This is a genomic window from Lutibacter sp. HS1-25 (assembly GCF_004121075.1).
In the GTDB taxonomy this organism is placed as follows: Bacteria; Bacteroidota; Bacteroidia; order Flavobacteriales; family Flavobacteriaceae; genus Lutibacter.
In genome coordinates this window covers 1-48,187 of sequence record NZ_RHLN01000024.1, presented here as the reverse complement: position 1 = coordinate 48,187, position 48,187 = coordinate 1, and the positions used below count along the sequence as shown (strand labels likewise).

The 48,187-nt window shown below is 31.5% G+C and carries 34 protein-coding genes; 17 read left to right on the top strand and 17 right to left on the bottom strand.

Features of this window, described 5'->3' with window-relative positions; all coding sequences use genetic code 11:
* From EC396_RS09935 to EC396_RS09925, 3 genes are all read left to right on the top strand, one after another.
* The coding region (locus tag EC396_RS09935; RefSeq protein WP_129366549.1) for a LamG-like jellyroll fold domain-containing protein at window positions 1-4,238 on the top strand (4,238 nt) is incomplete at its 5' end.
* Between the two features lie 230 nt (window positions 4,239-4,468).
* The gene (locus EC396_RS09930; RefSeq protein ID WP_129366548.1) at window positions 4,469-9,898 is read left to right on the top strand and encodes a PA14 domain-containing protein; all 5,430 of its coding nucleotides are present in this window, start codon (window positions 4,469-4,471) and stop codon (window positions 9,896-9,898) included.
* A 186-nt stretch (window positions 9,899-10,084) separates the two neighbouring features.
* Window positions 10,085-12,958, top strand: coding sequence for a T9SS type A sorting domain-containing protein (locus EC396_RS09925; RefSeq protein ID WP_129366547.1), 2,874 nt, complete (start codon window positions 10,085-10,087; stop codon window positions 12,956-12,958).
* 536 nt (window positions 12,959-13,494) lie between these two features.
* Here EC396_RS09925 and tyrS read toward each other — a convergent pair.
* On the bottom strand, window positions 13,495-14,781 hold the full coding sequence (tyrS, locus tag EC396_RS09920; RefSeq protein WP_370276473.1) for a tyrosine--tRNA ligase: 1,287 nt from the start codon (window positions 14,779-14,781) through the stop codon (window positions 13,495-13,497).
* 130 nt (window positions 14,782-14,911) lie between these two features.
* Here tyrS and EC396_RS09915 point away from each other — a divergent pair, with 130 nt between their 5' ends.
* Window positions 14,912-15,913: an NAD-dependent epimerase/dehydratase family protein gene (locus EC396_RS09915; RefSeq protein WP_129366546.1), complete on the top strand. Its 1,002-nt coding sequence runs from the start codon at window positions 14,912-14,914 to the stop codon at window positions 15,911-15,913.
* A gap of 35 nt (window positions 15,914-15,948) precedes the next feature.
* Here EC396_RS09915 and EC396_RS09910 read toward each other — a convergent pair whose 3' ends face one another.
* From EC396_RS09910 to aspS, 6 genes are all read right to left on the bottom strand, one after another.
* On the bottom strand, window positions 15,949-16,185 hold the full coding sequence (locus tag EC396_RS09910) for a hypothetical protein (protein ID WP_129366545.1): 237 nt from the start codon (window positions 16,183-16,185) through the stop codon (window positions 15,949-15,951).
* A 17-nt stretch (window positions 16,186-16,202) separates the two neighbouring features.
* Complete coding sequence (locus EC396_RS09905; RefSeq protein ID WP_129366544.1) at window positions 16,203-17,996, bottom strand: chloride channel protein; 1,794 nt, start codon at window positions 17,994-17,996, stop codon at window positions 16,203-16,205.
* Between the two features lie 250 nt (window positions 17,997-18,246).
* A complete protein-coding gene (locus EC396_RS09900) occupies window positions 18,247-20,013 on the bottom strand; it encodes an APC family permease (protein WP_129366543.1) in 1,767 nt (588 codons plus the stop codon).
* A 136-nt stretch (window positions 20,014-20,149) separates the two neighbouring features.
* Complete coding sequence (locus EC396_RS09895; protein ID WP_129366542.1) at window positions 20,150-20,836, bottom strand: TrkA family potassium uptake protein; 687 nt, start codon at window positions 20,834-20,836, stop codon at window positions 20,150-20,152.
* Window positions 20,837-20,849: 13 nt separating this feature from the next.
* Window positions 20,850-22,619: a TrkH family potassium uptake protein gene (locus EC396_RS09890; RefSeq protein ID WP_240665679.1), complete on the bottom strand. Its 1,770-nt coding sequence runs from the start codon at window positions 22,617-22,619 to the stop codon at window positions 20,850-20,852.
* Window positions 22,620-22,652: 33 nt separating this feature from the next.
* Window positions 22,653-24,401 (bottom strand): aspartate--tRNA ligase, encoded by a 1,749-nt coding sequence (gene aspS / locus EC396_RS09885; protein WP_129366541.1) that lies wholly within the window; start codon window positions 24,399-24,401, stop codon window positions 22,653-22,655.
* Between the two features lie 231 nt (window positions 24,402-24,632).
* On the opposite strand from aspS, the gene EC396_RS09880 reads away from it, so the two are divergent.
* Together EC396_RS09880 and rsmI are read left to right on the top strand one after the other, a co-directional pair.
* Window positions 24,633-26,429, top strand: coding sequence for a long-chain fatty acid--CoA ligase (locus tag EC396_RS09880; RefSeq protein ID WP_129366540.1), 1,797 nt, complete (start codon window positions 24,633-24,635; stop codon window positions 26,427-26,429).
* A gap of 39 nt (window positions 26,430-26,468) precedes the next feature.
* Window positions 26,469-27,146, top strand: a complete 678-nt coding sequence (gene rsmI / locus EC396_RS09875) for a 16S rRNA (cytidine(1402)-2'-O)-methyltransferase (RefSeq protein WP_255421340.1) — start codon at window positions 26,469-26,471, stop codon at window positions 27,144-27,146.
* A 290-nt stretch (window positions 27,147-27,436) separates the two neighbouring features.
* Here the strand turns inward: rsmI and EC396_RS09860 are convergent, their stop codons facing one another.
* Window positions 27,437-28,243, bottom strand: coding sequence for an HAD family hydrolase (locus EC396_RS09860; RefSeq protein WP_129366539.1), 807 nt, complete (start codon window positions 28,241-28,243; stop codon window positions 27,437-27,439).
* Between the two features lie 168 nt (window positions 28,244-28,411).
* Between EC396_RS09860 and EC396_RS09855 the strand changes: the two genes are divergently transcribed.
* The gene (locus EC396_RS09855) at window positions 28,412-29,689 is read left to right on the top strand and encodes a DEAD/DEAH box helicase (protein WP_129366538.1); all 1,278 of its coding nucleotides are present in this window, start codon (window positions 28,412-28,414) and stop codon (window positions 29,687-29,689) included.
* 11 nt (window positions 29,690-29,700) lie between these two features.
* Here EC396_RS09855 and EC396_RS09850 read toward each other — a convergent pair whose 3' ends face one another.
* From EC396_RS09850 to EC396_RS09830, 5 genes are read right to left on the bottom strand one after another with little or no spacing between them, the layout of a single operon-like run.
* Complete coding sequence (locus tag EC396_RS09850; RefSeq protein WP_129366537.1) at window positions 29,701-30,186, bottom strand: GDYXXLXY domain-containing protein; 486 nt, start codon at window positions 30,184-30,186, stop codon at window positions 29,701-29,703.
* Window positions 30,173-31,249 carry a DUF4401 domain-containing protein gene (locus EC396_RS09845; protein WP_129366536.1) on the bottom strand — a complete coding sequence of 359 codons (1,077 nt, stop codon included), beginning with the start codon at window positions 31,247-31,249 and terminating at the stop codon, window positions 30,173-30,175. Before EC396_RS09845 ends, EC396_RS09850 begins: the two co-directional genes overlap by 14 nt.
* Window positions 31,242-32,195 (bottom strand): DUF2157 domain-containing protein, encoded by a 954-nt coding sequence (locus EC396_RS09840; protein ID WP_129366535.1) that lies wholly within the window; start codon window positions 32,193-32,195, stop codon window positions 31,242-31,244. The genes EC396_RS09845 and EC396_RS09840 overlap by 8 nt, the downstream gene beginning before the upstream one ends.
* Before the next feature lie 53 nt (window positions 32,196-32,248).
* Window positions 32,249-33,928: a hypothetical protein gene (locus EC396_RS09835; protein WP_129366534.1), complete on the bottom strand. Its 1,680-nt coding sequence runs from the start codon at window positions 33,926-33,928 to the stop codon at window positions 32,249-32,251.
* A gap of 4 nt (window positions 33,929-33,932) precedes the next feature.
* Complete coding sequence (locus tag EC396_RS09830; RefSeq protein WP_129366533.1) at window positions 33,933-34,676, bottom strand: NYN domain-containing protein; 744 nt, start codon at window positions 34,674-34,676, stop codon at window positions 33,933-33,935.
* 131 nt (window positions 34,677-34,807) lie between these two features.
* Here EC396_RS09830 and EC396_RS09825 point away from each other — a divergent pair, with 131 nt between their 5' ends.
* From EC396_RS09825 to EC396_RS09810, 4 genes are all read left to right on the top strand, one after another.
* On the top strand, window positions 34,808-35,425 hold the full coding sequence (locus EC396_RS09825; protein ID WP_129366532.1) for a hypothetical protein: 618 nt from the start codon (window positions 34,808-34,810) through the stop codon (window positions 35,423-35,425).
* A gap of 352 nt (window positions 35,426-35,777) precedes the next feature.
* Complete coding sequence (locus EC396_RS09820; protein ID WP_129366531.1) at window positions 35,778-36,449, top strand: hypothetical protein; 672 nt, start codon at window positions 35,778-35,780, stop codon at window positions 36,447-36,449.
* A 114-nt stretch (window positions 36,450-36,563) separates the two neighbouring features.
* On the top strand, window positions 36,564-36,806 hold the full coding sequence (locus EC396_RS09815) for a VF530 family DNA-binding protein (RefSeq protein ID WP_129366530.1): 243 nt from the start codon (window positions 36,564-36,566) through the stop codon (window positions 36,804-36,806).
* A 21-nt stretch (window positions 36,807-36,827) separates the two neighbouring features.
* Window positions 36,828-39,032, top strand: coding sequence for a radical SAM protein (locus tag EC396_RS09810; protein WP_129366529.1), 2,205 nt, complete (start codon window positions 36,828-36,830; stop codon window positions 39,030-39,032).
* Window positions 39,033-39,048: 16 nt separating this feature from the next.
* On the opposite strand, the gene EC396_RS09805 is transcribed toward EC396_RS09810, so the two are convergent.
* A complete protein-coding gene (locus EC396_RS09805) occupies window positions 39,049-39,531 on the bottom strand; it encodes a PIN domain-containing protein (protein WP_129366528.1) in 483 nt (160 codons plus the stop codon).
* Complete coding sequence (locus EC396_RS09800; RefSeq protein WP_129366527.1) at window positions 39,528-40,295, bottom strand: hypothetical protein; 768 nt, start codon at window positions 40,293-40,295, stop codon at window positions 39,528-39,530. The genes EC396_RS09805 and EC396_RS09800 overlap by 4 nt, the downstream gene beginning before the upstream one ends.
* Before the next feature lie 120 nt (window positions 40,296-40,415).
* On the opposite strand from EC396_RS09800, the gene EC396_RS09795 reads away from it, so the two are divergent.
* Entirely contained in the window at window positions 40,416-41,654 is a 1,239-nt protein-coding gene (locus EC396_RS09795; RefSeq protein ID WP_129366526.1) for a DEAD/DEAH box helicase, read from the top strand.
* A 213-nt stretch (window positions 41,655-41,867) separates the two neighbouring features.
* Here the strand turns inward: EC396_RS09795 and EC396_RS09790 are convergent, their stop codons facing one another.
* A complete protein-coding gene (locus EC396_RS09790) occupies window positions 41,868-43,268 on the bottom strand; it encodes a hypothetical protein (protein WP_129366525.1) in 1,401 nt (466 codons plus the stop codon).
* Window positions 43,269-43,429: 161 nt separating this feature from the next.
* Complete coding sequence (gene rlmF / locus EC396_RS09785; protein WP_129366524.1) at window positions 43,430-44,335, bottom strand: 23S rRNA (adenine(1618)-N(6))-methyltransferase RlmF; 906 nt, start codon at window positions 44,333-44,335, stop codon at window positions 43,430-43,432.
* Window positions 44,336-44,465: 130 nt separating this feature from the next.
* Between rlmF and EC396_RS09780 the strand changes: the two genes are divergently transcribed.
* From EC396_RS09780 to EC396_RS09760, 5 genes are all read left to right on the top strand, one after another.
* The gene (locus EC396_RS09780) at window positions 44,466-45,044 is read left to right on the top strand and encodes a TetR/AcrR family transcriptional regulator (RefSeq protein WP_129366523.1); all 579 of its coding nucleotides are present in this window, start codon (window positions 44,466-44,468) and stop codon (window positions 45,042-45,044) included.
* A gap of 3 nt (window positions 45,045-45,047) precedes the next feature.
* Window positions 45,048-45,713, top strand: coding sequence for an NAD(P)H-binding protein (locus tag EC396_RS09775; protein ID WP_129366522.1), 666 nt, complete (start codon window positions 45,048-45,050; stop codon window positions 45,711-45,713).
* Between the two features lie 16 nt (window positions 45,714-45,729).
* On the top strand, window positions 45,730-46,362 hold the full coding sequence (locus tag EC396_RS09770) for a nitroreductase family protein (protein ID WP_129366521.1): 633 nt from the start codon (window positions 45,730-45,732) through the stop codon (window positions 46,360-46,362).
* 20 nt (window positions 46,363-46,382) lie between these two features.
* Window positions 46,383-47,543, top strand: coding sequence for an iron-containing alcohol dehydrogenase (locus EC396_RS09765; protein WP_129366520.1), 1,161 nt, complete (start codon window positions 46,383-46,385; stop codon window positions 47,541-47,543).
* A gap of 114 nt (window positions 47,544-47,657) precedes the next feature.
* Window positions 47,658-48,187 (top strand): transposase (locus tag EC396_RS09760; protein WP_164975239.1); only part of this gene is annotated, 530 nt, incomplete at its 3' end.

Below are 48,187 nucleotides of genomic sequence, written 5' to 3'. Positions count from 1 at the left end.
CTATAGACAATGGTTTTGATAGTAGTGTTCCTAATCCAGATGTGCCATATGCTACTACAGTAAATCTAGGTTGTTTGGAAGATGCTAATAATTATTATGTGATAATGTATGATAGAGGAGGTGGCGTAAACGGTCCGGGTGACGGTTGGGATCGTAACCTTCCTAATGTAGTATCTAATATTACGATTACTTCTGGAGGAGTAACAGTGCTTTCAAATGATGGTTGGACAGCCCGTAGTGGTGGTGTTAGGGTTAATTTCAATGTTAGTGGAGGTGGTGTTTGTAATAATCCAGAAGCTCCAGGTGGTGTTTTTACAGATTTAAATTTATGGTTAAAAGCCGATGCAGGTACAAATACAATTATTGAAGGAAATGGCATTACAAGTTGGGTAGATCAAAGTCCTTTAGGTTTTGATGCAATGGGAACTGGAAATACGACTTACCTTTCTTCATTTTCAAACTTTAACCCAGGTTTAAATTTTACTGATGACGATAGACCGTTATCTGGAAATATTAGTAGAACAAATGGAACAGGTTCAACCATATTTGTGGTTGGTAATATATCAACTGTTAATGATAAAGCGTTGATAGAACTTGGAACTGCTTCATCAAGAGCTTTTTTTATTGATAGAAGATATGCTGCAAATCCACCAGATCTTTATAGTCTTCAAATAAACAATACATTTGTTTGGTCTGTAAGTGATCCAGGGGGAACTGCGTCGGCAATGATTTATGAGGATGGAAATAATATTCATACTAATGGTACAAAAGCATTTAGTACAAGTTGGTCTACTGGGGGAAGTTATTATATAGGTGATGATAGATCAGGAGGAAATAGGCTTACGGGTGGAATTTCAGAAGTGATATATTATGATAGACAATTGTCACTTGCTAATCAAGTTAAAGTAGAATCTTACTTAGCAATTAAATACGGTATAACATTAGATAATACGGGTGGTGGCATTAATGGAGATTATATGGCTTCAAGCGGCAGTACGCCACTTTGGGATGCTTCGGCTAACAGTACTTATCATTACAATGTAGCAGGTATTGGTAGAGATGATGATTCTGTGTTAAATCAAAAGCAATCGACCTCTCAAAATGCAAATGCCAATGATATCACCATAGGTTTGGGCGATATTTACACTACAAACCTACTTAATACAAACACTTTTGCAACAGATCAAACATTTTTAATGTGGGGAAATAATAATTTACCTTTTGTTGCTGGTACTACGCTTACGGTAAATTTAAGCCAAGATATTGCAGGAGGCCCTTCAACAATTGTTTCGTTTACACCTATACAACGTGTATGGAAAATGAAAGAAACAAATGATGTTGAAAATGTGAAAATATCCATACCAGAAACCTTATTAACAAGTACTATTTCTGGTTCTAATGGTGGTGAGTATGTAATGGTTGTTTCTAGTAATAATACATTTAATGAAACTTCAACCTATGTGCCTTTAACGTTAAACGGTTCTAACCTTGAATGTATTTTTGATTTTACGGGTGAGCAGTATGTGACTTTTGGGTATAGACCTTATACAACTGAACAGCGCTCAATCTTTTTTGATGATAGAGATAACGATAGAATTAACTTAGGAAATACTTTGAATTTAAATCCAGCAGGATTTACAATTTCTTCTTGGATTAAATGGACTACAGGTGAAGATAGCGGTACTATTGTTGCAAAAAGAAATGATGGTAATTTAACCGATGGGTTTGAATTTAGAATTGGAGGCGAACAGTTGCGAATGCGATGGGCTAATAACGGAAGTATAGTTGCTAATTTAACTTCAAGCACTTTTATTCCCGATAATGAGTGGCATCATGTAGCTGCTATTTATAATGGAACAACTTTGTATTTATATATTGATGGTGTGTTGGATGGATCTAGAGTTGTAAGTGCACCTGTGAATAACGATTTTCCTTTTTATATTGGCGCTGCTGGAAATCCTAGAGATGAGTTTTATGGTTCTATAGACGAAGTACGTATTTGGAATGTTGCACTTTTACAAGAGCAATTGCGTTATATCATGAATCAGGAAATTGAAGAGCATTCGGATAATACAGTTACTGGATCCGTTATTCCACAAAATATCCCAAATAACGATGTGTCTAGCATACCTTGGAGTGATTTAGCAGGTTATTACCCTATGTCAACTTACGCTTATCCTAGTGTAGTTGTTGATGCTTCTGGTAATGGAAATTATGGAAATCTTAAATATAACAATAGAAGTACAAACGTGTATAAAAGAGTTGATTCTCAAACAGCACCACTGCCTTATGTTTCAGTAGCAGATGCTAATTGGGATTTAAAAACAACTTGGAATGCTGATTCTTTTCAAACTATTCCAGGCGCTGTATCTATTGTAGCTGCTTCTGTTGATAGAAATGGTGATGCAACTATAAATGATGATGATAGATATACGATAGATTGGAATATTGTGCAAATAGCTTCAAATGTAACAATGGAAAATTCAACACTTCCATCTGTAAATGAATCTGTAAGAACTACATTAGGTTTATTGGTAAATACAACCAAAGAATTAACAGTTGAAGGAGTCACAAATATTTCAACAGGAACCGGAACAGGTTACGGTATAAACGTTTCACATTATTTAGATTTAGATGGTATTTTACATTTAGATGGCGAATCGCAGCTATTGCAATCAGAAAGAAGTATTTTAGACAATACCAGCTCGGGGTATATTACACGTAGCCAACAAGGTACCGCTAACATAAACTCTTATAACTATTGGGGGTCGCCAGTTGGTGTAACTAAATTGTCAAGTAATATTGAAATAAGTGACTATAAATATAGTTTGTTTGATGTTTTGTATAGTAGTTATTCAACAAAAGTATCATTTGTAGGTGGTTATAACTACAACGGGTCAGTTGGACCACCATTAACAATTGCTAATTATTGGGTTTATAAATATGCTGATAAAAATGGAAACTATGCTGAATGGCAACAAGTAAGAAGTACAGGTGATATTTTTGCAGGTGAAGGATTTACTATGAAAGGAACCAGTACGGGTGCTGTAAATACTTTTCAAAATTATGTATTTAGAGGTTTACCAAATAATGGAACAATATCTTTAAATGTTAGTGCTAATAATCAGTACTTAATAGCAAACCCATTTCCTTCAGCTATTGATGGTTATCAATTTATAAACGATAATAAAGCATCAAATCCAGAAGGTTCGTTGTTAACAGGTACACTTTATTTTTGGCAACAATTTAAAGGAACAAGTCATAATTTAGCAGATTACGAAGGTGGTTATGCAACTTTAAACCTTTCAGGAGGTTCGCCTGCAGCTTCAGGGACAAGTATAGGCGATTTACCAACAGATCCGTCAGATCTTAAAATACCAGGGCAATACATACCTGTAGCTCAAGGATTTTTTACTGATAGTGATGGAGATGGCGGAAAAATAAAATTTAACAATGGTCAACGTGTTTTTGTTAAAGAATCTTCAGGAGATGCTATTTTTATGAAGTCAGCCAATGCTAAATCTAAAACATCAAGTATTTATAAAGCACAAAAAGATATTCGTCCAAAATTTAGATTAGGATTTAAAGCACCTCAAATAAGTCATAGGCAGTTGTTGTTAACCATTGATAAAAATACCACAGATGGTGTAGATTGGGGTTATGATGGTGAGATGAATGGCGTGGTAGCTGATGATATGTTTTGGGTATTAAACAATAAAAAATACGTAATTCAAGCGTTACCAGATGCAAATAAAGACAGAGAAGTGCCATTGGGTATTACCACAAAAACAGGAGGTTTGGTAAGTATTCAAATTGATGCGATGGAAAATGTGGATAGCAATGTTGAATTGTATATTAAAGATGCTTTAGTTGGCAAAACATACAAAATAAACAATCAGCCTTTTGAAATTGAATTAGCAGCAGGTACTTATACAGATCGTTTTTCATTGGTTTTTGCACCTCAGGAAACATTGGATTTAGAAGATGAAATTTTAAAAAATGGAGTGTTGGTATTTATGAACAATGCTGCAGGTGAAATTCAAATTAAAAATACAATACAGGTAGAATTGTTAAGTGTTAATTTATACAATAGTTTGGGGCAATTACAAAATACTTGGGATAAAAACTTACAAGATCAAAACCTTAATTTACCAGTATCCAATGTAGCAACGGGTATGTATTTGGTTCAAATAAAAGCTGCAACAGGTATTATTGCTAAAAAGGTAATTATTGAATAATAACCTATTACCAAATAAGATTTAAAATAAAAAAATCAAATGTTTTATTAAGTATATCAACTTATAAAGTACAGCACAGTATAATTTATTAACAGTATTAAGGGTTTACTTGGGTAAGTCTCTGAAATTAAATCCTTTTAAATAAAAAGTTTGTTAATAAATTATAATAAAATAATTCAATTACACCTAATTGTATTATTTTTGCGCAAATTTTGTGCATTAAGTAATTTATGGGATATATTAAATCTATTTTCAAATATTTTATTTTATTTGGTTTTTTACTGAAAGTTTCGTTTGGTTATGGGCAAACAGTTTATTCTGAAGATTTTAATTCAGGACTTAGCGGTTGGACTCTTTCTTCAACTGGGAGCGGAACAGGAGCTTGGATAAATGGATCTAATTCAGCCCATAGAACAGGATCCAATGGCAAATATATGTATTCCGCTAGGTACGGTGGTTACTATAATGATCATACCTATGTTATTGCTGAAAGTCCGACAATTAACGCTTTAGGTTATACTAATTTAAATCTTGAAATGGATGTATGGTATATGGCTGAATATGGTTATGATGTCATGCAGGTACAATATTCTTTGAATAATGGCGCATGGAAGGTTTTAGGTAAAAGTACAAAATCTGGAGTTACAGGAAATCCAAATTGGTATACACCTACAGAAAATGATGGTTTAGACGGATGGTCAAGTGATGCAAATGTTGGAAAATGGGTGACTAGGCAAATTAATTTAAGTGCTGAAGATACTGGTTTTAATAACAATTCTAATATTAAATTGAGAGTAATTTTTTCTTCAGATGAATTAACAACTTTTGCTGGAGTTGCTTTTGATAATATCTTAATTCAAGGAAATAATTATTGTGCTTCATCAGCATATTCATTTTCTAAACCTACTTGGTCTGATGATATTAGACGAGTTCAGTTTAATACTATTGATAATGCAACATCAGATTATGCAAGTGGTTATTCAGACTTTACAAATATATCAACTACTGTTGCAATAAATGGTAAATACGATTTATCTGTATATGTAAACACTTCAGAAAATGAAAGAAATAATGAAACTTGGAGATACAATGTTTATGCTTGGATTGATTGGAATCAAGACGGTGATTTTAATGATTCAAACGAAAGCTATAATCTAGGATCTGCTACTAATAGTGCCTATGCACAACCTAATAATTCACCTTATAGTATAATTGTTCCAGCTGGAGCTAAGCTAGGTACTACTAGGATGAGAATTACTGAAAAATATAATGCTACAGCTGCTCCATGTGATAATAGTTTTCATGGCGAAGTTGAAGATTATACTATTAATGTAATTAATGCTGCCCCATATTGTACTCCGTTAAATATTAATAACTACAATACATATTTTATTTCAAATGTATCATTAGGAATTTTAAATAATACCACTAACGTTGGTACAGGAAACTATAGTAATTTTACCTCATTAACACCAAACAATGTATCTGCTGGTGGTGTGTTAAATGGAACAATTTCGGTTAAATTAAATGGATGGAATACAGATACTTACGATTTAAATGTTTGGATTGATTTTAACCAAGATTTAGATTTTAATGATCCCGGTGAAAATTATTTGGTTAAAGTAAGAGATCTTAATAATGTTGGAGGTATCAAAACTGTTGTGGTTCCTGTTAGTATTCCTATTTCAGCGAGTGCTTCTCTAGGGAATACGCGAATGAGAATTGGTTTTGTTGATTCTGTTCGAGATCCAAAATATAGTGTTTGTGATTTTGTATGGGATTCAGGTGAAGTTGAAGATTACACTATAAATATATTAGCACCATCAGCAGCAATTACTACGGGTACAATTTCGCCAACATCATATTGTGCAGGATCATCAGTAAGTGTGCCTTTTACTAAAACAGGTACTTTTAATTCGGGTAACATTTTTACAGCTCAATTGTCAAATGCTTCAGGTAGTTTTGCTTCACCTGTAACTATTGGAACATTAAATTCAACAGGTTCTGGAACTATTTCAGGAGTAATTCCAGTAGGAACAGCCACAGGATCTGGTTATAGAATACGAGTAATAAGTAGCAATCCAGCAATTGTTGGAACTGCTAATAGTTCAAATTTAAATGTTAATGCGATACCTTCAGCACCAATAGTTGGCAATATTACTCATCCAACGTGTTTATTACCAACTGGTAGCGTTGTTTTAAATGGTTTGCCAGCAACACCTTGGACATTAACAAGAAGCCCAGGGAATGTAATAACCGCAGGAAGTGGAACTAGTAGTACTATTTCAGGTCTTAATCCAGGAACTTATACGTACACAGTTAATTATTCTGGATTAACAGGTGAGTATTTTAACAATAAAAATCTTTCAGGATCACCAGTATTAACGCGTACAGATGCTACTGTTAATTTTGATTGGGGAGGCGGTAATCCAGGTTCGCCAATTAATAATGATAATTTTTCTGTGAGATGGTCTGGGCAAGTACAACCTTTGTATACTGAAAATTATACGTTTAGTACAAGAAGTGATGATGGTATTAGACTTTGGGTAAATGGGGTGCAAATTATAAATAATTGGACAGACCATGGTCCTACAGTTGATACAGGTACAATAAATTTGGTTGCTGGTCAAAAATATGCAATTGTTTTAGAATATTATGAGTATACGGGAGGTGCTGTAGCTGAACTTTCTTGGAGTAGCGCTAGTCAATCATTACAAATAATTCCACAATCACAATTATTTCCATCAACATGTGCTTCACCATCTTCAGCAAATGTTGTAATAAATTCAATACCAACAGCACCACCACCTACAACTACAGGAGGTCAAATATGTATTGGATCATCAGCTACTTTATCTGCTTCAGGAGCTGCTTCAGGAGGTATTTATAAATGGTACAATGCTGCAACTTCAGGCACTTTACTTAAAACAAGTGCAAATAATACAGATAATACCTTTGTAACGCCAACCTTGGGAAGCACAACAAATTATTGGGTTTCTATTACCAATGCAAGTGGTTGTGAAAGTCCTAGAACTATTGTTACAGCCACGTTTCCTTTAAATTCAACAGATTCGCAAATAACAGTAGGTAATAATTCTTGGATAGGTCATGTGTATGATGGAACCAATGCAGGAATACCTTACAATGGTAATTTTACAAATTACTATGGTTCGGTTACAGAACTAGAAGAATTTAATCAAACGTTTGGAGGAGATTACAATTGTTATGCTATTAATTCTACTTCACCATTAGGAAGTAGATCTATTTATACAGAAACTTTTTCAGTTCGTTACCGTATGAATTCAACTAGAAAAGGATTGTACCTGGTTGATTTAGGCTCTGATGATGGCTCTAGATTACAGGTTGATGGTACCTTGGTTTACGACGATTGGGTCTTGCAAGGTTTTGGCTCAGGAAACCCAAGGGTGTTAATGAGTTTAACGGGTAATAGCTCTTTGATTTATGATTTTTACGAAAACAATGGTGGTAATCAAGTTAGGTTTAATAACCTAGTTAGAGTTATTGAGAATACCTTAAATACAAATACAACACAAAATATTTGTTTAAATTCCACTGGTGTAGCCATAAGTGGAGATACTTTTGGGGTTCTTCCTAGCGGTATTTCATTAGCGGGGACTGGATATCAGTGGGCTTACAGTTCTTCTATAACAGGCCCTTGGATTGATATTAGTGGTGCAACAACTGCAACTTTTACACCATCGGGTATGGTGGCGCCTTTTAATGCTGGTGGTACTTTTTATTTAATTAGAAAAGCAAAACTATCAAGTGCAAATAATGTAGCGCCAAACCCTTATGTAGCAACAAACAATTCTAATGTTGCAACGGTAAATGTAGCTTCAACAGTTACTTGGACAGGTGCAGTTAGTAAGGATTGGAACACAGATGCAAACTGGAGTTGTGGAGGTGTCCCTACAATTACAACAAATGTTTTAATTCCGGCAGGTGTAACTAATTACCCTGAAATTGCATCCACTGATGCAGGTGGCTTGGCAAATAATATAGAAATTGAGACAGGTGCAACACTTACGGTTTTTGATAATAGCATTAAAGTAGATGGTACTTTGTTGTTAAATGGCGTTATTGATTTAGAAGGTGAAGGTCAATTGATACAAAATACAGGAAGTGTATTAAACCCAACAAGTAAAGGAAGTATTGAGATAGACCAACAAGGTACTGCAAGTACTTATGCTTATAATTATTGGGGATCACCAGTAGGAACAACTTTAACTGGCACAAATTCATATAGTTATAAATTAGAAGATATTTTGTATGATGGTGCTACACCTGTTAAATTTATTTCAGGTTATAATGGTAAAACTTCTCCAATTTCAATAGCTAATTACTGGATTTATAAATATACCAAAGCTACAAATACAGGAGGTTATTCAGATTGGCAGGCAATTGGTAGTACGGGAAATTTAGATGCAGGACAAGGTTTTACTATGAAAGGACCAAATTCTTCAGCAGCAATAACGGTTGATCAAAATTATACCTTTAAAGGAAAACCAAATAATGGGACAATTGCGTTAGCAATAAAGGCAGGTAACGAATATTTGCTTGGAAATCCGTATCCTTCAGCAATTGATATCAATAATTTTTTCCAAGATAATCCATTTATGTTTGATGGTTATATCCGTTTTTGGGAACAATTTGATGTAAAAAGTCATAATTTAGCCAATTATGAAGGCGTTTATTGGCTTGTAAATATTAGTGGAGGGGTTCCAACATCGTTTACGCCATCATTGATTAATCAAAATCCAACTTCAGTCTCAAAGAAAACACCAGCGTCAAATATCCCTGTGGCACAAGGATTTTTTATAAAAGCAGTTAAAGATGGTGTTATTCAATTTACAAATAACCAACGTGTTTTTGTTACAGAATCTTCAGGAGATGCAGTTTTTATGAAACTAGGTAATTCTAAGTCTAAAGCAGCAAATGTTTCTATAAAAGAACAAGATGGGCGTACAAAAATAAGATTGGGATTTAAGGCGCCAAAATTAAACCACCGTCAGTTATTGTTAACTATTGATGAAAGAGCAACTGATGGAGTGGATTGGGGCTTTGATGGTGAAATGAGTGAGGTTTTAGTAGATGATATGTACTGGACTTTGGCTGATAAAAAATATGTAATTCAAGCAACAAATAGTTTTTCTTTAGATAAGGAAATGCCATTGGGTATTACCACAAAAGCTGGAGGTTTGGTAAGTATTCAAATTGATGCTTTAGAAAATGTGGATAACAATGTTGAATTGTTTATTAAAGATGCTTTAGTTGGCAAAACATACAAAATAAACAATCAGCCTTTTGAAATTGAATTAGCAGCAGGCACATATACAGATCGTTTTTCATTGGTTTTTGCACCTCAAGAAACATTGGATTTAGAAGATGAAATTTTAAAAAATGGAGTGTTGGTATTTATGAACAACACTGCTGGTGAAATTCAAATTAAAAATACAATACAGGCAGAATTGTTAAGTGTTAATTTATACAATAGTTTGGGGCAAGAATTAAAAGTTTGGACCAAAAACCTTGAAGATACACAAGTAGTATTGCCAGTTAATAATATGGCAACAGGAATGTATGTTGTTCAGGTAAAAACTTCAACAGGTACTATTACAAAGAAAATAATTATTGAATAAAACCATATTGAAAGACTGATTTCACTTTTAAGTATAATCAGGTTCTAATCTAAAAACCTTAAATTAAAGTTAAAACTCTTTAAATTAAGGTTTCTTTTCTTAAAATAAGTGTTAATGTTTATAATCCATAAATTTAATAGATGATTTAAGTACTATTTTTGCACGAAATTTGAAATTAATTAATATATGGGGTATGTTAAGTATGTTTTTAAAAGAGTATTGTTTATCATCTTTTTTATAAATGTAGTGCTTACTTATGGGCAAATAACAATTGCAAGTCAGAATTTTGATAATCCAAAAAGTGGTTTGGGTTATAGTGTTTCTAATAGTAATATTAAAGTGTCAAATATTACTTCTGAATCTTCGCCAAATTCTTTAATGTTTGAAGGTAAAATGTCGTATAATTATGTAACGTTTAATGAAGTAGATATTTCTTCATATTCAAATGTAACGGTAACATTATCATTTGCTTCAATAAAAGTTAAAAGTGGTGAAAATTTGTATTTAGAAGTAATATATGATGGGGGTAATAGATCTTGGCTTGATTTAATTGCAGGAAACAATAATAATCAAGATGTAAATTGGGGTACACCTGATGGTGATGGTAGTACAGTGAATTCAAATCCGTATACGCTAAAAGTTCCTAATGATGTAAATAAAATTCAAGTTCGTGTAATCGTTTCTAATTTAAATAATAATAGATATTTTTTTATTGACAATCTTTTAATTGAAGGAGATCCGTATTGCACACCTTCAGATATTAATGACTATAACACATTTTTTATTTCAGATGTTTCGTTAGGTAGTTTACATAATCCTACTTCAGGTACTACGGGAAGTTATACCAATTTTTCAGAAGATTTTTTACCTGTTGATGTAAATGTAGGAGGAAGTTTAAATGGTACAATTTCAGTAAATTTAGATGGTCATAATAATGATGTAAACCATTTAGTGGTTTGGATTGATTTCAACCAAAACTTTGTTTTTGATGAATTTGATGAGAAATATGTGTACGAAATAATTGACCCTAAAGTACCCGATATAATAAAAACAGTTAAAGTTCCTGTTAGTATTCCTATTCCAGCTAGTGCGCTTATTGGAAATACGCGAATGAGGATAGGACTTGTTGATTTTAAAAATGGTAAGCCATACAATGCTTGTGATTTTAATTATAGATCGGGTGAAGTAGAAGATTACACCATAAATATAACTAACGGTTGTTCAATAAACACTTGGACCGGAGTTGTTAGTGCTGATTGGAACACAGATGCAAACTGGAGCTGTGGAGGTGTCCCTACAATTACAACAAATGTTTTAATTCCGGCAGGTGTAACTAATTACCCTGAAATTGCATCCACTGATGCAGGTGGTTTGGCAAATGATATAGAAATTGAGAATGGTGCAACATTAACGGTTTTTGATAATAGTATTGAAATAGATGGTACTTTATTGTTAAATGGTTTTATGCATTTAGATGGTGAAGGGCAATTAATTCAAAATCGTGAAAGTATTTTAGACGCTTCAAGTTTAGGAGGTATTACACAAAGTCAGCAAGGTACTGCAAATTTATATTCTTATAATTATTGGGGATCTCCCGTAGGCACAACTAAATTATCAACTAATGCAAGTGTAAGTGATTATAGTTATAGCTTGTCTGATATTTTATATAGTGATTTAACAACAAAAGTAACTTTTTTAGGTGGAAATAATTACAATGGTTCAGTAGGTCCTCCTATAGTAATTTCCGATTATTGGATTTGGAAATTCGCAAATAAGCCCGCTGGTGTTTATTCTGAGTGGCAGCATGTACGAAGCAAAGGAGAAATTAAAGCAGGTGAAGGATTTACTATGAAAGGAACAACTACAGGAGACGTAAGTACAATTCAAAATTATGTATTTAGAGGGTTGCCAAATAATGGTGCAGTTTCTTTAACTGTTAGTGGTGGTAACGAATATTTGGTAGCAAACCCTTATCCTTCAGCTATTGATGGTTATCAGTTTATAAATGATAATAAACCTACAAACCCAGAAGGTTCTTTGTTAACAGGTACCCTTTATTTTTGGCAACAATTTAAAGGAACAAGTCATAATTTAGCAGATTATGAAGGGGGTTATGCAACTTTAACTTTGGCAGGTGGTTTACCTGCAGCTGTGGCTAGTATTGGTGATTTACCCGATGATTTATCGGAACTTAAAACACCAGGTCAATACATACCAGTAGCTCAGGGATTCTTTACATCAAGCGATACTGATGGAGGTAAAATTAAGTTTAATAATGGTCAACGATATTTTGTACCACAATCTTCTGAAAGTTCAATCTTTATAGAATCCAAAAATTCTAAATCGAAAACATCAAGTGTTGCTAAGGCGCAAAAAGATGTTCGTCCAAAATTTAGATTGGGTTTTAAAGCACCTCAAATTAAACACAGACAATTGTTATTAACTATTGATGAAAATACTACCGATGCTGTTGATTGGGGCTATGATGGCGAAATGAATGGGATGTTGGTTGATGATATGTATTGGGCATTAGATAATAAAAAATACGTAATTCAAGGCTTACCAGATGCTAATATTGACAGGGAAATACCTTTAGGTATTAAAATGAGTAAAACAGGCTTAGCAACCATTCAAATTGATGCGCTGGAAAATGTAGATGAAAGTGTTGAATTGTTTATTAAAGATGCTTTAGTTGGCAAAACATACAAAATAAACAATCAGCCTTTTGAAATTGAATTAGCAGCAGGCACATATACAGATCGTTTTTCATTGGTTTTTGCACCTCAGGAAACATTGGATTTAGAAGATGAAATTCTAAAAAATGGAGTGTTGGTATTTATGAACAACACTGCTGGTGAAATTCAAATTAAAAATACAATACAGGCAGAATTGTTAAGTGTTAATTTATACAATAGTTTGGGGCAATTACAAAATACTTGGGATAAAAACTTGCAAGGTCAAAACCTTAATTTACCAGTATCTAATGTAGCAGCGGGTATGTATTTGGTTCAAATAAAAGCTGCAACAGGTATTATTGCTAAAAAGGTAATTATTGAATAAGTACTAAAAATATATGTACTTTAGGCATAAAGCTTACTAGGTTTAGTATAAATACCTAGTAAGCTTTTTTATTTTAAAATAAATTGGAATCAAAAAGTGCCATTTTAAATTAGGTAGCCGTTGTGAAAGGGTGGTTTTATTAGGCTTTTTTGATTTAATAATAGCTTTTTAAAACTCACTAAGTAATTTTGTAAACTAGCTAAGCAGTTTTGTGAATTAGCTAAGCGATTTTGTAAATTAGCTAAGCAGTTTTTGTAAACTCCTAAGCGATTTGCAAAAACCACTATAATCGTTTTTTGGTTTTCTATACAAAATACTTGGAATAAAAATTTACAAGATCAAAACCTTAATTTACCAGCATCTAAATTAGCAGTAGGTATATTTGGTTCAAATAAAAGCTGCCATTCTAATCTTTACAATAAAAAGCATAAAAAAAGACTGCTCAAAAGCAGTCTTTTTTATTATAAATTTTTCTTTTATTAGGGTTAAGGTTGCAATTACATCATTCAACCTTTAACCTTTTTACCCTTCAACTATTAAACCACTTTTAATAAAAAATAAGTTTTTTTACCGCGTTGTAATAACACAAATTTATCTGCAATTAAATCGTTTGTTGTAATTACAAAATCTTCTTTCACTTTTTCTTTATTTACAGATATTGAATTTTCACTTAAAGCTCTTCTAACTTCTCCGTTAGATTTTAAGAAACCTGTTTCAGCAAAAGCGGGTACAATTTCCAAACCGTTTTCAATAGTACTGCGTTCAATATCGGCTTGTGGTATGCCTTCAAAAACATCTAAAAATGTTTGTTCATCTAAGTTTTTTAAATCTTCTTTAGTCGAATTTCCAAATAAAATATTAGATGCTTTTATTGCATTTTCGTAAGCTTCAACACCGTGTGTCATAATGGTAACTTCTTCGCCAATTTTCTTTTGAAGAAGTCGTAAATGTGGTGCTTGTTTGTGTTCAGCAATTAAAGCTTCAATAGTTGCTTTATCTAAAAAAGTAAATATTTTAATATAGCTTTCTGCATCTTCGTCTGATGAATTTAACCAATATTGGTAATATTTATATGGCGAAGTTCTGTTGGCATCTAACCAAACATTGCCACCTGCTGTTTTACCAAATTTAGTACCGTCGGCTTTGGTAATTAATTTACAAGTTAAGGCATAAGCTTTACCTTGTGCCATTCTTCTTACCAATTCAGTACCAGTAGTAATATTACCCCATTGGTCCGAACCTCCCATTTGTAATTTTACATTTTTTTCTTTGTACAAATGATAAAAATCGTAACCTTGAAACAATTGGTAGGTAAATTCTGTAAAACTCATACCCGTTTGAGAGTCTGGATCAAAACGTTTTTTAACAGAATCTTTTGCCATCATATAGTTTACAGTAATATGTTTACCTACATCACGCACAAAATCTATTAAAGAAATGTCTTTCATCCAATCGTAATTATTTACCAATTCTGCTGGGTTCTCAACATTGCTATCAAATTTTAAAAAACGTGCTAACTGACCTTTTACACCAGCTATGTTTTTAGACAAAGTTTCTTCGTCTAATAAATTACGTTCGTCTGATTTTCCTGAAGGATCACCTACCATTCCGGTAGCGCCACCAACCAAAGCAATGGCATTATGACCCGCTTTTTGAAAATGCATTAAAATAATAATTGGTACTAAACTACCAATATGAAGCGAATCTGCAGTTGGATCAAACCCTATATAACCTGCAGTTTTGTTATTTAATAAATAGTCTTCAGTTTCGGGCATTATGTCGTGCAACATGCCTCTCCAACGTAATTCTTCAACAAAATTCATTCTCAAAATTTTTAATTTGTGCAAAGATAAAATTTTAGTTTTTAGTGGACGGTTTAAATGGTTAGTTTTTTATGGAATAGCTTTTATGTATTGAAGTAAATAAACAAACAATTTTTGTTACATTCGTTTTATGATTTTAGTAACAGGCGGAACAGGTTTAGTAGGCGCTCATTTATTGTATCAGCTTTCTTTAAAAAATGATATTATAAAGGCAATTCATCGTACAAGCAGTAATTTAGCTGCTGTAAAAAAGGTATTCAGTTATTTTTCTGAAGATTATGAATTTCTTTTTAAAAAAATTGAATGGATTGAAGCTGATATCAACGATATTTTTGCTTTAGAATTTGCTTTTGAAAATATTACAGAAGTTTATCACGCAGCGGCATTGGTATCTTTTAACGAGGCTGATAGTAAAAAAATGCGTAAAATTAATATTGAAGGTACAACAAATGTGGTGAATTTTTGTATTGATAAGCAAGTAAAAAAACTCTGTTTTGTAAGTTCTATTGCTACTATTTCAAAATCTGATAATCACCCAATTTTAAATGAAACCAACGATTGGGATATTGAAAAAAGCAATTATAGTTATGCAATTACAAAATATGGTGCCGAAATGGAAGTGTGGCGTGCATCACAAGAAGGGGTAAATGTGGTAATTGTAAATCCAGGTGTTATTTTGGGTGCTGGTTTTTGGAACGGTGGTTCGGGTTTAATTTTTGCAAATATTTACAAAGGCTTTAAATTTTATTCAGAAGGGGTTACAGGGTTTGTAGCTGTTGCTGATGTGGTGAAGGTTATGGTGCAATTAATGAAAAGTGATGTTAAAAATGAGCGATTTATTTTAGTTGCTGAAAACAAAAGTTTTAAAGATTTGTTTTTTGAAATTGCGCACAATTTTGGAAAAAATCCACCAACTATAAAAACTACAAAATTAATGAGTGCTATAGCTTGGCGATTTGAAAAAATAAAGTCGTTGCTAACCCGTAAGCCACCTTTAATTACAAAACAATCTGCTTCATCGATTCATAGTAAACGTTATTATTCTTCAACAAAAATAAAAGAAACGCTTAATTTTGAGTTCCAACCAATTTCAAAAACAGTTAAAGAGATTTGTACTTTGTTTAAAATTTGAAGTTTATTTTAAACAACAATTAAAGGTTTAAATAGTTACTTTTTTTTGTTGTGTTCTTCTAAATCTTTTCGAAATTTTTCAAAAGTAAAATCTTTGATATCTTTGTTTTTATAGCGGTGATAAATAAACAAAGGCATAAATACAAATGCAATTGCCAATACACTAACACCTATTACAATTTCGCCATTAAAATCACCTGTGCTTTTAATATAAAAGCCATAAGATAGCGCGCCTATAATTATTATTAAAAGGGTTATTAGTATTGTTTTCATAAATTAAATGGTTTTAATTATTGAGCAGAAACATCAATTAATTTTCTTCTATAAGCTGTTAATAAACGAGATTTTGATATAAAGCCAAAGTATTTACCATCTTTTAAAACTACCAAATTCCAGGCACCACTTCTTTTAAATTTATTCAAGATATCTTCAGCCGAATCTTTTTCGTAATAAATAATATCAGAACCATCGTGCATCAACGATTCTACAGTAACTTCATCGTACATTTCATTATTAAACATAATACTTCTAATGTCGTTAATTGTAAGTATGCCTAAAAAGTCATTTTCTTCGTTAATAACGGGGAAATGATTTCGTGGCGATTTTGCCACAGCATTTTTAACCACATCACCTAAAGTCATTTCTGGATAAAGCAATACAAAATCGGTTTCAATTAACTTGTCCAAATCCAATTGCATTAACACATTTTTGTCTTTATCATGTGTTAAAAGTTCTCCTTTTTCAGCCAATTCTGAAGCGTAAATATTATGCGGAATGTAATTTTTTGTGATGATAAATGATATGGATGAAACAATCATTAACGGAAGAAAAAGTTCGTAACCACTTGTAATTTCAGCAATTAAAATAATGGCATACAAAGGCGCTTGTAAAATACCTGCCATTAATCCAGCCATACCAACCATGGTAAAGTTTGTTAAAGACAATTGGTGTTCAAAAATATTACTTGCGTTGATAATTTGTGCAAAAGCAAAACCTGTAATACTACCCATAAATAAAGTTGGTGCAAAAACACCTCCAACACCACCTGCGCCAAAAGTAAATGACGTAGCAAAAACTTTAAAAAGAATTAAACCAAGTAAAAAAAGGATGATAATCCAAATATTTTCAGTTGTATAATTAAACACATTGTTTGAAATAACGCTATCAACATTTCCTTTTAAAAGATTGTTAATGGTGTTAAAACCTTCACCAAATAATGGTGGAATAAAATAAAGAGTAATACCTAACAAACCACCTCCAATAAGCAATCTTTTGTATGGATTTTTAAATCTTTTAAAAAATTTACCAATGGTAAAATACATTTTGCTAAAGTAAATAGAAGCGATTGCTGAGGTAATACCTAATAAAATATAGAATAAAACATCTTTTAAGATAAATTTATCGCGCAGTTCAAAATGAAGTAATACATCATCACCTAAAAAAAAGTATGAAGTTAAAACAGCAGTAATTGATGCTAGTAATAAAGGAATCATAGATGCCAATGTTAATTCTAAACTAAAAATTTCAACGGCAAATACAATAGCGGCAATGGGTGCTTTAAATATTGATGCCATTCCACCGGCAGCTGCAGCTGCAATTAATAAAGTTCTTGTAGTTTGATTTAAGTGAAATAATCGTGAAAAATTAGATCCAATGGCAGCACCTGTTGCTACAGTTGGACCTTCTAATCCGACTGATCCCCCAAAACCGACTGTAAGTGGAGCTGTTATTAATGAAGCCCACATTTGATGACTGGGCATAATACCTTTTAATTTTGAAATGGCATACAATGTTGAAGGAATTCCGTGTCCAACTTTTTTTCTAATGATGTATTTTTTAGTAAGAAGTACTAAAAATAAGCCTATAACAGGAAAAATAAAATAAAAAGCACTGTGAATTTCTCTAATTAGCCCTCCTTCCAATAATTCCTGAATAAAATGGGTTAAGTTTTTTAAAACAACCGCTGCAAGACCAGCCAAAAGACCAATAGATGCCGCTGCAATTCTAATAAATTGTTCGTTTGAGATGTTTTGGTATCTCCATTTTAAAAATTTACGAAATATAGTTTCGGATTTTGAAGGCATTATTTGTTTGTAAAAAAATTAGGCGCAAAATTATTAAAAATTAAAGACTTACAGTTCTTTTTGGGCAACTTTTACATTTTTTTTCACCCTTCTTTTTATATTTTTCGCAGCACTCTTCTTTAGGTGTTTTTTTACCTTTTTTTTGACTTGATTGCTGAAAATCAAAGTCATAATTAAAAATGTCTAAAGTCTTTTTTTTGGCCACAAAATTTATTTTAATCGTTATTGTTGATTTTTATTAGAAATGAAGTTAAATAATTAGCCGCACACCACCTAATTCTTCAACTTTATATGGAAATTTATTGCTAGGTGATCCAATAAACATAAAGTTAACAGGAATTTTCCATTTTTCAGAAAGTTCTTTTATTAATTGAGGGCTAAATTTACCATCAACAACTAAAAATTCAATAAATATTTCGGGATATTCTTTTCCTAAAAATTCAACTTCTAAAGGTAAATTTGGTGGTATAACTTGATCTTTATCTAAAGCTAAAACTATTTTAATTTTTTTAGTGTGTTCATTTCTAATAACATATAGCATTACTTTATTTAAAGTGGCAATATTATCACCTTTTGTAAAAAACACAAATTCTTGTGAATTGATATTGTTGATGGTTGCTAAAATATTTTTATCCATTTGAAATACCAACTTGCGCACAGGATCAAAAATGGTATGAACGGCATTTAATAGAAACTTTAACAATATTGTTCTATTTAACATGATTATGATAAAAATAATAGAAGGCACAAAATAATCTAAAAATACAACAACATTGCTTGGAGAGTCACCAGTTGGCTCTACCAAAATATTACCTAACAAAGCAATTAAAACGGCTCCAATAGCTATAAAAATTGAAAACCAACTAGCTGTTTCGGGTCTAGGAAGTGAACTTCTTTTTACTTTTAATAAAATGTTTCCAATTCCAAATAAAGCCATGACCGATAAAAAAGAAATGGTATAAACACCTGCCAATAATTTTACTTCTCCGTTGGTTATTAGCAATACAGAAACTGATAATAAAAAGAACATAATAATAATGCGATAAGAGCTACCGCCTTTGCTTTTCTTTAAAAAAAACTGAGGCATAATTCTATCTAAAGTCATACGTTCTAACAAACCAGATACACCTACAAAACTTGTTAAAACAGCTCCACTCAATACTAAAAATGCATCTACAGCAATTAATGTTGCTACCCATTTTCCACCTACATATTGCCCCATTTCTATAAGTAACGTATTTTGAAATTCGCTACTTTGTAAGGTTGGAATTGTAAATAATGCCAATGCAAAAATGGCCATTAACGGATTGATTATGCTTACTATTCCCCACATATTTCTCAGTGTTTTTGGGAATACACCTTTTTCTTGTTCTTCAACAAAATTGGCTGAACTTTCAAATCCTGAAACACCTAACATAGAGGCTGCAAATCCTAAAAAAATAGCATTTGTAACGCTTCCACCTGAAACAGGTGAGTACCAGTTTTGTAAAAATAATCCGCTTCCGTGTTCAATTAAAAAGTAAATAATAAATGCACTTAAAATAACCAATGAAGATAAATGGAAAAGAAAAATGCCGATAGCAACTTTGGCCGATTCTGTAATACCACCAATGGTTAATAATGCAAAAAACAGCAACAATCCAATGGTTGAAAGTATAATTGGCATTGAAGGAATTAGGTGATGAAGATAGTGAATAGCTTCATTTCCTGAAATTACCGCAGTTGCCATATAAGATAGTATGGTTAAAGTAGCCGCAAATGAAGCCATTTTTTTACTGGTAGTGTTTAACAAGGCATTGTATGCGCCACCATTTAAAGGCAATGCTCCAACAACTTCTCCATAAATTTTTCTGAATAAAAACAATACAAGTGAAACAATTAATAGGGTTATCCAGGCATATTGTCCCGCAAATGCAATGGCTAAGGCCGACACATAAAGTACTGAAGAGCTGATGTCGTTTCCACAAATGGCTGTGGCAGATAATTCATTTAATTTCTTATGAATTTTAGTTTCCATAAATTAACTTGTTAATTATGCATTGAGTTTGAAATAGAGATAAATATATCTATATATAAACTTATGATAAAAGTACCAATTATTGACATTGGTATTGTGAAATTTACAGAATTATTTTAGAAGTGTAGATTGGGTTTTAATTCTTTTTTAAAAATGATTGAATATCTTTATTTGCACCATAAAGTACCAAAATATCATCTTTTTCTAGAATAAGGTCTGAGTGTGCCACACCTTGAACTTTTTCAATCATAACACTGCGCCCCAAGGTGCTTATTTGCTCTGTTTTTTTGATGGTGGTTAAAATTAAAATATTGTATTTTTTTCTGAAATCAATATCACGAATTTTTTTACCAGCAATACTTTCGGGTACGTTGGCTTCAACCAAACTAAAATCTTCGTTTAATTCAAACGAATCAATAACACCTTTTAAACATAATTTTTTTGCCCATCTTTCAGCAGTTTCTTCTTCAGGATGTACAATTTCATCAACACCCAAAGCTTTTAAAACCATTTCGTGTAAAGGATTAATAGCCCTGCTTATAAGTCGTTTTACTTGTAAATTTTTAAACAATGCAGTAGCCATAATATTTGCTCCTTGATCTTCGCCAATGGCTACAATTACAACATCTGTATCTTTTAAAGGCAAACCCATCACCGTAAAATCGTCTGTAGCATTCATACAAATTGTATGCGAAATTTTTTCTTTTAACCCATCAACTTTTGCCATACTTGAGTCAATACCAATAACTTCGTTACCACTATTTGTTAATTTTTCAGCAAGTGACGCTCCAAAATTTCCAAGTCCTACAATAAGATATTTCATGATAAGTTGTGTTTTAGTTGATTATTATTTCTTCGGTTGGATATCGGTAATTTTTATGCTTTATTTTTTTAAATACAGCGATTAAAATGGACAGCATACTAACCCTACCAATAAACATAATGGTTATAATTATTATTTTGCTGTATGAGCTTAAACTTGCTGTAATTCCTAAGCTTAACCCCACAGTACTGTATGCCGAAAAGCATTCAAAAGCCACATCTATCAATCGTTTTTCAGCATCAAAATAAGTAATTCCAATAATTCCAGCACCTATTACAACTAAAGATAATGAAATTGTTGCAAAAGCCCTGCGTACCGAAATATCTGCAATTTCTCTTCTGTAAATTTCTATTCTAGATTTTCCTTTTGCCAAACTGATAAAATTAAGTGTGGCAATTGCAAAAGTACTGGTTTTGATACCTCCACCTGTAGATGCTGGTGAAGCACCTACCCACATTAGCAGAAATGTAACCATAATGGTTGACAAATTTAATGAAGTCATATCAATGGTGTTAAAACCAGCGGTTCTTGGTGTTGCAGATCCAAACAATGCCGTTACAAATTTGCCAATTCCGTTATGATCGGACAATACGTTATTGTATTCACTAATATAAAACAAGACGGTTCCAAAGGCAAATAACGAAAAAGTGGTAACCAAAGTAATTCGGCTATTGATACTTAAAACCCAAGGTTTGTATTGAAAATGAGATTTTTTAATCCCTAAAATTTTAATTTTGATGTAGTATTTTGAATATTTCATCAAATTAGCCAAGATTGGAAATCCCAGTCCGCCAAGCATTAAAAGTACCATAATTATAGATTGAAGCCCATAATTAAAACGGAATCCCTCTTCATATAAACCATTTTGAAGTGTAGAAAATCCAGCATTACAAAAAGCTGAAATTGAATGAAAAACTGAAAAATAAACACGTTCAAAAAATGTAGGAAGTTGTGCGCTATTTACATTGAAAAAAATAAATATCGCTCCTAAAATTTCAATTGTAAAAGTAATTCCTAAAATCTTTTTTAGGGTGTTAAAAACTTCGCCAATTTTATCAGAGTTGGTCATATCACTTAAAACCAGTTGATTTTCATAAGTAGATACGCCTTTAAAAAAGTAACTAAAATAGCTGGCAAAAGTTAAAATTCCAATTCCTCCCGCCTGAATAAGTATCAGTATAAATGTTTGTCCTAATTGGGTAAAATAACTACCGGTATCTACAACAATTAAACCTGTAACACAAACGGCACTTGTAGATGTAAATAAGGCATCTAAAAACGAAATACCGTTGTAGGTAGCATTTGGTAACATTAGTAAAAATGTGCCAAATAAAACAATACCTAAAAAACTGATTATAAATATTTGTGCAGGGTTAAAAAGGGTTCGTTTGTAGTTGATGTTTTGTTCTGAAAACTCTCTGATAAAAGTTAGTAATATGGTAATTTTAACCCAGTTATCATTGTAAAAAAACGACAAATGTTGATGTGCTTCAGCTGAAAAAAAGTGAATAAAAATCACATAAACGGTTATTAATATTGATATAAAATCAAAACTAATAACTTTTGTTCGCAAATTTTTTCGAAGGGTAATATAGCGTAAAATGGTTGATACAATTCCCGTCCACAGCACTACAAAATAAAAGATATTTAATTTGGTTTGTAGTGCTGTATTTTGGTCGTATCCATAATCAAAAATTAAAGTTAAAACCCCTATCAGACTTAAAAAAAATGCGAACCTATAAAAAAGTTTGGCTATAAATATATCTTTTAGATTTGGTTTCAACTTTAAATTTTTAAAAACGTTTATGTTTAAAAATTATAATTCAATTTTAAGATTTAGCTCTTTTAATTGTGCATCATCAATATGCGAAGGGGCATCAATCATTACATCACGTCCGTTGTTGTTTTTTGGGAATGCAATAAAATCACGAATTGTTTCTTGTCCGCCTAAAATAGCAACCAATCTGTCCAGTCCAAAAGCCAAACCACCGTGTGGAGGCGCTCCATATTCAAAGGCATTCATTAAAAATCCGAACTGTTCTTTAGCCTGTTCGGGTGTAAAACCTAAATGGTCAAACATCAAAGCCTGCGTTGCTTTGTCGTAAATACGAATAGATCCTCCACCAATTTCATTACCATTTAATACCATATCGTATGCATTGGCTCTTACTTTTCCTGGATCTGTATCTAGCAAATGCATATCTTCAGGTTTTGGAGATGTAAATGGATGGTGCATTGCATGGTAACGGTTTGTTTCTTCATCCCATTCTAACAGCGGAAAATCCATCACCCATAAAGGAGCAAACTCGGCTGGATTGCGTAAATTTAAACGTGTTGCCAGCTCCATACGCAAAGCACTTAATTGCGTACGAACTTTATGTGCATTGCCCGATAAAACACAAATTAAGTCTCCTGGTTTTGCACCAGTAACTTCAGCCCATTTGGCTAAATCTTCTTCGGTATAAAATTTATCTACAGATGATTTGTAAGTACCATCTTCGTTACAACGAACGTAAACCATACCTAAAGCACCAATTTGCGGACGCTTTATCCACTCAATTAAATTGTCAATTTCTTTTCTGGTATAAGCATTTCCGCCAGGAACAGCAATTCCAACTACCAATTCAGCGCTGTTAAAAACACCAAATTCTTTGTGTTGTGCAACTTCATTTAATTCGCCAAACTCCATACCAAAACGTATGTCTGGTTTGTCGTTTCCGTATTTTCTCATGGCATCATCATAAGTCATACGAGGGAAATCAGCCACATCAACACCTTTTATTTCTTTTAATAAATGGCGGGTTAAACCTTCAAACATATTTAAAATATCTTCTTGTTCAACAAAAGCCATTTCACAGTCAATTTGTGTAAATTCTGGTTGTCTGTCTGCACGTAAATCTTCGTCTCTAAAACATTTTACAATTTGAAAATACTTGTCTAAACCACCAACCATTAACAATTGTTTAAATGTTTGAGGCGATTGTGGTAAAGCATAAAACTGACCTTCATTCATACGGCTTGGCACCACAAAATCACGCGCACCTTCTGGTGTAGATTTAATTAAAACAGGCGTTTCAACTTCAATAAAACCTTTATCAGATAAATATTTACGAACTTCAATAGCTACTTTGTGACGAAATATCAAGTTTTCTTTTACCGGATTTCTTCTAATATCTAAGTAACGATATTTCATTCTTAATTCATCACCACCATCAGTTTCATCTTCAATAGTAAAAGGAGGTGTTAACGATTTATTTAAAACCTTCAATTCTTTTACCAATATTTCAACTTCACCTGTAGGAATATTTTTATTTTTTGAAACACGTTCAATTACTTCACCAGTAATTTGAATCACAAACTCTCTACCCAGTGTTTTGGCTTTTTCAACCATTTCTTTTGAAGTACGCTCTTCATCAAAAATCAATTGTGTAATACCATAACGGTCACGCAAATCAACCCAAATCATAAATCCTTTGTCGCGTGTTTTTTGCACCCATCCAGCTAAGGTAACTTCTTGACCAACATTTTCTAATCTTAATTCTCCGTTCGAATGTGTTCTGTACATTGTATATTTTTTAAAAACAGTTTGCAAATTTAATCAATTAGCAGATAGATTTAGGGGTTATCTCTATTTTTTTGTTGATTGATTTTGATTAAGAACACAACTAAAACCTAGTTTTTATTTAAGTCTTTATCTTCGTTTTGGTCTATATAACTACAAATAACAAATTATTCATAGCTTTGCGCGTGTTAAATTCAATAAAATTTCATTAATTTAACAAAAATCAGGCAAGTCATGGCATATACACACTTAATTGAAGATATCAAACAAAACGCAAAACGTTTTAAGTCAAAAAATGCGATTTATTCTAAAAATGAGGTTTTAGGTAAGTGGGAAGGAATTTCGTGGGAATTGTTTGAAAATCAGATAGAAAAGGTTTCGCAATCTTTGTTAAATTTCGGAATTTCAGTACAACAAAACGTTGCGATTTTTGCTGAAAATATGCCGCAGTGGATTGTTGCAGATATTGCAATTATGGGTGTTAGGGCGGTTACGGTTCCTATTTACGCTACCAATTCAAAAAATGAAGCTGAATACATTATCAACGATGCTGAAATTAGCGTGGTTTTTGTTGGTGGTCAAGATGAATATAACAAAGCGCTGAAAATTTTAGAAAGCAATGCTTTTTTAAAATTAATTGTTGTTTTTGATAACAATGTGAAACTTCAAAATGAAGTAAACTCGGTTTATTTTAAAGATTTTATGGCTGTTGAAACCAATACAGCTATTAAAACTGAACTTCAAAAAAGACATTTTGAATGTGATTTAAGCGATTTGGCTAGTATTATTTATACTTCGGGTACAACCGGAGAACCAAAAGGTGTTATGTTAGATCACCATAATTTTGCAGCTTCTTTGGTGGCGCATGATTTTGAATTAGATGTTTCTGAAAAAGATGTTTCGTTAAGTTTTTTACCATTAAGTCATATTTACGAACGCAGTTGGGTGTTCTTTTGTTTGCATCGTGGCATTGAAGTTTATTTTAATCAAAATCCAAAATTAATTGCTGAGGTTTTAAAAGAAGTAAAGCCAACAGTAATGTGTACGGTGCCTCGTATTTTTGAAAAAATATTTGCTGCAATTCAAGATAAAAGAAAAGAAGCTTCGCCAATAAAAATGAAATTAGCCAGTTGGGCTTTGGGTATTGGAAATGCTTATTATAACAAACACAAACGACTTGATAAAAAAGTACCATTTGCTTTAAAATTAAAATACAAAATTGCCGATAAATTGGTGTTGAGTAAGTTAAGAGACGTTTTTGGTGGTCGTATTAAATTTATGCCTTGTGGTGGTGCACCTTTGGCGGCAGATATGGTTTCATTTTTTCATTCGTTTGGCTTAAATATCAAATGTGGTTACGGCTTAACCGAAACAACCGCAACAGTTTCATTATTTGGATATAAACATTTTGAGTTCAATTCCGCAGGAAAAACAATACACGGTACCCAAATTAAAATTGGAGAAAACAGTGAAATTATGGTTAAAGGTCCTGGTGTTATGAAAGGCTATTACAAAAAACCTGCTGAAACTGCTGAAGTTTTTAAAGATGGTTGGTTTTGTACAGGTGATGCTGGTACTATGGATGCCGAAGGTAATTTGGTAATTACAGACAGAATTAAAGATTTAATGAAAACATCGGGAGGAAAATACATTGCGCCTCAAAAATTAGAAATGGCAATGATTAACGATGCTTTTATTGAACAAATTGCAGTTATTGGCGATCAGCAAAAATACGTTACTGCTTTGGCGGTGCCAAGTTTTGAAAACTTAAAAAAATACGCTTTAGAGCATAAAATTAGTTTTAAAGATGTTGAAGAATTAATCAACCACAATCAAATTAAAGATTTGTTTGAAAAACGATTTGAAGAGTTGCAAAAAGAATTTTCTAAGTTCGAAAAAATTAAAAAATTTACTTTATTGCCTAAAGAATTTAGCATTGAAGCTGGTGAAATTACAGCAACTTTAAAGTTAAAACGCAAAGTAATTCAACAAAAATATAAAGAGCTGATAGATAAAATGTATAAAGATTAACTTTGTAACTTTAAATGATCTAAAATAACATTCAACAATTTGGAATCAAAATTATATTTAGTACCAACTCCTATTGGAAATTTAGAGGATATGACTTTTAGAGCTGTAAAAGTTTTAAAAGAAGTAGATTTAATTTTAGCTGAAGATACGCGTACCAGCGGAAAATTATTGAAACATTTCGATATTTCAACACATATGCACAGTCACCATATGCACAACGAGCATAAAACGGTTGAAAATATTGTGCAACGCATAAAAAATGGCGATGCTATTGCTTTGATTTCTGATGCAGGAACACCAGCAATTTCTGATCCAGGTTTTTTGTTAACAAGAGCTTGTATTGAAAATGGAATTGAAATTGAATGTTTACCAGGCGCCACCGCTTTTGTGCCTGCTTTGGTTAATAGTGGTTTGCCTAATGATAAATTTGTATTTGAAGGATTTTTACCTGTGAAAAAAGGGCGTCAAACGCGTCTTACTTTTTTAGCTGAAGAAACCCGAACGATGATTTTTTACGAATCGCCTCACAAATTGGTTAAAACTTTGACTAATTTTATTGAATATTTTGGTGAAGATCGTCCTATTGCAGTTTCAAGAGAATTGACAAAATTATACGAAGAAACTGTAAGAGGAACAGTGGCCGAAGTTTTGGCTCATTTTACAAAAAAGGATCCAAAAGGCGAATTTGTTGTTGTAGTTGGCGGGAAGAAGGTTTAATTTTGAATTACGAATTACGAATTACGAATTACGAATTACGAATTACGAATTACGAATTATCAATTACGAATTATGAATTGTAAATTGTAAATTATCAATTATCAATTATCAATTATCAATTATCAATTATCAATTACGAATTACGAATTATCAATTACGAATTATGAATTGTAAATTATCAATTATCAATTATCAATTGTAAATTATCAATTATCAATTATCAATTGTAAATTATCAATTATCAATTGTAAATTTTTAGATACTAGGTACTAAAATAAATTCTTCAGTCTTTACCCAATAAACTCTTTAATGGCTTTTGCTACACCGTCTTTTTTATTGCTATCGGTAATGGCTTTTGCTACTTTTAAAACTTCTTCATTGGCATTTGCTACGGCAATACCCAAACCAACAGCTTTTAGCATTTCAATATCGTTGTAATTATCGCCAAAAGCAATTACTTTTTCCATTGAAATATTGGTGTAACATTGTTTTAACAAAACTTCAATAGCGGTTTTTTTAGAAATATTTTTATGCGAAATTTCGATATAAGTATCTTTTGAACGGTACAACATAATTTCATCTGAAAAATTATTTTCCAACCATTTATACAATGTGTCAATTTCTTCAGCATCGCCCATACACATAATTTTATGCGCTCCTTTTTCTTCAGCAACCCAAGATGTTAAAACATCAACAGGAGATTTTATAACAGGAGTTACTTTGGTGTTGTTTTCTTCGCGTTTAGCCCAATAATCCATAGCAGGCACATACCATTCGTCTGCATGAAACAAGCTTAAATGTACATTTGTATTTTCGCACTGATCAATAATTTGTGCCAATACTTCATTTTTAATAAAAGTAGAATGCAATACTTTTTCATTATTTAAAACCAATCCGCCATTATAAGCAATTAAAGGAGTAGACTCGTTTTTAAATTCTTTTTGTAAATGACGCATTCCTTTTGGCATTCGAGATGAAATAAGCACAAATGGAATAGGTGAAACACGTTGCACCTGAGCGATTGTTTGTTTAGATAATTCTCGGTCTTTATTTAAAAGTGTTCCATCAATATCGGAACAAATTAACTGATAACTCATATTGCCTTTTATTATAAGTTTGCAAAAATAAACAATACAATTGTAAGCTGTTTAAACTTAACCAGATATCTACTAAATCGATTTATATATGCAAAATTAAAGGCCATTTTTAGGTAAAAACTGTTTATCCAAACAATTAACCTACCTTTGTTGCCTTATTTAAGTTATATGACATTTAAAGATTTAGGGGTTATTGAACCCATTTTAAAATCGCTAGAGATAGCAGGATACACACATCCAACTCCAATTCAACAACAATCCATTCCAATTTTATTAGACCGAAAAGATTTATTAGGTTGTGCCCAAACAGGAACAGGAAAAACAGCAGCTTTTACAATTCCAATTATTCAGCATTTATACAATAGCATTCAAGAGTTAAAGGGAAAACGCAAAATAAAAGCGTTGATTGTTACGCCAACGCGCGAATTAGCAATTCAAATTAATGACAATATTACGGCCTATGGTCAGTTTACAAACATAAAAAATACAGTTATTTTTGGTGGTGTAAAACAGGGCGGACAAACAGATTCGTTGCGCAGAGGTACTGATATTTTAGTGGCAACTCCAGGTCGTTTGTTAGACCTAATTTCACAAGGTTTTATCAGTTTAAAAGATGTGAAATATTTTGTGTTAGATGAAGCCGATCAAATGTTAGATATGGGCTTTATTCACGACATAAAAAAACTAATTGCCATGTTGCCTGCAAAACGACAATCGTTGTTTTTCTCGGCAACAATGCCCGCTTCTATTATAGATTTATCTCGAAATATTTTAGGAAATTACGAAAAAGTAACCATAAAACCCAAACAGGCAACTGCTGAAAAAGTTGAACAAGCTGTTTATTTTGTGAGTAAATCTAACAAGCCTAATTTGTTGGTTCATTTAATTGAAGAAAATCCAGATGCATCTGTTTTGGTGTTTTCAAGAACCAAGCACGGAGCCGATAAAGTAGTGCGTATGTTGGCTAAATCACATATAAAAGCAGCTGCCATTCACGGTAATAAATCGCAAGGTGCACGTCAGCGTGCTTTAAACGATTTTAAAGATGGTAATTTACACGTATTAATTGCCACAGATATTGCTGCCAGAGGTATTGATATTGAAGAATTACAATTGGTAATTAATTACGATTTGCCAAATATTCCGGAAACTTATGTGCATAGAATTGGTAGAACCGGACGTGCAAAAGCCAGCGGAATTGCACTTTCTTTTTGTAATGTTGAAGAAAAAGAATATTTAAGAGATATTCAAAAGTTAATTAATCAGCAAATTCCTGTAATTGAAGAACATCCTTTTTTATTGGATGACAATGAAGAAGTTCCTTTGGTTCAAAAACCAACAAAAAATCAACGTAAAAAAAACAATAGAAAAGCTGAACACAAACCTAAAGAAGGTGAAACAGCTAAAAAACCAAAGCGTAAATTTTACGGTAAAAAACCTAAATAGGTTTTAAAATTTTATTCAATCTTATGGAGGTTTTCATTATAAAGTCCAACTAAAATACTGTTGCCTTTACCATCAACCTGTAAACCTCCATATTTTGCTTTTTCGTATTTTTCAGCTTGGCCTTCTTCAAAAAAGAAAGATTCGGCACCAATGTTCATATTCCAGTTGCCCAAAGTATATTCAATTAAAAATTCATCATTGTTTAAAGGTGTTTTTTTAGGTTGAATTCTTATTCTTTCAGCAATTCCTTCCTTATTGGTTTTAACAACTATAAAACCGCGTTTGGAAATACTCTCTACACTATTTTTTTCAGAAATCTTATAATTCAAACGCATATAATCGCCTTGCATTAAAGATCGTGGATCTACGGGAGCCAATTCTAAAAGTATCAGTTTTCCTTCAGATAAAATTGCTTCTTTTTTTACGATTGAATTGTTAAATAACACCAACAGTAGCAGCAGATTTATAAAAATAATGATCCATTTAAATTTTTTCATTTTGAACGCTTTTTTTATGAATAAATGCATAAAACACCAAAAACAATATGCCCGAAACAATTAAAATAATAGATTTAGTGAGTAAGCTAAAATTGAGGTCGTAATAATACTGCGAAATAAAGTAAATAAGTGCAATGATTCCAATAACCAATCCTGTTTTATAATTCACTAAAAAACACAGTAAAACAATTAAAATTGCACCCAAAATTGATGGCGCAAAAATTGTTGACGACAATACCAAAACAGTAAGCAGGTAAATTGTAATTTGATTTTTTTTGTCTGTTACTTCTAAAATTTTAACAATTTGACTTACTAAATAAATAACAAGCAGCATTAACATTACCGAAGACAACCATATAAAACCAATGTTTAAATCTAAAATGGTTCTATTGCCTAAAAAAGCCAATCCAAATAGCAGCGAAAAGATCAAGCCAATGCGAATTGGGTTGTAAAGTTTTGAAAACTTGTTGTTTATGGTAATAATTTTACCTTCATTTAAAATAACATAAGTTAACATTGCCGCTATTAAAACGGTGTACATTTGAAAAAGTTCATAAACCTTGTTCAAAATAATTAAACTAAGTATGCTGCCACAAGCAGTAATTACAGCAACAAACGACAATATATAGGTTTGATTTAGCACCAAAGTTATAAATGCAACTACAAAAATAGCCAGTGCAATTACACTATTAGTTGCATTAAAAAAGTGTAAACCTATACCTAAAAGTACCAAACCAGTAACATAGGCTGAAATACTTATAGTGTCGAAAATTATTTTATCAAATTTTTTATTAATTGAAATGGCCGCAATTACAAATGCAATACCAACGGCAACAAGTGCGGTTGGAGAATCAAACAAGCCCATTAAACTTAAAAAACCAAGAAATGACTGGGTAGCAAAAAATCCTCCAAATAACGAAAGTATTTTAATTGCCAAGCTGGTTTTGTTTTGTTCTCTTTTTTGATATTCTAATAAAATAGCTTGTTCATTGCATTGAAATTCTTTGCCTTCAAAATCTTGAACAGACTTTAATGTTGCGAGTATTTGCTCATTTTTATCCATTTGTCCATTTTTTTTGAAGGTCTAATAGCAGTTTAATTGAAAAAGTTATACTTCCAATAATAAATAAGGTTACTATTAAATAGGAAGCATCACTTTTAAAAATTTTTATTAAAAAAGAGGTAATAATTACAACCAAACTAAATGCTATGATAGCAAGATAAAAGGTAGTATTAATTTGTAAACTATACCAAACAGCAGAAGCATATAAAATTGAAGTTAGCACAAATAATGTCCAAAATGAAATGTCAAATTTGCTGAAAATACCAATTACAATACCTATGGTTGCTGAAAAAATTGCAGCCAAAGCAATGGTATAAAAAAACCATTTTGGAAAAGAAATTTTGGTTATTTTTTTGAATCCAACTATAAAAAAGATGAAGAATAAAGAGTTAACTAATAAAAGCAATGTTGAAATAAAAACACCTGACCAATCTTGTGCAACTTGTTGCGAATATAAAACCAAGGTTGTGTTGATTAGGGTAAGATAAATAAGCCAAAGCGGTGCAAAATTTGAGATTAAAACCCAAAGACTTATAAATAAAGTCCAACCTAAGAAAAAATCGTATGCATTTGCGCCAGTTTGATAAATTTGACCAAAAACAGCAAATAAAACACCAACTAAAATCGATGCACTTGTAAGCGCTAAATTCTTAATTAGGTCATTAAATTTTGAGAATAAAACTACAAATGTTGTAATAATTATAAGCCCTTCCATTAAACCCAGCTTAACAAACTTATGCAAATCTGCCCAGTTGTAAGCAAAAAAGAAAAGAACGCCAAAGGTTGCAAAACCAATACCCAAACTTAAAAAAAACAACCTTAAAAATTGTTGCCAAGATGTTGGCGAACTGTAAATATTTTGTTTTAAAATGCTTTGAACACCTTTTGCAGACCAATTGCTGTTTTGGCTAATAATGTAAATATCATCTCTACTTAGTTTTACCATAATTTTAGTTTTTGTAAGCTAATTTTTAAACTACTAATTCTAAAATAAAAGGATTATCGCTTTTTAGAAAACCATTTCTTTCTACTTTTCTTTTTAACCTCTTTCTCTGTTTTTCCAATAGGATTTAAGGTATTTACCATTCCAGACATAACCGATTTCCATAAAAGGTTTCCAAAACCTTTATAAGGTACTCTTTCAAATTCAATAATACCAACTCTTAATTTTCCATTTTTAGAAGGATTTGAATTGTTCATTAAGGTATTTCCCAACCACGAAGCGGTTTTCATCTTTTTATGTTCTTTTAAAATATCGATTTTTATGTCGCTGTAAAGCATTGTCATTTCACCTTTAGAACCAGCAGGGGTGCCGTGTACTGAAAAATTCATACTGTGTAATTTTCCTTCCTCAAATTTTACACCTGTGGCAGGATAAATGGCAGTATTAAATTCTTTAAAATTGGCACCTCCAAGTTTTCCAACAAATGAAAAAGAATTGTTCCAGGTGTTATAAGGCATAAAAACAGTAAGATTTAAATGAGCCACATTGTTTAATTTACCTAATATATGAATGTTTAAAGGTTTGCTGTTTTTTAAACTGTCTTTTATAGAAGTAATGTGATTAAAGTTTGCATTAATGTCTGATATAGTAACAGTTAACAATTCATTGGTAATATCGTGTTTCTCTTTGTAAGTAAACAAACTATTTTTAATCAATACTTTTTGAATGTAAATAGGTTGGTCTAATCTTTTTAATTTCTGATTTAAATACAAAGGCCTTTTTTGCTTATTAAAAGGTTTTGTTTGGTCTTTGTAAATGTCGAGATTTAATCCATCAACATCAATGCTATCAATAGCAATAACACCATTTTTAATAATGCTATCTATATAAAAACCATTAAAAATAATTTTTTTACTTGCAACTTCATAAACCTCACTATTGTATTTATAGGTCGAAGCCAATTTAAATTTATCAATTTTTGGTTTTAATTTAAAATTAGAAACTTGAATCGTTTTTTTAGGAAAATCGTATAAAATATCTTCTAAAAATAGATCGTAATTTCCTTTTTCTAAATCTATATGTTGATTTTTTAATTGAATTTGTAATGAATCTTTATTGAATTTAAAATAATTTTCAGCATTTGGGTAAGCATTAAATGCAATGCCACTAATTAGACAAGATTTTTCTTGATAAGCAAACAGTGTATCTATTTTTTGAGCATTGATAATTGTTAATTTAAAATTGTTAAATTCAATATTACTTATATCAATTTTTTCAATTCCTTTTATAAAAATAGAGTCAAATGATTTTTTTGGAGCTTCTTTTGAATTTAAATAAGTGTCTGATTTGTAAATGTTTAAATCAATATCTTTGGCAATAATTTTATCGACTGAAATTTCTTTAGAGAGTAAAATATTAAAAATATCAAATCCTTTAATTTTCAATTCTGAAAGGTAAAATTCTGAAGCAATAGCTTTAGGCGTTTTACCGAGTTTAAAATTTTCAAAAAACAAACTATCGGGCTTAATATGAAGACCTTTTAAGGTTAAATGACTTGTAAAAACGTCAATTTCAGTCTTTTCAAGTGTTAAAAAAATAGCACCTTTACTGTTAATATTTTCGATCTCAGTTTTTACAACTTTTGTAACAATCGTATTTAAAATAATATTAGCCGAGACAATTACAATTGCTATAATACCAAAAATAAGCAACCATATTTTATATCTTAGTTTCATTTATTTATGACTTATTATTTTTTTTATTTCTTACATAAATAAGCTTAAATCTACCACTATTGTTATCGCGTTGTTCAATTTCAAATTGAGGCAACGATTTAAATAATGGGGTTAATTTTTCAAAACCAAAGTTACGCGCATCAAAATTGGGTTGCTTTTTTAATAATAACGAACCTACATCGCCCATAAAAGCCCATCCATCGTCATCGGCGGCATCATCAACCGAGTTTCTTAACAATCTAATTACTTTCGGATTAATTTTATCAATACTTGCCTTTTTTGTTGGTTTAGCACCATCTGGAGTGTCTTCTTCCAAAGCCAAAATTTCTAAATAAATAAATTTATCGCAGGCAACTATAAACGGGTCGGGTGTTTTCTTTTCGCCAATACCGTAAACAACCAAACCAGCTTCACGCAAACGTGTGGCTAATTTTGTAAAATCACTATCTGATGAAACCAAACAAAATCCGTTTACTTTTTCAGAATATAAAATATCCATAGCATCAATAATCATTGCAGAATCTGTTGCGTTTTTACCAGTTGTATAGCCATATTGTTGTATGGGCGTTATGGCATTTTCGAGCAAAATATTTTTCCATTTAGACAAATGTGGTTTTGTCCAATCTCCATAAATTCTTTTAATGGTTGGTGTGCCATATTTGGTAATTTCCTCCATCATTTCTTTGATATATTTTGATGGAATATTGTCGCCGTCTATTAAAACGGCTAGTTTAGTGTCTTTTATCATAGCATAAAGTTACAAAAAACAGCTATTCTTTTACTGATATTTGACAATTATCATAAAATATGCGCACTAAAAATGATATGTTTGGTTATCAAAAAAAATTGTATCAAAAATTTTAATCTTAAATTTTAATTATGAAAAAATTATTAGCACCATTTTCTGTTGTGGCATTTATTCTTATTGGCTGTAATTTGTCACCAAAAAACAATGTAACCCAATTAACTAAAACAGAAACTTTAACAACTCAAACTACTGCTGAAAACACTTTAATTTTGAATAATTCGGTAGGTGATTTTAAAATTGGAGAAAAAATTTCAGCTAAAAACTATACCATTAAGGAAGATGCTATTACGCTTATGGATGAAGGTGAAGAATGGACAGAACCAATTTTTAAAATTTCAGCAAATGAAGAACAACTAATGGTTTTAAAACCAAAATTTGATTTTGAAGCAAATATTTACACTAAAAATATTGGTGAAATAATTGTGAATAGCGAAAAATTTAAAACTGAAAAAGGTATTGGCGTAAATTCAACTATTGGTGAGTTTATAGCGCAATATCCAAATTATAAAATTTGGTTCACATACATAGGTGGAGATAGATTTGTGATTGAAACCCCTGATTTAAATATTAAATTTTTACTCGACGAAAAAGATTATAAAGGTAAAATTCAAGTTACTGGTGAAGAAACCCCTCTAAATATTGCGGATTTTAACCCAACTGCTAAAATTAAAAATGTACGCGTTTTATAATTTTTAAACTAAAATAACCTATTTGTTTTAGTACTCAATGCTTGTTTTTTAACTTACATTGGGCTTTTTTTGTGAAATAAACGGGCAAATTATATTGGGTTTTTTAGTAAATTTAAACTTAAAAAACCATCATTCAATTCATTCAAATAGTTGCTTTTGTTTTAACTAAAGTGAGATTGAGCAGTTTAATTTACAACTTTTATTAAAAGACTTTAAAAAACCCTTAAATTTGCAAATATTAGATTTTAAAAAATATCGGTGTTTTTTGGTTTTTGTTTATCATAACAATAGCAAAATAATACAGCTTTAAACAATATTTTAACTTCGAACTAAAATATATAATTATAAAAAAATGAGCGAAGAAAATTACTTTTCAATAAGAATGGCAAGATTGTCAGATGCTGAATTGAAAAAATACGTTGATAATAAAGACGATTTTCAACATTATGCTGTTTTAACAGCCATATTAGAGCTTGAAAAAAGAGGAATTACTGTTGAAAATAGCGACATTATAAAACAAGAATTGGCTGAAATTATTGAGCCTATAGCGCAATCGGCATCGCAAAGTACGGTGCAAATAGAATCAAATACAGAAACACCTGCATTGTATAGCACACAAGCTATCTTTATTTTTGGTGCACTGTTTTCGGTATTTGGCGGTGGTATTTTAATGGCTTTAAACTTGTTTCAACTGAATAAAAAAAATAGTGGTTGGTTGGTGCTTCTTGGTGCATTTTTTTATTCGTTTGCATTAAATTATATCTATACTTTTTTAAATATTGCAGACAAGGTTTCTATCACTAATTTTATATCAGCAAGTGATATTATTTATGCCTTAATAATTTCTATAGTATCAAGTTTAATAGGTGTTTTTATTTTGTATAAACTTATTTGGGAAAAAGAAAAACCCTTAAATGCCACATACCCAAAAAGAGGTATTATAAAACCTATTTTAATTATTTTACTTATCAATTTGGTTGCAGGTTTGGTGCTGATGTCATCGGGTAATTTTCCTCAATTATAATTTATAAAAACTTATATTGTAACTTCGATCACAAATAAATAGTGTCAATAGTACAAGAATTGGACTTGTTTGAAATGGCTTTTTTTGCAAAATAATTTAATAAATAACAGTTTAATGGATTTAGATAAACCAAAAGATAACAGCCAAATTAACAATCCGTTACACGGTGTAAAACTGGCCGAAATTGTGCAATATTTGGTGTCGTTTTACGGTTGGGAAGAATTGGGAACACGTATAAAAATAAATTGTTTTAACAGCAACCCAACCATCAAATCGAGTTTGAAATTTTTACGCAGAACACCTTGGGCAAGAACCAAAGTAGAAGAACTATATTTGCGAACAATTGAAAAACAATAAATCATTAAAATTGTATTTAAAATGGTAAAAGATATTTTATTGATTACACCGCCTTTTACCCAATTAAACACACCCTATCCGGGCACCGTTTATTTGAAAGGCTTTTTAAATACAAAAAACATACAATCGCATCAATCAGATTTAGGAATTGAAGTTATTTTGGCTCTTTTTTCAAAAAAAGGGTTGACTGATATTTTTAATTTTTCGGTTGAAAATAATACAATTACTTCTGAAAATTCACAAAGAATATTTGCTCTAAAAAACGACTATTTAAAAACCATTGAGCCAGTTATTGAATTTCTGCAAGGAAAAAATCAAACTTTTGCAAGGCAAATTTGTACAGATTCTTTTCTGCCTCAGGCTTCACGTTTTGAACAGTTAGACGATTTAAATTATGCTTTTGGCGAAATGGGTTTGCAAGACAAAGCCAAACATTTAGCAACCCTTTATTTAGAAGATTTATCTGATTTTATCAAAGAATGTGTTGATGAAAATTTTGGTTTTAGTAGGTATGCAGAACGCTTGGGAAAAAGTGCCAATAGTTTTGACGAGCTGTACAACAGTTTACAACACAACCCAACTTATATTGACCAAATTACACTTCAAATTTTAGCTGAAATTCTGGAAGAAATTCAACCAAAATTGGTGTGTTTTTCAGTGCCATTTCCGGGCAATTTATACAGTGCTTTTCGTTGCGCTCAATTTATAAAAAACAAGTATCCAAAAATTAAAATTGGTATGGGTGGCGGTTTCCCAAATACCGAATTGCGTTCTGTTTCAGACGTTCGTGTTTTTGATTTTTTTGATTATATTACTCTAGATGATGGCGAATTGCCTGTTGAATTGTTGCTATCAAATGTGTTAAATCCTTCCGCAGAAAACATAGATTTTAACAAGTTTAAAAGAACTTTTTTAAAGGAAGAAAACGCTGTTGTTTACAATAATTCTTCAACAAAAAGCGACTACAAACAAGCTGAAATTGGTACGCCCGATTATACAGATTTGTTGCTAAATAAATACATTTCGGTCATAGAAATTGCAAATCCAATGCACAGTTTATGGAGTGACGGTCGTTGGAATAAACTCACTATGGCGCATGGTTGTTATTGGGCAAAATGTACTTTTTGTGATATCTCTCTCGATTATATCAAAATTTATGAGCCTATAACCGCCAAATTATTGGTTGATAGAATGGAAGAAATCATTGCCAAAACTGGCGAAACTGGATTTCATTTTGTTGATGAAGCTGCACCACCGGCATTGATGAGGGCTTTGGCTTTGGAAATTTTAAAACGTGATTTGGGTGTCACTTGGTGGACCAACATTCGGTTTGAAAAAAGTTTTACAAAAGACCTTTGTTTGTTGTTAAAAGCTTCGGGTTGTATTGCGGTTTCGGGTGGTTTGGAAGTGGCTTCAGATCGTTTGTTAAAACTAATTGATAAAGGTGTAACGGTTGAGCAAGTGGCACAGGTAAATCTTAATTTTACCGAAGCCAACATTATGGTGCACGCTTATTTAATGTACGGTTTTCCAACGCAAACAGCGCAAGAAACGGTGGATAGTTTAGAAATGGTAAGGCAACTATTTGAACTGCAAATTATTCAGTCTGGGTTTTGGCATCAATTTGCATTGACAACCCATAGTCCGATTGGTTTAAATCCTGAAAAATATGGTGTTTTACCCAATTATAAAGACATTACTTTTGCCAATAACGACGTTGATTTTAAAGACGAAACAAATATTGAACACGATAAATTTAGTTACGGATTAAAAAAATCCATTTTCAATTTTATGCACGGCATTGGTTTTGACCTTCCGCTGCAAGACTGGTTTGATTTTGAAATTCCACAAACTGAAATTCAGTCTTATTTTATTGAAGATTGTTTAAAATCAGAAGAAGACTTAAATATCAAATCTTCAGCAAAAATAGTCTGGCTTGGTGGCAAACCATTGGTTTCATATACCTCAAAAACCAAAAGAGGAGCTAGGTTAGAGCTAATTAATTTGGCTTTTCATTCAAAAAATGATTTACTTGAAATTTCATTTGAAAAAGAAAAAGGTGAGTGGCTATTAGCCATTTTGAAGAAAATTTCGGTTAAACAAAACAGCACGCTTACCTTTTTACAAATAAAAGAAGATTTTGAAATGCATTTTGAAAACTTCGAGTTGTTTTGGTATTCAAAACCTGTTAAAAAATTAAGAAATTTCGGATTGTTGGTGTTGTAATTTTGGCTATTATTTATTAAAACAATCTACCAAGTTTATCATTTAAAGAAACCGACAAATCAATAAATTCAAAGTTTAAATTATGTGTCTTTTTTAAAGGATCTATCATTTTACTCAATGATTTTCTATCTTTTGTAATATAGGCATCAATTTTCCTATTATGAATTTGAGCAAATAGTTTTATATCATTGATAATTACTTTACGTTGCTCAGATTTTCTTAATTCCTCATTATCTTTAAGTTCTGCAAAAAATGCTCCAGCAGTTTTAGCATCTGCATAATCAAATTCCAATAGTTGAAAAGCATTTAATGAAAGTAAATTATCAGGATTATCTCCAACAGCATATTCGCTTACAACTATAGTAGACAGGTAAAGTTCTATTTCATTTTCTAAAAAATATTCAAAATAATCTATTGCATTTTGATGGAATTCATCATCTCTTTTCAACAACCTAATACAGAAAGAATTATCTAAAAGAACACTTTTTATTTCTTTCATATCCCTTCAGCTTTTAAATCATCAATCCAAGTATCAACATTGGTTATTTTGCTTAAATTAACTGATGCTTTTTCAATTACTTTTTCTAAAAGGGATTTATTAAAAATAGGTTTGTACTGTATAAACGCTACTAATTCTAAGTCTGACAATTTATCATTTTCAAAACTTTTTTTACCTCGAACCTTTATTCCATATGGTTTATACGTTTTTTTAATACCATCCATAATTTGTTCTTTAGTAGCAGCTATGGTTAGGTTTCCATATTTTTTAGTGCTAATATGTAAATTAGGCATTTTACCACCTTCTTGATAAATTTCTCCATATAGGTAAAATTCACTTTCGTAGAAAGTAGGCGCAATCATTTCGAAATTTGTAGTATAATCTATAATTAAAGGAGACTCTTTTGAAATAGAGTTGTTAAACTCAATTGAGTAACCATATTTGATAGCTTTCCGTTGAAATTTATCAATAATTGATTGTCTTTTGTAATCTAAAAAATCAAGATTATTTCTGCTTTTTATTTCACTTGTCAAACCATTGAATAAAATCACAGCTGAAATAGGTAAAAAGAATTTATGTTTTGCAGAACCTTCTTCAAGATTGTATGAGATATGTGGTCGGTTTTGTTTTTCCTTTCGTTCAGGATATAAGAATGATTCCACATCTGATATAATTTCTTTAATTTCATTTATATCAATGTCTTTGGGAGCTAATGTATTATCTCTATTAGTAACCCTTATTTCTATGTAACCTTGTTCTTCCACTTGTCTAAAATACAAAATTACTCAATAAAAAAAAATTACATACTATGTAAGTCTTAAATTTGATAAATCTCCTTGCCTATTTTACCGTATCTTTGCAAAAATATTGTATAAACAACGCATATGCCATTTAAAGAATTACAACTCATAAAACCGCTTTTAAAAGCCATTGCCGAACAAAATTACGACGCGCCTACACCTGTGCAGGAGCAAACAATTCCTTTAGTTTTGGCCAAAAAAGATGTAATTACAACTGCACAAACCGGAACAGGAAAAACAGCAGCTTTTGCTTTGCCTATTTTACAAATGCTTTTTCACAAACAAGATGCAGGTAAAAAAGGAAAAAAGGTAAAAGCGTTGATTGTGAGTCCAACCCGTGAATTGGCAATTCAAATATACGAGAGTTTTAAAGTGTATGGTAAATATACCAACTTAAGAACTACAGTTGTTTATGGCGGAACCTCTATTGAACCTCAAAAAGATGTGTTGAATAAAGGTGTTGATATAGTTGTTGCAACGCCTGGTAGGTTGTTAGATTTACACAAACAAGATGTAATAAATTTAGATTTTATTGAGACCCTAGTTTTAGATGAAGCCGACTTGATGTTGGATATGGGTTTTATTGATGATGTTCGTAAAATTGAACGTTTATGCCCGGTTGAAAAACAAATTTTATTGTTTTCAGCAACTATGCCAATGAAAGTAGTGCAATTGGCAAATACCATTTTAAAAGAGCCTGAAACTGTAAATGCTACGCCTTCTTCATCTGCAGCGCAAAATGTAGAACAATCGTTGTTTTATGTGCACAAACAACATAAAATGGAACTGTGTTTGTTTTTGTTAAGAAACAATATTGAAGGCAATATTATTATTTTTAGACGTACCAAAATGGGCATTGCCAAGCTCGAAAAAATGTTGAAAGGCAACGGCTACAAGGTAGATAGTATTCACGGAGATAAAACGCAAAACGACCGCGAAAAGGCGTTGGATAACTTTAAAGACGGTAAAATAAATATCTTAATTGCCACCGATGTTGCTGCTCGTGGTATAGATATTGACAATTTAGATGCGGTTATCAATTTCGACATTCCAAATATTTCTGAAACCTATGTGCATAGAATTGGTAGAACTGGTAGAGCCGGAAATTCTGGTAAATCATTCTCTTTTTGTTCTGCAGATGAAAAACCTTATATCAAAGGCATTCAGCAGTTATTAAACACCGTGATTCCTGTTGAAGAAAACCATCCGTATGTGCTAGATCCAAAGGCAAAACGCGAGGTTCATAAAACTCCAGGAAAAAGTAAAAATAAACCAGGCCGCAAATCTGAAGCTTCAAAAAAGAACAAAAAACGCTGGTATTGATTTTTTAAGTCTAGAAACTTGAATCCAGACGCCGAATTTTTTGTAAATTTTAATATTTAAAACCAATTTAATTATTAGGGCGTTCCCTATCGGGTCGGGCTTTTCGCTATATCTTTTTTACAATTTCACTGCGTTGCATTGTAAAAAAGGATGCCGCTGCTATCCCTAACGCAGTTTTAATTTTTCAACAAACATTTTCCTGATCTTAAATAATTAAATTAGTTTTTTTGTAACTTCTTTTAATTTATCATTTAAAAAAGGAATTTCTATACCAATTATAAACTGCCAACGATTGTATTTTAAATTAATGTATTGTTTGGTATTACTATCAATTAAAGGTTTGTTAACATTATTTAAACGACTCGATCCATTTGTTAAAGTGGTACCAAAAACAATATTACCCCATTTTAATTTTGAGTCAATTCCTAGACCAAAATGGATTAGGTTTTCATTAAAATTATTATTCAATTCTCCGTTATCAAAAAGTATAAAATCGTTTGCATTATTTTCAATCGAATTTAAATCGGTAGAAAAACTAATAAAAGAAGAAATTTTTTCAGTCATAAAAATTTCAAAACCAGCACCAAAATTAAAAACGCCATTTCTTTTTTCTTCAAATAAAACGGTAGTTAATACTTCATTTCCTGTTTCAAACTGTGGTATAGTTAATCTATTGTATGCATTTAAACCAAAAATATAGTCAAGATTTAAATGTAATTTACTTTTTTTTACGGGTACCCCAGCACCTATTGAAATACCTAAGGGAACTTTTCGGTCAGATTCTAAATCTTTAAAGTTATAATCATAAAACTTATCATTTTCTGGATTTACACCAGCAATTATATTTGTATAATTATATTTTCCTTTGTTATATATTTCCAAATATGGTAAATTCATATTTAACCCCAATTCAAACTTTGAAAATTGATAATTTGCACCTAATTTAAAAAACAGCCCATAAGATTCTTGTTTAAACCCAACACTACTGTTGTAAAATGCAATACCATCATTTGGGATTTTTTCTACAAAGTTTAAATGAGTCGAGTTACTTTCTTTATAAATTGAAGCAAAACCCGAAATCCCTAAACTTAGTTTTTCATTTATTTTTTTTGCCCAGGTCAAACCTAGCCAGTCATCTTTTATTTTATTATTTAAACTGGTTTTAGTTGTTGATTCGTTCATAAAATCAAATACATCCAACGGCTCATTATTTTCAAAATTACTTGTGTAATTTAAATCAATATTAACCCGAGATTTAGATAAAACAGCATATGCGAAACGAGTGCCAAATAAATTAAAAGTACCTCCTGCAATTGAAGGAACTCCATCAAAATTATTATCGCTTATACTTGATTGATCGCCAGAAAGATTTGATAATTTATACGAACTAGCTTGATATGCCTGTGCATTAAATGCAAATTTTGTACTTTGTAATTCGGTTAAACGAGCTGGATTGTAATAAGTTAAGGCAATATCTTCAACACTACCAGTTACGTTTCCTGAAAGTAACATAGAGCTGTTTCCATAGTTGTTAAACTTATAATTTCCTTGTTGAGAGAAAATATTAGAACATAAGAAAAATAGTAATAGGGTAAAATAAAACTTCCCTTGCATAGCTGTATATTAAAATCAGAAAAAAATAAATGATACTTTAAATTATAAGCGATAAAATTACACAATACTTTTACCAAATCCTTTATATTTCTTACAACATTTTTGAATGATTTTTCTTGCAATTTTGTATTACAATGGCAACAAAAATAATATTCTAAAAACTACCAAGCACTTTGTTCTTCAGCAGTTAAAAAAGTCCAAGCTACAACACGGGTTACTTTATTTCCTTGATGCATTGGTATGGTTTTAATTTCTGTTGCACCTAATTTGCTTAAAGAATCGTACATGCTTTGTACATTTTCTTTTTTAGAAACCAAGGTTGTGTACCAAAAACATTGTTTTTTAAACATAGAACTTTCGTATAAATAGGTGTGAATAAACGCTTTTTCTCCGCCTTTATACCACAATTCCTGTTGTTTTCCACTAAAATTTCGAGCTTTTGCATCATTGCCTAAACCTGCTAGTTTTCGAGCATTTGCTTGCATAGCTTCTTCTTGCGAACGATAAAATGGCGGATTACACATAGTTGCTGAAAACTTGTCGTTTTCATTTAAAATTCCTTGAAAAATTTGGGTAGCATCTTTTTGTTGTTTGAATTGAATGCTTTTTGAAAGTGCATTCTTTTTTACAATTTTTTCAGCCCTGTCTATCGATTTTTTATCAATATCAGTTCCTAAAAATCGCCAACTGTATACTGAATTTCCTAACAACGGATAAATACAATTTGCACCTACACCAACATCAATTATATTTACATTTTTTGTAATATTTGAGTTTTTTAATAAATCGGCTAAATGATGAATATAATCTACTCTACCCGGAATAGGCGGGCACAAATTGTCATCTGGAAAATCCCAATACGCAATATAATAGTACTTAAACAACAAAGCGGTATTTAATGCTTTTACCGCTTTTGGATCGGCAAAATTAATGGTTTCAGTATTGTATTTATTTACAAATACAAATTCTTTTAATGTTGGATACGCTTCAATCAATTCAGAAAATTGATATCCGTTTTGATGTACGTTTTCTGAATGAAGTTGACTATTGTTGTTTTTATTTTTCATAAAATAGATTCTTCAGCAAAAGTACTACAATTAATTTTTAACATAATTTTATATTTACAAAATGAATGAACGTTCGTTTTGTAAATAATTTTATATATCTTTGCCTCAGAAAAACAGTAAATAAAGTATTATGGCAATTAGACAAAAATGTGATAAAAAACGCTGCGACCTGTTAAACGCAACACTTCAGTTGGTGAATAACAATGGTTTTCATGATGCGCCTATGTCTAAAATTGCAAAAATGGCAGCGGTTTCTCCTGCAACTATTTACATCTATTTTGAAAATAAGCAAGACCTAATCAATCAACTTTATTTAGAAACAAAGGCAGCATTTTTTAATTATGCATTTCAAAATTTTGAAAAGGAGCAAAGTATTAAAGACAGTTTTAAGCAAGTTTGGTTAAATATTGCAAACTACCGATTGAACAATATAGACGAGTCAAACTTTTTATCGCAATGCGACAATACGCCAATGATTGATGAAAAAAGCCGACAAGAAGGTTTGAAAAATTTACAACCATTGTTAGATTTATGGGAACGCGGACAACAAAAGGGAATTATTAAATTGATTTCGCCTTATTTATTGTACGCATACACCATTTATCCATTGTCTTTTCTAACAAGTATGCACCAAAAAGAAAATTTTATTTTAAATGAAAAACATTTAGAAGAAGCATTTCAATCGGCTTGGGATAGTATAAAATTATAAGTTATGAAAAAAACAGCTATTATTATTGGAGCTTCGGGTTTAACAGGCAATTTGTTGTTGCAGTTGTTGATTAATGATCAACGCTATGAAACCATTAAACTGTTTGGACGTAAAAAAATTGAAGGATTGCCTTTAAAAGTAAAACAATACACAGGAAATTTATTTGAATTAAATAGTTTTAAAGTCCATTTTACAGGTGATGAGGTGTATTGTTGTATAGGTACAACTGCTAAAAAAACACCCGACAAAACAGTTTACAAAGCCATAGATTACGGTATTCCTGTAAATGCGGCAAAATTGGCAAAAGAAAATAAAATCAACACATTTTTGGTAGTTTCGGCTTTAGGTGCAAATGCTGAAAGCAGTATTTTTTATAACAAAACCAAAGGCGAAATGGAGCGTGATGTGTTACAGCAAAATATTGCAAACACGTATATTTTACAACCTTCAATTATTGGAGGAAATAGAAATGAAACCCGTATTGCTGAAAAAATAGGTTTAATGGTTTTTAAAATCATTCAACCTCTATTTCTTGGGAAATTAAAAAAATATAGAATTACAGAAGCTAAGGATATTGCTAGGGCAATGGTAAAATTGGCAAATTCAAGTACAACAGAAAAAATCATAACATCAAATCAAATCACAAAAATTTCAAAAAACGATAACTAAAAAATAAATTAAAATTATGGAATTATTAGACAAATTAAACTGGAGATACGCAGCAAAAGCAATGAATGGTGAAAAAGTATCAGAAGAAAAAATTGACAATATTATTGAAGCTGCTCGTTTGGCACCAACATCAAGTGGTTTACAGCCTTTTGAAATATTGATAGTTAAAAATCAGGCAATAAAAGAAGCTATTAGACCTGTAGCTTGGAATCAGTCTATGATTACAGATTGTTCACATTTATTGGTTTTTGCGGCTTGGGATACTTATACCGAAGACAGAATTAATAAAATGTTTGATTTAACAAACGAGGTTCGTGGGTTTAAAAACGAAGGATGGGAAAATTACCGAAAAATGTTATTAGGTTCATATCCGCAAAAAGATGCTGAAGAAAACTTTAACCACGCTGCAAAACAAGCTTATATTGCATTTAGTGCTGCTATTATTGCTGCCGCTTATGAAGGTGTAGATTGTACGCCAATTGAAGGTTTTGACCCAAATGCTGTTGATGAAATTTTAGGCTTGCGCGAAAAAGGATTGAGAAGTTGTGTGTTATTACCTATTGGTTACAGAGATGCGGATAAAGATTGGTTGGTAAACCTTAAAAAAGTGAGAAAATCAACAGAAGATTTAGTAACTGTAGTTGAGTAATTAATTCAAAACAACAACTTATGAATAATTTTGATTTTCAAAATCCGACTAAAATTATCTTTGGAAAAGATCAAATTTCTAAACTTTCAAAAGAAATTCCAAAGAACGCCAAAGTATTGATGCTGTATGGCGGCGGAAGCATTAAAAAGAACGGAATTTACGAGCAAGTAACAACGGCACTTTCTAATTTTGATGTGGTTGAATTTGGTGGAATCCCAGCAAATCCTGAATATGAAGTTTTAATAAAAGCTTTAAAAATTATTAAAGAAGAAAAGATTACTTTTTTATTAGCTGTTGGTGGTGGATCTGTAATTGACGGAACCAAATTTTTAGCCTCTGCGGCATTGTATGGTGGCTTGGATCCTTGGAACATTCTTGTAAATAACGAACGTACTTTTAAAGGTATGCCTTTTGGAACTGTTTTAACATTGCCTGCAACTGGCTCAGAAATGAATTCGGGCGCTGTAATTACACGAGCTGAAACAAAAGAGAAATTTGCTATGGGAGGTCCAGGTTTGTTTCCTCAGTTTTCAATTTTAGATCCGCAGGTGGTAAAATCCATTCCAAAACGTCAAATTGCAAACGGATTAGCAGATGCTTTTACACACGTAATGGAACAATATATGACCTACTCTGTTGATGCAAAATTACAAGATCGTTTTGCTGAAAGCATTATGCAAACTTTGGTTGAAATTGCACCAACAATGTTAAAAGATGAATTTGATTACAATGCATCTTCAAATTTTATGTGGAGTTGCACAATGGCCTTAAATGGTTTGATTCAAAAAGGAGTTCCGTCTGATTGGGCAATTCATATGATTGGGCACGAATTAACAGCTTTGTACGGCATAGATCACGCTCGTACATTGGCAATAATTACCAAAAGTCATTACACAGTAAACTTAGAAGATAAACAAGAAAAACTTGCCCAATATGCTGAGCGAGTTTGGAATGTTACCGAAGGAAATTTACAAGAAAAAGCATTGGCTGGAATTGAAAAAACAACTCAATTTTTCCATTCATTAGGAATAGATACAAAACTTTCTGATTATACCAAAGATTACAAAGGAACTGCTGAAATTATTTCGAAACGTTTTGAAAAAAGAGGTTGGAAAGGGATAGGTGAAAAAGGAAAAGTAACACCTGAACTTGTTGAAAAAATAGTAACAATGAGTTATTAAAAACTTATTGTGAAAATAGAAAGAAGCCGTCTCATAACCTGAGGCGGTTTTTTTATTAAATGATTTGTATAAAAATCGGTCATTTTGTATCTTTAGGTATTGATAATCAAAGATATGAATACAAATTTTCAATCCTATAATCAACAGCAAAATTGGCTTTTTCCACCTTCTATTGAAGAGCTTATTGCTGATGATCATCCTGTTCGAATAGTCAATGGAATAGTTGAGCAACTCGACTTAAGTTTGCTGGTAGAAGAATATAGTAAAGAAGGAAAACCAAGTTACCATCCAAAAATGATGCTCAAGGTAATGGTCTATGCCTATATGGATAATACCTATTCTAGCCGTAAGATAGAAAAGGCGATGCGAGAGAACATCAACTTTATGTGGCTTGCTGCGCAACAAGTTGCAGACCATAATACTATTGCACGTTTTCGCAGTAAAAAACTGAAGACTATTTTTAAAGACATTTTTAAACAAGTTGTTTTACTTTTAGCAGAAGAAGGACTTGTCACCCTCAAAGAAGTATTTACAGATGGTACAAAAATAGAGTCTATAGCAGGGAGATATACCTTTGTTTGGGGCAATTCCATCAAGACGCGCAAAGAGAAAATGGCAGAACAATTGGAAGCGATGTGGGAATA

Bases quoted from the DNA above. Each gene is read 5' to 3' on its own strand.
- EC396_RS09795 (WP_129366526.1), top strand. From the start codon at position 40,416: ATGCCATTTAAAGAATTACAACTCATAAAACCGCTTTTAAAAGCCATT.
- EC396_RS09855 (WP_129366538.1), top strand. From the start codon at position 28,412: ATGACATTTAAAGATTTAGGGGTTATTGAACCCATTTTAAAATCGCTA.
- EC396_RS09805 (WP_129366528.1), bottom strand. From the start codon at position 39,531: ATGAAAGAAATAAAAAGTGTTCTTTTAGATAATTCTTTCTGTATTAGG.
- EC396_RS09815 (WP_129366530.1), top strand. From the start codon at position 36,564: ATGGATTTAGATAAACCAAAAGATAACAGCCAAATTAACAATCCGTTA.
- EC396_RS09845 (WP_129366536.1), bottom strand. From the start codon at position 31,249: ATGGATAAAAATGAGCAAATACTCGCAACATTAAAGTCTGTTCAAGAT.
- EC396_RS09905 (WP_129366544.1), bottom strand. From the start codon at position 17,996: ATGCCTTCAAAATCCGAAACTATATTTCGTAAATTTTTAAAATGGAGA.
- EC396_RS09835 (WP_129366534.1), bottom strand. From the start codon at position 33,928: ATGAAACTAAGATATAAAATATGGTTGCTTATTTTTGGTATTATAGCA.
- EC396_RS09915 (WP_129366546.1), top strand. From the start codon at position 14,912: ATGATTTTAGTAACAGGCGGAACAGGTTTAGTAGGCGCTCATTTATTG.
- EC396_RS09895 (WP_129366542.1), bottom strand. From the start codon at position 20,836: ATGAAATATCTTATTGTAGGACTTGGAAATTTTGGAGCGTCACTTGCT.
- EC396_RS09910 (WP_129366545.1), bottom strand. From the start codon at position 16,185: ATGAAAACAATACTAATAACCCTTTTAATAATAATTATAGGCGCGCTA.
- EC396_RS09770 (WP_129366521.1), top strand. From the start codon at position 45,730: ATGGAATTATTAGACAAATTAAACTGGAGATACGCAGCAAAAGCAATG.
- EC396_RS09820 (WP_129366531.1), top strand. From the start codon at position 35,778: ATGAGCGAAGAAAATTACTTTTCAATAAGAATGGCAAGATTGTCAGAT.
- tyrS (WP_370276473.1), bottom strand. From the start codon at position 14,781: ATGAATTTTGTTGAAGAATTACGTTGGAGAGGCATGTTGCACGACATA.
- EC396_RS09900 (WP_129366543.1), bottom strand. From the start codon at position 20,013: ATGGAAACTAAAATTCATAAGAAATTAAATGAATTATCTGCCACAGCC.
- EC396_RS09880 (WP_129366540.1), top strand. From the start codon at position 24,633: ATGGCATATACACACTTAATTGAAGATATCAAACAAAACGCAAAACGT.
- EC396_RS09780 (WP_129366523.1), top strand. From the start codon at position 44,466: ATGGCAATTAGACAAAAATGTGATAAAAAACGCTGCGACCTGTTAAAC.
- rlmF (WP_129366524.1), bottom strand. From the start codon at position 44,335: ATGAAAAATAAAAACAACAATAGTCAACTTCATTCAGAAAACGTACAT.
- EC396_RS09860 (WP_129366539.1), bottom strand. From the start codon at position 28,243: ATGAGTTATCAGTTAATTTGTTCCGATATTGATGGAACACTTTTAAAT.
- EC396_RS09790 (WP_129366525.1), bottom strand. From the start codon at position 43,268: ATGCAAGGGAAGTTTTATTTTACCCTATTACTATTTTTCTTATGTTCT.
- EC396_RS09825 (WP_129366532.1), top strand. From the start codon at position 34,808: ATGAAAAAATTATTAGCACCATTTTCTGTTGTGGCATTTATTCTTATT.
- aspS (WP_129366541.1), bottom strand. From the start codon at position 24,401: ATGTACAGAACACATTCGAACGGAGAATTAAGATTAGAAAATGTTGGT.
- EC396_RS09850 (WP_129366537.1), bottom strand. From the start codon at position 30,186: ATGAAAAAATTTAAATGGATCATTATTTTTATAAATCTGCTGCTACTG.
- EC396_RS09930 (WP_129366548.1), top strand. From the start codon at position 4,469: ATGGGATATATTAAATCTATTTTCAAATATTTTATTTTATTTGGTTTT.
- EC396_RS09810 (WP_129366529.1), top strand. From the start codon at position 36,828: ATGGTAAAAGATATTTTATTGATTACACCGCCTTTTACCCAATTAAAC.
- EC396_RS09775 (WP_129366522.1), top strand. From the start codon at position 45,048: ATGAAAAAAACAGCTATTATTATTGGAGCTTCGGGTTTAACAGGCAAT.
- EC396_RS09765 (WP_129366520.1), top strand. From the start codon at position 46,383: ATGAATAATTTTGATTTTCAAAATCCGACTAAAATTATCTTTGGAAAA.
- EC396_RS09830 (WP_129366533.1), bottom strand. From the start codon at position 34,676: ATGATAAAAGACACTAAACTAGCCGTTTTAATAGACGGCGACAATATT.
- EC396_RS09925 (WP_129366547.1), top strand. From the start codon at position 10,085: ATGGGGTATGTTAAGTATGTTTTTAAAAGAGTATTGTTTATCATCTTT.
- EC396_RS09840 (WP_129366535.1), bottom strand. From the start codon at position 32,195: ATGGTAAAACTAAGTAGAGATGATATTTACATTATTAGCCAAAACAGC.